Below are 56,971 nucleotides of genomic sequence, written 5' to 3'. Positions count from 1 at the left end.
TGCCTCGCTCGGCGCCCATACGGTCAGCCACCGGGCGCTCGCTCGTCTGCCGGAAGCGGAAGCGGCTGCGGAAATGGCTTTGTCGGCGGATTATGTCGCTGACATCATCGGCGGGCGGCCAGCAGCGATCGCCTATCCCTACGGCACGGCCGATGCCGTCTCTCCTCGCGAAGCCCGGCTAGCGGCGGAACTCGGCTTTTCCGTCGGCGTTACGACCCGGCCTGGGACGATCGGAACGGCGAGTGCCGCTGCCCTCACCCATCTGCCACGACTGTCGTTGAACGGTCACTACCAGAAGGCCCGATATGCCTCGGCGCTTGCCTCCGGCATCCCCATGCGGCTGATGGGGCGCTAAAGCGCATCGCGATCTTTCAGAGTCGCTTGTTGCGCTTTAGATTCTTGAATTTGCGCATGTCGTTATCGCAAAACCGCTGAGCACTTTTGCGCGACATGCTTTGGGCATCGGCATAATCCGTTACGGATACATCCGCACCTTTTCCCAGGCGCCCTCCGGCACGTCACGGCGAAACTCGACGCGATCGTGCAGGCGGAACTGGCGATCGTGCCAGAATTCGATCGACAGCGGCCGGATGCGGAAGCCGGACCAATAGGCAGGGCGTGGAATTTCGCCGATGGCGTAGCGGGCCGTATATTCGGCGACGGCCTTTTCCAGGGCAAAGCGGCCTTCGAGCGGGCGCGACTGCTTCGACGCCCAGGCGCCGATGCGGCTGCCGCGGGCACGCGTCTTGAAATAGTCGTCGGCTTCCTTGTCGCTGACGACTTCAACCAGACCGCGCAGCCTGACCTGCCGGCGCAGCGATTTCCAGTGGAAGCACATCGCCGCTTTCTTTTGGGAAAGAATTTCTTGGCCTTTCTGGCTCTCGAAATTTGTATAGAATACGAATCCCTGGCTATCGAAACCTTTCAGAAGAACCATGCGGACATTTGGCAATCCATCCTTATCAACCGTTGCCAAGGCAACCGCATTCGGATCATTCGGCTCATTGGCTTCAGCGTCGCGCAGCCAGGAAGCGAAAAGCGCGAAGGGCTCGTTCTGCTCGGTGAAGTCACCGCTTGTTAACTCGTTTTCCGACATATTAGCTCAAATTCTCCGCATTTCCTAAAATCGCCAGCCCCAACACTGGCCAAGATACTCGGGTGGAAGTCATAGCAAAGTCGACGGTTCATACAAAGCGCAAGCTTGCAAAAGGCGCGACGATGGCGATTGCCATTCTCTCCCTTGGCGGCTGCGTCGGCGGCGGCATGGACATGCTGAGTTCGACGAAGGTGGATCGGAGCGTTTCAACCGGCACCATCCCGACTGCTCCTGTGACAACCGACAGCGTTTCCGACGAGACGACGGTGCGTAACGCGGTGACTTCGGCAGATCTCAACAAGTTGAACGGACGGTCCGTTCCTTGGGCGAACGCCTCGACGGGTAGCGCCGGCGTCATCGACACGATCGTTGAAAACAACGCCTCGGGACAGGTCTGCCGCCAGTTCCGCACCACTCGCCATTCCTATGACGGCATCGCCAACTTCTTCGGCAAGACCTGCCTCGTTGGCCAAGGCGAATGGCAATTGCTGAGTTTCCAGCAGGACGGCTGATAACCGTCTCTCTTTCTCATTTCATCGTCAAAAGCGGGCCGATCAGCGTGCCCGCCGCAATGCAATCGGCAAGCGCGTAGATATCGTTGCTGGGCGAACGGTCCACCTCGAGCGGCGGCACGATGGAGCGGATGACGGTAAATAGCGTCTCGGCCCTGTCGCCCAGCTTTATTGGACCACGCAGGTCGATGGCGCGGGCGGCTACGATCAGTTCGATCGCGGTGAGGTATCGTAGCTTCTCAACCAGCCGTCCGGTCTTGTCGATCACCGACATGGCAAGCGACGCATAGTCCTCCACACGATCGGCAACCGGCGTCACCGTAAAGGGCATGGGCATCGCCAGATGGCCGATCTCCGCCGTCAGCGCCGCGACGGTCTTTTGCAATGCGCCAAAACCGTTGGCGCCAGCACCTTCCGGTGCGAGGAAACGCGGCAGATCGGAAAAGCCCGGCGACAGCAGCTTCATGATCCGCTCGGCTGTCATGGCGGCAAGACGGGCGAGCGCGAGCGCCAACGTGTCGAAGGCCAGCACCATGTGGGTCGGATCGAAATTGCCCGTCGGCAGCACGACATCTTCATCGGCAAGAACCGATGGGTTGTCGTCACTGGAGTGCAGCTCGAGTTCGGTCGCCGACCACGCCGCTCTCAGCGCATGCAAGGCAGTGCCGGAGACCGATGGCACGCAGCGAAGGCTGAGCGGATCCTGAAGGCGCCGCGCGGCCCCTTGTTTCGTCAGATCGCCCCCTTCGAGCAGCGAGCGAACCGCCGCCGCGACATCGCCTTGTCCGGGGCCGGGCCGCAGGCGTATCGCCAGCGGGTCGAGCGGATCGAGGCTCGCGCGAAATCCTTCGTAGGACAGCGCTGCCGCACCGACATGCGCGTCGAAAATACGCCTGATGTCCTGCAGCAGCAGGCAGGCAAGGCCAACGGAAGCAGCGTTGGAAGAGATCAGCGACAATCCATCCTTAATACCGAAGGGCGGCTGTGCGAGCCCGGCGACCGCCAATGCTTCAGCGCCGGAGACCTCACGGCCGCCCGGCAGAATGGCTTTCCCCTCCCCGACCAATACCAGTGCAATATGTGCAAGCGGCGGAAGATCCGCCTCGCCGATCGAACCGGTCATCGGCACCTTCGGATGAACGGCGCAATTGAGCATGCCGGCAAGCGCTTGCGCCACCTCGGGCGAAACCCCCGAATAGCCTCGGCAGAAACGGGCCAAACGCGCCGCCATCATGGCGCGGACCTCGTCCGCTTCGGCAAAGCGCCCGACGCCGACGGCGCGGGGGCGTGGAATACGGTGTTGCCCTGAATCCTTCGTGGGATCGAGGCGCGTATCGACGGCCGCGCCCAAGCCGGTGCTAACCCCATAGATCGCCTTGCCCTCGCCGGCATGGCGGACGAGACAGGCATAGGCGGCTTCGATGCCGGCGAGCGCATCAGCACCGATTGTCACCTCTGCGCTGTCGCGGGCGATAGCGCAGATCGCATCGATATCCGCGCCGGACGCATCGAAGATCACCTTAGCGTCGGCACCCATCCGTCTGTCCATTTCTCAAACCGAACGTTTTCAGGCGAAGCGCAGGCGCTGGCCGATATTCATCCGCTTCGCCTTGTCGACCATGGCCGCGCCCAGCGCAACATCCGTGGTGCTGAGACCGCGATGCCAGAAGAGAATGGTCTCGTCGTCGCTCTCGCGGCCGGGCCGTGCGCCGCAGACGATCTGGCCGATTTCGGCATGCAGCGTCTCCGCCGTCACCTTGCCCTCATCGACATGCCGGCGCAATGCGCCATAGGGACGGCCGGGGCCGCATTGGCCCCAATCGTCGACGACAACCTTGTCCATGATGTCGGTCAGATCGAATTCCAACGCGCTCATCGTGCCATAGGGAACGACGAAGGCGCCCTTCTTGACCCAGGCTGTCTTGAAGAGTGGCGTCGGCTCCGGCAGACGACTGGCCTCGACCATGATGTCGGCGTCCTTCAGGCAGTCTTCCCAATTGTCGGTGACGATGATCTTCTTGCCGAGATCCTTTTCCAGCCGGGCGGCGAAGGCGTCGCGGCTTTCCGGCCGGCGGGAATGGATACGGATTGCCTCGAAATCGAAGAGATGGTCGAGCAGGCGGACATTCCAATAGGCGGTGCCGCGCGCGCCGATATGGCCGAGCACCTTGCTGTCCTTGCGAGCCAGATGGCGAGCGCCGATGGCCGTGACCGCGCCGGTGCGCATATCGGTGATCGCCGTGGCGTCGATGATCGCCTTCGGCATGCCGGTGCGCGGATCGAAAAGGTTGAGCACCGCCATTTCAGAAGGAAGGCCCTGCTTGTAGTTATCGACGAAATCGCCAACCACTTTGACGCCGGCATAGTCGAGCGGCTTCACATAGCCGCGGAGCACGTTGAAATGGCCCTTGTCCGAACTTTCAGGCACGAGGTGCACGCGCGGTTCGATCACCGTTTCGCCACGTCCCTGTGCGTCGAGCGCCCTGCTGACGGCAGCGAGAATTTCGTCGTTGGTCAACGCCAGCGCCCTGGTATCGATGGCGTTCAGATAGTCGATCCAAATTTCCTGCATGGGATGCCCTGGCCTTCCGCTGGTCGCATGCTCGCGTCACTATGAAATGAGTTGTCTATACTTATTGTCAAGGCAAATCCCGCCTGGAAACCGTGCCGTTAGCTGGGCCGGGCGTGGCTTCCCAGGCGATATTTCGCATCAAAGTTTAGTGAACGGCTAACCATTGCGGTAGATCGAACCGTGCGGCCAGCCCGGCGTAACAACTGATTAGCAACTGCTCCCGCAGGATCACACCATATGCGCGTCAACCTTTCTTGCTTCCGGGGAGCGAAAGAGGCGGCGCGATCCATATGTTTTTCTTTCTTTTGGGGCGCCACAACGAGGCCGGGCACCCTTCAAAACGGTGGTTATGATGATGCGCGATCCTTACAAGGTGCTTGGCGTAAAGCGGGATGCCGGGGCGGACGAAATCAAGACGGCATGGCGCAGCCTGGCCAAGGCCGTGCATCCCGATCACAATATCGGCGATCCCACGGCAACGGAGCGTTTTGCCGAGATCGGCCGTGCCTATGAAACGCTGAAGGACCCGCAGAAGCGCAGCCGCTACGATCAGGTGGCGCGCATGGCCGAGGCGAAAGGCCAAAGCACCGAGCAGACCATCATGCAGCAGCGCCAGGCAGCCCGCGAAGCCGCGGAGCGCGCCAAGGCCGCACGCGCCAACGCCGAAAAGATTATGGAAGAACTCGCCCGCGCCAAGGCCCAGAAGGCGCAGAAGGCTGCCGCGGCCGCCAACCCACAGGCCGCCGGAAGCGAGTCACCCGAGGATATGGTCGAGCGCATTTTCGGCGCCAAGGCCGCCCGCGCCGCACCGAACCAGGCAGAGACTGCCGCCAGTGCCGCGGAGACGGAGAAGCAGCGCGAACAGAGCAGCGGCGAGACCGAAGAGACCTTTGCAGAGGAAGAGCAGCTTGCAACGGGGACCGGGCCGGCCGTCTTCCGCTCGCGCTTCGGCATTCTCGGCTCGCTTGTGCGTCGCATTACGGGCGGCAGCACTCAGGATAAGGCGCCGGAAAAGACGCCCGAGATCGCTGCCGAAGCGACTGTCACCCTCGAAGACATGCTGAAGGGAAACTGGATCACCGTACCGCTTTCCGACGGACGGGAAGCGCGCTTTCAGGCAACGACGGATATCAGCAACGGCCAGGTCGTGCATCTGAAGGGCCAGGGGCTGAAATTGCAGGGCATGCAGCGCGGCGATGTGGCGATCACCATCCATCTTTCCACCGACAGCCGCTTTACCCTCAATGGCCTCGACGTCCATACGACACTTCCCGTAACCATCGAAAATGCTGTGCTCGGTTATGAGACAATGGTCGAGGGATTGAACGGTCCGGTCAAGCTTACAGTCCCGCCCTGGTCCGGTTCGGATCAGGTCATCCGAATCTCCGATCAGGGACTGCCGGACGGGCACGGCGGAAAAGGCAATCTCGTGGTTGAATTGCGCTTAATGCTGTGGGAAAAACCGGACGACAAAGTTACCGATTTGATGCGCAGCATGCGCGAGGGGCTTTTTTTGTGAAATTTCAGTGACAACCGCACCCTTTGTTACGATCCCTAACAGTTGATGATCTTTCCAATGCTTGAACAGGGGATCGGCCTATGCCATAGGCAGGATCATTCGAAAGTTCAAGGGAGCAGAATATGGCTCAAGCCACTGGCCTCATGGCAGGCAAGCGCGGCGTCATCCTCGGCGTTGCAAACAACCGTTCCATAGCGTGGGGTATTGCCAAGGCCTGTTCCGAAGCCGGTGCCGAAATCGCGTTGACGTGGCAGGGCGACGCTTTGAAGAAGCGCGTCGAGCCGCTCGCCCAGGAGCTCGGCGCCTTCATGGCCGGCCATTGCGACGTTACGGAACTGGCAACGATCGATGCCGTCATCGACACGCTGGAAGCGAAATGGGGCAAGATCGATTTCGTCGTCCACGCCATTGCCTTCTCCGACAAGGATGAGCTGACCGGACGTTATGTCGACACCAGCCGCGATAATTTCGCGCGCACGATGGACATCTCCGTTTATTCGCTGATCGCCGTCGCCCAGCGCGCCGAGCGCATCATGAACGACGGCGGCTCGATCATCACGCTGACCTATTACGGTGCAGAGAAGGTCATGCCGAACTACAACGTCATGGGCGTTGCCAAGGCTGCTCTCGAAGCGAGTGTCCGCTACCTCTCCGTCGATCTCGGCGGCCGCGGCATTCGCGTCAACGCCATTTCCGCCGGCCCGATCAAGACGCTCGCCGCCGCCGGCATCGGCGACTTCCGCTACATCCTGAAATGGAATGAATATAACGCGCCGCTGAAGCGCACGGTTTCGATCGACGAAGTCGGCAACTCCGCGCTTTATCTGCTCTCCGATCTTTCCACGGCTGTCACCGGCGAAGTGCACCATGTCGATTCGGGTTATCATGCCATCGGCATGAAGGCCGTGGATGCGCCTGATATCGCCGTCGTCAAGGATTGATCAACAGGAAGCCTGACCGTGCCGCCTCTCTATGTGATACGCCACGGTCAGACGGACTGGAATGCCGAGCGCCGGCTGCAGGGGCAGAAGGATATCGATCTAAACGCTATCGGCCGCGCGCAGGCGCGGCAGAATGGCGTCGAGCTTGCTGAAATCCTCGCTTTCGAAAACCAGCCGTTCGACTTTGTCGCAAGCCCGCTCAGGCGCACCCGCGAGACCATGGAGATCGCGCGCGAAGCCATGGGCCTGCCGCCCAAGGACTATCGCACCGACGAGCGGCTGGTCGAAGTCTCCTTCGGCGCTTGGGAAGGTTTCACCCTTAAGGAATTGAAGGCGACCGAGGCCGATCGCCTCGCCGAGCGCAACGCCGGCAAGTGGGATTTCATCCCGCCCGGCGATGATGCAGAGAGCTACGAAATCCTCTCCTGGCGCGTCGGCTCCTGGCTGACTTCGGTCGATCGGCCGACCGTCTGCGTCACCCATGGCGGCGTCATCCGCTCCATGTTCCGGCTGATCGCCGATGTCTCGAAAGAGGATGCCGCTGAAGCGGAAATCCCGCAGGACCGCATCCTGAAGGTCGATCTGAGCTGGAAGACTATCGGCTGGCTGGAATAGGTCTTTGGTTCGAACCTATTTGGGATCGTCGATATCAGCAGTGGTGATGGCGTGCGATGTCAGCGTCCCGTTGGCTATCACCGCAACCGATGTCGCCCCTCCCGCCAAGCGCAGCCAGAATTCATAGTCCGCTGTCCGATCCCCAAAGGCCGAAGCTTCGTTGTCGGTGAGCCAACGCGCCAACTTCTCAGGTGTGGCGAAGGAAGGGGAGATCGGCGACCCCTCCGTCGTCGTCTCATACATCATGAGATGCGTGCATTCGTTGGCCGGCCAGACCGGCATGAAGTTTTTCGGATCGGGGCGTGGGCCAGCATAGTCGGCGAAAGATTTCTTTTCGCCCTCATAAGGTTTCCAACCGCCATTTCGAAGGTCTTCGACAAGCGGCCATTTTTCGGCGCGCTCGTCCCATCTTGCAACCGCCCCTGGGTAGTCCGCGAGCAAACAGCGTATGGTGCCGATCCAAGGCTCATCGGGCGCATCTTCGATTGTATATCGGGGATGCTCCCAGTTCGCCGGAACCCGTCTCACTTCCCGTCCCATCAAGTCGCCTCCTTGGACATTTTGGCAAGGGCGAAAATAGACTCTAACCGCGGTACTGTCTTGATGGGCGCCAGCCTACAACTCATTTGGGCACAACTTATTTGTGTCGTGCCAAATGACGAATTGAGGCCCTGCAACTCCTGAAAATGTTCGGCAGCGGGCAAGCCCGCAATCGACAATCAGTTGACGATATCGAGATCGTTGATGACGCGCTTGCCGTCGACCTCGGTATAGAAGACGACAACCTTCACGCCTGCCTTCAGACCAGTGAAATCGAAATCCTGGGGCGCCTGATAATTCTTGCCGTCGTCCAGCGTGATGCTGGAATTCTTCTCGTCGACCTTTTTGATCGTGGCCTCGACGTCGGCGCTTTCGGCAAAGCCGGCGACGGGGGCGAGGAGGCTTGCCGTGGCCAGGAGCGTCGCAACAAAGAAGCGCATCGGAGGACCCTTTTGATTTCATTATTGGTGCTGATTTGATTGGTCACAAGTAACGCTTTGAATATGGCGGAAGTTGCCCGCAACAATGGCTTTCGTCGCCCAATTGATGAATGTGTTTTCACAATCCACAGCATGGATTAATCTTCGTTTACCATAACAGGCGCTGGCAGGTTCCAGCCCGCGCGGCCACAACGGAAAGAAAGATTTGCCTCGGCAGCTTTTTGGCCTATGAGTGTGCCGCAATTCCAAGAGATAAAGGCGCGGCCGCCGCCGGGCCGCAGCAATCCGGTCGTTTCCCATGTCGTACAATACATTCGGTCATCTCTTCCGCGTCACCACCTGGGGCGAAAGCCATGGGCCGGCGCTCGGCTGCGTCGTCGATGGCTGCCCTCCAGGGCTGCGTTTCAAGCTCGAGGACATTCAGGTCTGGCTCGACAAGCGCAAGCCCGGTCAGTCGCGTTTCGTGACGCAGCGGCGCGAAGACGATCTCGTCAAGGTGCTGTCCGGCGTGATGCTGGATGAAGACGGCGAGACGATGATTTCAACGGGCACGCCGATCTCGATGCTGATCGAAAACACCGACCAGCGCTCCAAGGATTACGGCGAGATCGCGCGGCGCTATCGCCCCGGCCACGCCGATTATACCTATGATGTCAAATACGGCATCCGCGACTATCGCGGCGGCGGACGTTCATCTGCCCGCGAGACCGCAGCGCGCGTCGCTGCAGGGGGTATTGCCCGTCTCGTCGTGCCCGGCGTCACCGTGCGCGGCGCGCTGGTGCAGATCGGCAAGCATAAGATCAACCGCGCCAATTGGGATTGGGCACAGGTCGATCAGAACCCATTCTTCGCCCCGGATCCGGAAATCGTACCGGTCTGGGAGGAATATCTCGACGGCATCCGCAAGGCCGGCTCTTCGATCGGCGCCGTCGTCGAAGTCGTCGCCGAGGGTGTACCCGCCGGTCTCGGCGCACCGATCTATGGCAAGCTCGATCAGGATATCGCCTCGCTGCTGATGTCGATCAACGCCGTCAAGGGCGTCGAAATCGGTGAGGGCTTTGCTTCCGCTGAGCTGACCGGCGAGGAAAACGCCGATGCGATGCGCATGGGCAATGACGGCAACCGCATTTTCCTGTCCAACCATGCCGGCGGCATACTCGGCGGCATTTCCACCGGCGAGCCCATCGTCGCGCGCTTTGCCATCAAGCCGACCTCCTCGATCCTGACGGAACGCCAGTCCATCGACGCGGATGGCAACAATGTCGATGTGCGGACCAAGGGCCGCCACGACCCCTGCGTCGGCATCCGCGCCGTGCCGATCGGCGAGGCAATGGTGGCCTGCGCCGTTGCCGATCATTATCTCAGAGACCGTGGCCAGACCGGCCGGCTGAAATAAGGACGTTTTCATGCCCTATGACCAGAAGCGCGTCGTGGAAGCCATCCGAGCCTTCGAGGCCGGCGAGATCGTCGTTGTCATGGACGATAACGACCGTGAAAACGAGGGTGACCTGATCGTCGCCGCCGTCCATTGCACGCCCGAGAAGATGGCCTTCATCGTCCGCCACACGTCGGGCATCGTCTGCACGCCGATGCCGCGCGAGGAGGCGAAGCGCCTCAACCTCAACGCCATGGTGGCGGAAAACGATTCGGCACATACCACCGCATTTACCGTTTCGGTCGACTTCAAGCATGGCACGACCACAGGCATTTCCGCCGACGATCGCACGCTGACGGTGCGCAATCTCGCCAATCCGAATGTCGGCCCGACCGATTTCGTGCGTCCCGGCCATATCTTCCCGCTCGTCTCCCGCGAAGGCGGCGTGCTGATGCGCTCCGGCCATACGGAGGCCGCCGTCGACCTCTGCAGGCTCGCCGGCCTGCCACCAATCGGCGTCATCAGCGAGCTCGTCAATGACGACGGCACGGTGACGCGCGGCCAGCAGGTGGTGGAATTCGCAGAGCGGAACGGGCTGAAGCTCATCTCCGTCGCCGACCTCATCGCTTATCGCCAGCGCAAGGAAACACTGATCGAACTCGGCGACAGCTTCGATATCGAAACGCCGTTCGGCAAGGCGCGGGCGCATACCTATTCGCTGCCGTGGGACCCGATGCAGCATCTCGCCGTCGTCTTCGGCGACATCCGTGACGGCATCGACATTCCGGTGCGCCTGCATCCGGAAAGCGTGGCCGAAGACCTGTTCGGCAAGCGCCGCCCGGTCGATTTCTACATGAAGAAGATCGCCGATGAGGGCCGCGGCATCATCGTCTATCTCCGGGAAGGTTCCGTGGGCGTCGGCCATTTCGAAAATGGCCGCAAATCCCGCCAGGCCGGCCACGAGATCCATGCCGAGGCCCAGGCCCGCGACAGCGAATGGCTGGAAATCGGCCTCGGCGCGCAGATCCTGAAAGATCTCGGCGTCAGCTCGATCAAATTGCTCACCAGCCGCGAGCGGCACTATGTCGGCCTGGAAGGGTTCGGCATCAAAATCACCCAGACGGAGATTTGCTGATTTTCACCCTCCCCTTGAGGGGGAGGGTCGGAGCGAAGCTCCGGGGTGGGGTGATATCTCGCCGCACTCAGGGGCACCCCCACCCGCGCGTTCCGCGCGACCTCCCCCTCAAGGGGCGGTGACTAAGCTCGCCATCCCTCCAGAAATACCACCTTCTCGACCCCGGCGAATCGCGCCACCCTATCCAGCTCGGCTTCCAATTTTTCCAGCCGTCCGGCAGATGCCCGGACACCGGGCTCCAGCCATAGGCGTTTGACGTCCAGCGTACCCGCCTTGCGGTCGGCTTTCATATCGATCCGGCCGACCAGCCGGTCTCCTTCCAGAAGCGGGAAAACGTAATAGCCATATTCACGCTTCGGCTCCGGCACGAAGACCTCGATGCGGTAGAAAAAGCCGAAGAGGCGTTCGGTGCGGTTGCGGTCGCGTATCGTTGGATCGAAGGGGCTGAGCACGCGCATTCGAGCAGGTGCTTCGGGGAAGCTGTCGAGCGTAGACGGAAAATCGACGAAGGCGAAGGAAGGGCGTGGCTTGCCGTCCACGGCGGGCTCGATCAATATTTCCGTCAGTTCCGCGCGATGCGCCTCGACCCAGGCCTTTGCCTCCTGTGGCGTTACCAAATCCCAGAAGGCGCCGATTTCGCCTGATGTGGCGAATCCCAGGCGTTGCAGAGCGCTGCGGCAGGCCCAGTCGACGAATTCGTCATGGCCGACTTCGGGCGCATGGACATTTTCCGGCAATACGCGCTCGACCAGATCGTAGACCTTTTGGAAATTGGTGCGTCCAGCGATCGCGAATTTGCCGGTGCGCCAGAAATATTCGAGTGCCGTCTTGTTCGGATGCCAGTTCCACCAGCCGCCGGATGTATGATTTTCATCCTTGATCTCACGGGCCGTGATGGCGCCGTTTTTCAGGACGCGCTCATAGGTCTCGTCGAAAGCGGCTTCGAAACCCTCGCCCCGCCATTTGCGCCAGCGCTCGACGATCGCCAGTTCCTCGCGGCGAAACCGGTGCTTCCAATAAACGAAGAAGGCGCTCGGCAGGATGGAGGCATCATGCGTCCAGTTTTCGAACAGCGCGCCATCCTTTTCCAAGAGCTCGGTCAGATGCTCGCGCCGATAGGTCTGATTGCGGGAAAACAGAATCTGATGGTGCGCCCGCTCCACCGTCGAGATGCTGTCGACCTGCACGAAGCCGATATCGTGGATCAATTGCAACAGCCCCGCCTTGGTCAAGGCACGGTTCGGCGGATTGGAAAGTCCCTGCTTGGCGAGGAAGACGCGGCGAGCGTCGCGGTTTGAAAGCAGATTCGTCATGCATGGATCATAGGCATAAATTCCCATGCTTTCAAACGGGCGTTGATTTGATAATTCGCCGCGATGGGCTATAGGACCGCGATATCACAGAGGAACAGGGCCAGCAGCTTGGATATCCGCTTCGACAATGCCGGCGTGAATTTCGGCGCGCGGCTTGCGCTTTCGCCGCTCAGCCTAACGCTGAGCGAGCGGCGCATCGGCGTGATCGGGCTCAACGGTTCCGGCAAGACGACATTTGCACGGCTGATCAACGGGCTTGCCAAGCCGACGACCGGTCGGGTCACCGTCAACGGGCTCGACACCGTCACCGACGCCAAATCCGTGCTCGGCAAGGTCGGCTATATCTTCCAGTCGCCGCAGAACCAGATCATCCTGCCGATCATCCGCGACGATATCGCCTTCGGCCTCAAGGCGCGCGGCCTCGGCAAGAGCGACATCGAGGCGGCAGTGGATGGCATTCTCGATCGTTTCAACGTCCGCCACCTAGCGGAGCGACGGGCACACGAACTTTCCGGCGGCGAGCTGCAGATGGCGGCTCTCTGTTCGGTGCTCGTCACCGGCCCCGACATTCTCATCCTCGACGAACCGACCAATCAGCTCGATCTCAAGAACAGGGCTCTGGTGCAGACAACCATTGCCGGCCTGCCGGAACATGTCATCGTCATCAGCCATGACCTGCCGCTGGTAGAGGATTTCGACCGCGTGCTGCTGTTCGATCAAGGTCGCTTGATCGCCGACGCGCCACCGGCCGAGGCCATAGCCCGCTACAGGGAGTTGGCCGCCTGATGCAGACGCTGTACGTCGACGCCAGCACTTGGATGCACCGGATGGCGCCGCGCCTCAAGCTCGGCGCGCTGGTTGTCCTCGGCCTTCTCTTGTTCCTGACCGACAATCTCGCGCTGCTCGGCCTCGCCGTCGCCATCGGCGCCCTTCTTTTTTTCAGTACCGGTTTACCGGCGAGCGAAGCATTGAAGCGGCTGAGGCCGGTCATTCTCACCATTGTCGTGGTGGCGCTGTTCAGCCTGATCTTCAATCCCGTCCATGTCGCTGTCGTCACCGTGTTGCGGCTGACCGCGCTTATGCTTTTTGCAGCCGTGGTGACGGCGACGACGTCGATCGCCGCCTTCATCGACGAGATTACGGCGCTTGCTGCGCCATTGGAAAAGGCCGGACTGCTGAAGGCCGCCGATATTGGGCTTGCGGTCGGTCTCGTCGTGCGCTTCGTCCCGGAAATTCTCGACCGTTACCGCGCCATCCGAGAGGCGCATGAGGCGCGCGGGATCAAAATCCGTTTTACGACAGCGCTGGTGCCGCTGATCATCCTGACCCTGCGCGATGCCGATAATATTGCGGCTGCGATTGACGCCCGTGGCATTCGGCGGCATTGAAAAGACACTATTTTCGAATGGAGCCGTCATGACCACCCGCGACCTCGTCCTCTCTGCGCTTTTTGCCGCCATCATCGTGGCGCTCGGCCTGTTGCCGCCGATCTCGATCGGCATCATTCCGGTCCCGATCACTGCGCAGTCGCTCGGCGTGATGCTTGCGGGCGTGGTGCTCGGCGCGAAGCGTGGCGCAGTCGCGGTATTGATCGTCGTCGTGCTGGTGGCAATCGGCCTGCCGGTGCTATCGGGCGGCCGCGGTGGGCTTCCCGTCTTTGCCGGCCCGACGGCCGGCTTTTTCATCGGCTGGATCTTCGCCGCCTATGTCACCGGTTATCTCTCCGAGCGGCTGGTGAAAGGCGAGCAGACGGCCCTTGCCCAGGGCATCGGCTTCTTCATCGCTTCGGTGATCGGCGGCGTCGTGGTTCTCTACGCTTTCGGCATTGCCTGGCTCGCGATCGCGGCCAATCTTGGCTTCGCCAACGCGTTCAAAGGGTCGATGGGCTTCGTTCCCGGCGATCTCGTCAAGGCTGTTGTCGCCGCCCTCGTCGGCCGCGCTGTCATGGTTGGCTATCCCCTGCTGCCGCAGCGGAGCTGAGCCAAAAGGTCAATCCAGGTACTTATAGAGCCAGTCGCGGGTATCTTCGGGCAGCGGCACGGGATCGTGTTCCTCGCCGCGCACGGCGAGCCAGAGGATTTCCACCTCCGCAGCCAGCTCGTTGCCGGTTTCGACCAGAACCATGAAGCCAATCGACTTGCCGCCGATCTTGTTGACGCTGACCGAAAAGCGGGCGAGATCGTCATAACGTAGCGCCCGGTGCAGCGCGCATGACGCCTTGGTGGCGATGTAGACCGGCTCGTCGCTTACAAGTGGCCGCGCGCGCCAAAAATTCGACAACGCCGTTTCCGCCTGGGAAATGTAGGAGGCGATGAACATCTGCCCCTGCCTGTCGACATCGCGAGGCGGTATTCGCATCTCGATGACATCAGATCGTTCGATACCCATCATAACGCAAAACCTCGGCCGGCCCGGCTTGCACCTTAATGAAAGCTTAACATCGCCCCTCAAGAAGTAAACGGTTGGTAGCCCAACGTGGTTAAGATGGATTGTTGACATTATGGTGATACTGCCCATGTCCGGTAGCAGATGTCATATCTCGTCTGTAGATTGGTTTTATGAGCACACGTCTTTACGAGCACCCGATTTTTCTGGAACATCTTACCCCGCCGGGTCATCCGGAGAGGCCGGACCGGCTGCGGTCCCTGAATATCGCGCTGGAGCATCCGAACTTCGAGAGGCTGGACCGGCGCAAGGCGCCGCTCGCCAGTGAGGACGCCGTGCTGCTTGCCCATCCGGAAGAGCACCTGAGCTTTGTCCTGCGTTCGATCCCCGACGGGGGTGACGAGGACGAGATCAACCAGCTCGAAGCCGACACCTATGCCAGCCCGAAGACGTTGCAGGCGATCATGCATGGCGTCGGCGGCGCGATGGCGGCAGTCGATGATGTATTTTCCGGCGCGGCCGACAACGTCTTCGTCGCAGCCCGCCCGCCTGGCCACCACGCCGAGAAGAACAAGGCCATGGGCTTCTGCTTCTTCAACAATGTGGCGATCGCCGCCCGCCATGCGCAGAAAGCCCACGGAGCCGAGCGCGTTGCCATCGTCGACTGGGATGTGCATCACGGCAATGGCACGCAGGACATCTTCTGGGACGATCCCTCGGTGCTCTTCTGCTCCACGCACCAAATGCCGCTTTACCCCGGTACCGGCAAAAAGGACGAGCGCGGCACGCATAACACCATCGTCAACGCGCCGCTTTCGCCCAATACCGGCGGCGACCATTTCCGCGAGGCCTTCAAATCGCGTGTGCTGCCGGCGCTCGATGATTTCCGCCCCGACATCATCCTCATCTCGGCCGGCTTCGACGCCCATCATCGCGATCCCCTGGCGCAACTCAATCTCACCGGCGAGGATTTCGACTGGGCGACCGGGCGCATTCTGGAAATCGCCGACCGCAGCGCCAAGAACCGGGTCGTCAGCCTGCTCGAAGGCGGCTATGATCTGGAAGGCCTCGCCGAATCGGCTGGCCTGCACATTCTGCGCATGATGAAGGGTTGATGATGAGCGAAAGCGCCAAAGTGGATGTCTCCGGCTATTCCTTCGAAAAGGCTGTGGCGGAGCTCGAAAGCATCGTCGCGCGGCTGGAACGTGGCGACGTAGCGCTGGATGAATCCATCGCCATCTATGAGCGCGGCGAAGCGCTGAAGAAGCATTGCGAGACCCTGCTCTCGGCGGCGGAAAACCGCATCGAGAAGATCAGGCTCGACCGCGCCGGCAAGCCTCAGGGCACGGAGCCGCTGGACGGGCAATAGGGCTTACGCGCGCAAAATTTGAGTTTCCGACACATTGCCGTTAGGTTGTCTTCAACCGAATGGAGCGCTCGTCATGTCCTTCTTCCCTGGAAAAGATCCGCTGCCCGGCGATGCCTTCGCCTGCGACGCGATCGAGCATCTCATCATTCCGCGCACCAGCGATCTCGGCGGCTTCTTCGTGCGACGCGCGCTTCCGAGCAGCCGGCGGCGGCTGGTGGGACCGTTCATCTTTTTCGATCGCATGGGTCCGGCGGTGCTGCGGCCCGGCGAAGCGTTGGATGTCAGGCCGCATCCGCATATCGGCCTGTCGACCGTCACCTATCTCTTCGACGGCGAAATCCGCCACATGGATAGTCTCGGGACAGAAAAAGTCATTCGCCCCGGCGATATCAACCTGATGACGGCCGGGCGTGGCATCGTGCATTCCGAGCGCACGCCGGACAATCTGCGCGGCCATCCGCTGGCGATGTCCGGCCTGCAGACCTGGCTTGCCCTGCCGGACGACAAGGAAGAGATCGATCCGGCCTTTACCCATACGGAAATGAGCGATCTGCCGCTGATCAACGACGGCGGTGCGACGGGCCGCGTGGTCATCGGCAGTTTCGAGGGCGTGACGTCGCCGGTCAAAGTCTTCTCCGATACGCTCTATGTCGATCTTCAGCTTCAGCCTGGCGTGAAATTCCCCTTCGGCGCGGGACATGAGGAACGTGCGGTCTATATTCTCTCCGGCTCGCTTGTCGTTGCAGGCGACCGTTTCGAGCAGGATCAGCTCCTTGTCTTCCGTCCCGGCGACGCGATTGCCTTAGAGGCGACTGAAAAAGGCTGTCATCTTATGCTTTTTGGTGGTGCGGCGCTCAATTCGAAACGCTATATCTGGTGGAATTTCGTGTCTTCTTCCAAGGAGCGCATCGAAAAGGCCAAGGAAGAATGGCGCACCGGGCGTTTCGACATCGTGCCGGGAGACGAGGAAGAGTTTATTCCTTTGCCGGAAAGCTAACGGGTTCATAACAATGCCAAATGTTTCTTGTTCAGGCAGTCCTTGAATTCGTCGCCTTCTGACGCAATCTGTTTTGACATAAAGGCGGGCCGCCGCCCAAGAATATCAAGAAAGAGGCTTCAGCCTTGACACACATGCCAGAGACGCCCCTGCTGGACCAGGTCCACTATCCTTCCGACCTGCGAAAGCTGGAGGACCGGGATTTGCCGCAACTCGCCAGCGAGCTCCGCGAGGAGATGATCGACGCGGTATCGCGCACGGGTGGACATCTCGGTGCCGGCCTCGGCGTCGTCGAACTCACCATCGCCATCCACAACGTCTTTGATACGCCGAACGACCGTCTGATCTTCGATGTCGGCCATCAGTGTTATCCGCACAAGATCCTGACCGGCCGCCGCGACCGCATCCGCACGCTGCGCCAGGAGGACGGACTTTCCGGCTTCACCCGTCGCGCAGAGAGCGAATACGATCCCTTCGGTGCGGCACATTCCTCGACGTCGATCTCCGCCGGTCTCGGCATGGCGGTTGCCGCCGAACTCGACAAGAGCGACCGCCGCGTCATTGCGATCATCGGCGACGGCGCGATGTCGGCTGGGATGGCCTATGAGGCGCTGAACAATGCCGGTGCCCTCGACGCCCGGCTGATCGTCATCCTCAACGACAACGACATGTCGATCGCTCCGCCGACCGGGGCCATGAGCGCCTATCTCGCGCGCCTTGCCTCCGGCCGCACCTATATGGGCTTCCGCGATTTCGGCAAGAAGCTGACCGCCTATCTCGGCAAGAATGTCGACCGCGCCATTACACGCGCCGTGGAGCATGCGCGGGGTTATGTCACCGGCGGGACGATGTTCGAGGAGATGGGTTTCTACCATATCGGCCCGATCGACGGTCATTCCTTCGACCATCTGCTTCCGGTGCTGCGCAATGTGCGGGACCATGCACAGGGGCCGGTGCTGATCCACGTGGTAACGCAAAAAGGCAAGGGCTATGCCCCTGCCGAAGCGGCGGCGGATAAATATCACGGCGTCAACAAGTTCGACGTCATCACGGGTGCACAGGCCAAGGTGAAGCCGAACGCACCGAGCTATACCAGTGTTTTCGCCGATGCCCTCGTGCAGGAAGCGATGCTGGACGATAAGATCGTCGGCATTACCGCCGCCATGCCGAACGGCACCGGCCTCGATAAGCTGCAGGAATTTTTCCCGACCCGCTGTTTTGACGTCGGTATCGCCGAGCAGCACGCCGTCACTTTCGCGGCCGGCCTCGCGGCCGAGGGTTTCAAGCCCTTCGCAGCTCTCTATTCGACCTTCCTGCAGCGCGCCTATGACCAGGTGGTGCACGATGTGGCGATCCAGGGCCTGCCGGTGCGCTTCCCGATCGACCGCGCCGGCTTTGTCGGCGCCGACGGACCGACGCATGCCGGCTCCTTCGATACCGCTTTCCTCGCCAGCCTGCCCGGCTTCGTGGTCATGGCCGCCGCCGACGAAGCAGAACTGAAGCATATGGTGCGCACGGCCGCAGCCTACGATCTCGGCCCGATCTCCTTCCGCTATCCGCGCGGCGAAGGCGTCGGCATCGAGCTGCCGGAACGCGGCGAAATTCTGCAGATCGGCAAGGGCCGCATCGTCAAGCAGGGGTCGAAAGTGGCGCTGCTATCCTTCGGCACGCGGCTCGCCGACAGCCTCGCCGCCGCCGAAGATCTCGATGCTGCCGGCCTGCCGACAACGGTTGCCGATGCTCGCTTCGCCAAGCCGTTGGACCACGACCTCATCCGCCAGCTTGCCAGCCATCACGAGGTGCTGATCACCATCGAGGAAGGCTCGGTCGGCGGCTTCGGCAGCCAGGTCATGCAGTTCCTCGCAACCGAAGGCCTGCTCGACAACGGCCTGAAGATCCGTACGCTGGTCATGCCCGATATCTGGATGGAACAAGCCAAGCCCGAAGTCATGAACGCCAAAGCCGGCCTCGACCGGGCCGGCATCATACAGACGGTGTTCAAGGCGCTGGGCCGCAGCCGGATGATCGAGGTCGCCGGATAAGCTCGGCTACCTCGCCATCAATCTACCGCTTGTCGGGGCGTCAAGCTTCCGGCACTTCATGTGACATACCTATTGGGGTTAGCCTGGGGCTTCTAGGCGCCCTATCTGGCGTTTGGCGTCCTTTACCCTTCGTCTCGCTGCAATCATTCATCCGACTGTCATGAACAAAGCGGAACTTGCAGCAATGCAGGGGCAGGCATGTTCGCGTTTTTTAAGAGCGATCATGCATTCGACTGCTATCATTAGCTGTCATAGAGAAGCGGAGAGAACCTTGAGCAATCCAGACAAAGAAAACGAGTATTCCGACTGGCTTGAAGCGGAATTGGCCGATACGCTAGATGAAGACTATGAGTTGGAACTCTCGGAACCGGCTCTCTCCGAAGAGATCCGAAAGATCTACCAGAAGGCGCATCCGGCTGCGATGCCGCGCATCGACTACTTCCGCGCCTTGCTGTCGCTGCAAGCCGAACTGATCAAGCTGCAGGATTGGGTGACCTATCACAAGGAGAAGGTCGTCGTGATCTTCGAGGGTCGAGATTCGGCGGGCAAAGGCGGGGCAATCAAGCGAATCACCCAAAGGCTCAATCCACGCGTTGCCAGGGTCGTCGCGCTACCGGCACCATCCGATCGTGAAAAGACCCAATGGTATTTCCAGCGCTACGTGCCCCATCTGCCGGCGGGCGGCGAGATCGTTCTCTTCGACCGGTCTTGGTACAATCGCTCCGGCGTCGAGCGCGTGATGGGCTTTGCGACGGAAGATCAAGTCCAGCAGTTCTTCCACGATGTGCCCGAGTTCGAACGCATGCTGGTTCGCTCCGGGATTCGGCTTGTCAAATACTGGTTTTCGATCACCGACGAAGAGCAACAGCTTCGCTTCCTCGTGCGCATCCACGATCCCTTGAAGCAGTGGAAGCTGTCGCCAATGGATCTGCAGTCCCGCGTGCGGTGGGAAGCCTATACGAAGGCCAAGGAAGAAACCTTCGCGCGCACCAACATTCCGGAAGCGCCCTGGCATATCGTCGAAGGCAACGACAAGAAGCGCGCCCGCCTCAACTGCATGGATCATCTGCTCAAGCAAATTCCCTATGAGGACGTGCCTCACGAGGACATCACGCTGCCGGAGCGTGTCTTCAACCCCGACTATGAGCGCAAGGTGCTGCCGCCGGAGCTTTATGTTCCGCCGAAATATTAAGGAACGGAGCGGGCCAAGGGGGGCATAGTCACCCTTGGCCATTGCCGCCAACTAGTATCTGTCTCGCCGCGAAATGAGCGAGACAGATCACCGATCAAAATGGTTCTTCTGCCCGAGCCTCCGCTGCTCGGAAAAGCATCAGGGGTTCGGCGTCATAAAGACGCCTGGCTCAGAATTCCTCCCACTCATCCTGGGCAACGGCCGCCGCAGTGGCCTTGCCGCTGAACGCCTTGGCGACCGTGCGGCCCAATGCCCTTGCGGGCGAAGCAGCCGGGCGCGACTGGGCGGTGACGGCCGCCGGTCGCTTGGATTCGCGGGGCATGTCATTCAGGCGGAACTGGTTCAGGAGTTCATTAAGGGAGGCTGCCTCGCGGGCAAGAGCGTGGCTCGCCGCCGTCTGTTCCTCGACCATAGCGGCATTCTGCTGCGTGCCCTGGTCCATGTTGTTGACGGCGGTGTTGATCTCCTGCAGGCCCGTCGACTGTTCGCGGGTGGCGATGACGATGGCGCCGACGTGGCGATTGATCTCCTGCACTTCGGAAACGATCAGCTCCAATGCCTTGCCGGTCTCTCCGACCAGGGACACGCCGGTATTGACCTGATCGCTCGACGTGGTGATCAGCGCCTTGATCTCCTTCGCGGCATTGGCGGAACGCTGTGCCAGCTCGCGGACTTCCTGGGCGACGACCGCAAAACCCTTACCGGCATCGCCGGCACGGGCGGCTTCGACGCCAGCGTTCAGAGCCAGAAGATTGGTCTGGAAAGCAATATCGTCGATGACGCTGATGATGTTGCTGATCTCGCCCGAGGACTTTTCGATCTGCTGCATGGCGGAGACCGCCTTCCGGACCACGTCGCCGGACTTCTCAGCACCCTGACGAGCGCGTTCGACGAGATGGCCGACATCTTCGGCGCGCTTGGCCGAATCGCGAACGGTCGTCGTTACCTGTTCGAGGGCTGCTGCGGTCTCTTCGACGGCGGCGGCCTGTTGCTCGGTGCGGCGAGCAAGATCGTCGGCGGCCGAGCGAATTTCGCCTGCGCCCGCATTGATTGCCGAAGCATTGCGGCCGACCGACTGCAGGGCAGCTTCCAGCTTTTCGGCAGCATTGTTGAAGTCGGCGCGAACAGCGTCGAACTGCGACGCAAAGGTGCGGTCGAGGCGCGCGGTGATATTGCCGGAGGCAAGGGCGGCAAGTCCGCCGGCCAATCCCTCCATGGCGAAGCGGATCTCGCCCTCTTCGCGGGCCTTCTGCTCGTCGCTCATCTGACGTTGACGCTCGACATCGCCGCGCATGCGGTCGGTTTCGCCCGCAAGACGCAGTTTCTCGATCGCCGCATCCTTGAAGACGAGGACGGCATCGGCCATGCGGCCGACTTCATCGCCACGGCCGATGGCCGGTACGTCGATATTATGCTCGCCGCCGGCCAGGCGGCCCATGGCAGCGGTCATGCCGACGATCGGGCGAACGATGGTGCGTGCGAGCAGCCAGGCAAGCACGGCAGCGGCCAACGAGGCGATGATGCCGCCGGCGATCAGCGTCATGCGAAGATCGCTGTTCGCTTCGTCCTGCGTGGCTGACAAGGTATCAGCCTTGGCGCGGGCAGCCTGCTTGATCTTGGCTGCCGCCTCACGGAAACCATCGAGCTGGCCCTTCGTCTCGTTCTGGCCGATCTTGACGACCTGGTCGAGCGGCATGTCGGTTTCCTTGCGCGCCTTCATCTGCGGCTCGGCGAGCTGATGGAAATAGAGGTCGGCGGCCTTCTGCATGCCGTCGATCGCCGAAAGCAGGTCCGGCTGATCGGCGGCAACCGCCTTGGCGGCCGCCATGCTCTTCAGCATGCGATCACGATTGGTGCCGACGTCGCGATAGGTGCTGTCGCTACGCAGCAGCAGGAAGCCGCGCAAGTTGACGGCCTGCTCCAGCATGGCCTGCAGGGAATCGTCGATCAGATTGACGAGCTCCTGCGATTTGACCTGTTCGGCGGCCGCCCCGGTGGATACTTCTTCCTTGGCGTAAACGAATGCCGAAACGCAGGCGAAGATAGCGATAAGTGCGGCAAAGGTGATGGCGAGTTTGCCATTCAAAGAAAGGTTCTTCGCAAACATGGGCGAGCGCCTCCTGAGCGCTGGTCCTGGAGCACATCGACGAACCCCGCTGGGAGTGCGCGGCCGGATGCTCGAAAATTCAGGGAAGAGGCATGATTGGGCGCGAGAGGCGCAAAGCCGTCATGGCAGGCGATTATCCCTGAAGAAGACAATCGCAATCCTCTGCATAAGTAGATGCTACCGCTTTAAAATCATTTAACTCTGTGCGGCGCAAAAAGGTGCAGTAAAAGCCTAGTTCTGAGATACTGCGTTGAGGATCAGAATATCGAGATCGTGCTCGGGAGAAAAATCCTCTGCGCTCATCTGAAAGCTCGTGGGGCCGATCTTCTTGACGCCGCTGCCGCAGAAACTGACGTAGTTGTCCGGGCTGCCCTTATCGACCGTTAGTTGGAAATGCTTGATCGGGCCGGACCAGTTGGCGCCCGTGCTCAAAACATAGGAAATCCAGCTTTCGGTATAGCCGCGGCCACCCTTGTCGGAGGCATCGGATAGTTTGCCGGCGGTTTTGACGAAAGCATCATCCATGCAATATTTGGCCTGATAAGTCTTGAGCTGCTCTTTCTTGTAGTCGCCGTCGCCGGCAAAGGTGATCGCGACCGTGCCGCCGACACTCGGCTTATAGCGATGCTGCACGCTGATCTTGGCGCCGGCTGGAAACTTGGTGCGCCACCAGTAGGTGGTGTGCAGAAGCCACATCGGCGTCGGGTGATGCTTCATGCCCTGGCTGTCATTGTCGTATTCGTCATCGGCGATGAGGCCGCGAGCGGTCCAGTCCTCGAGCACATCGGCCGGCAGCTTCGCAACCGCATCCAGCGTGGCTTTGCTGAGCGGCAGTAGCGGAATATTGTGCGCCTTCAGCTCCGCCGTCATATCGATACCGGCGACAGTGACGCTCTGCTGCAATGTCGGCGTGATCGACTTGCCGTCCTGCGTGACGGTGAAATCGAGGAAATTGTCGGCATCGGAGTCGGCGATGGACACGATGCTGTCGATGTCGCCCTGAATATCTGGCATCGGAAAGGCGACGACGCTTTCGACATCCTTATCCGAGGTGTTCTGGAAGATATAGTCGACCCTCACCTCGGTCGGAGAGATGAAGAGCTTTTCGTCCTCCATGCTGATATCGCCGGTGCGGACATAGGCGAGGCCACCGGTCTTGAGTTCGGCCATGCTATCATTTGCCAAGGCCGGCGTGGCGAGCATCGCCAGAGCCGTCGCATAACCGCAAATCCCGCGCATTCGAGCCCCCATCTACCGCCGGTTTGCGGCGATTATGGTCAGATACCGCATAGCGTCAACGCCGACATTCGCCGCCATCAACACAAAACGCTTGCAACGCAGACCATTGCCCGGCATGGACAGCCCATGTCCGAACCGCAACGCCTCGACCAGCTCCTCGTCTCCCTCTCGCTTTTCGCCAGCCGCTCGCGGGCGCGCGACGCTATTCAGCGCGGCACGGTAACGGTTGACGGCAAGGTGGTGAGCAAGCCGGGGGCACTATTTACCGAAGATGCCGAGATCTCGATCGACGATCCTGCTCAAGACTATGTTTCGCGCGCCGCGCTGAAACTGGTGGCCGCGCTGGATCATTTCCAACTGGACCCCAAAGACCAGCACTGTCTCGATGTCGGCGCATCGACCGGCGGCTTCACCGAAGTGCTACTGCAGCGGGGTGCAGCGCATGTCACAGCTATCGATGTCGGCCATGGACAGATGCATCCGCGCATTTCAGCCGACCCGCGCGTCACCAATATCGAGGGCCTGAACGCCCGCAACCTGACGGCTGAGGATATCGGCAAGCCCACAACCTTCATCGTCTCTGACGTTTCCTTCATCTCGCTGAAGCTGGCGCTGGCACCCGCCCTTGCACTCGCAGAGCCGGGCTCGCACTGTGCGCTGCTCGTGAAGCCGCAATTCGAGGCCGGGCGCGAGGCGATCGGCAAGGCCGGCCTGTTGAAGGACCCCTCCTCCGCTCCGACGGTTGCAGCGGAGCTGGAACGCTGGCTCGTCGAGGACATGGGCTGGCAGAGCCTCGGCCTCATCCCCTCGCCGATCGCGGGTGGCGACGGCAATCAGGAATTTCTTCTCGCAGGGATCAAGCCATGAGCACCGAAACCGTGACCATCCAGAAGCTCGGCGCCCAGGGCGACGGCATTGCGCAAGGCACTGACGGACCGATTTATGTGCCGTTCACGCTGCCCGGCGAGACCATTGCTATTGCCCGGGTGAAGAGCCACGGCACATTGATGTCGATTGCAACGGCCTCGCCCGACCGGCAGGAGCCGCACTGTCGGCATTTCGGCCCCGAGGGCGTCAATGGCGCCTGCGGTGGCTGCACGCTGCAGCACTATGCGGATCAGCCGTATCGCGCCTTCAAGCGCCAGCTCGTGATCGATGCGCTGCGCTCCAAGGGGCTGACGCCCGAAGTAGACGACATCATCGCGGCCCATCCCGGCGAGCGTCGGCGTGTCGTCTTCGCCGCGCGTAAGACCGAGAAAGAGATGCTGATCGGCTTCAACCAGGCCGAAAGTCATCACATCGTCGCCATTCAGGAATGTCCGATTGCGTCGGCCGGGATCATGTCGCGGCTGCCGGCGATCAGGGCGGTCGGCGCGGCTCTCGCCGTCAGCGCGGAAGCGTTTCGCATCTCCGTTCTGGAGACGCTCTCCGGCCTCGACATCGCCGTCGACGACATCAAGAAGCTCTCCGACAAGCAGCGCCGCAGCGCCATCGAGACCGTTCTCACCCTTCGCGGCATCGCCCGGGTCTCGTTGAACGGCGAGATCCTGGTCGAGCCGATGAAGCCGATGGTCGAGTTCGGCGGCATCCAGGTTTCGCCACCGCCGGGCGCCTTTACCCAGGCGACGAAACCGGCGGAAGAGGCCATGGCCGAGCTGGTCGCCGCCCATGTCGGCAAGGCAAAGCGCATCGCCGATCTCTTCGCCGGCAGCGGCACGTTTGCGCTGCGCCTGGCGCGCACCGGCCGCGTGCATGCCGTCGAAGGCGAAGACAAGCCGCTGGCAGCGCTCGACCATGCAGCGCGCAACACGCCGGGGCTGAAACCAGTAACGACCGAACGCCGTGACCTTTTCCGTCGGCCGCTGATGGCGCAGGAGTTAAAAGCCTACGACGCCGTCGTCTTCGACCCGCCGCGCGCCGGTGCGGAATTCCAGAGCAAGGAACTGGCTCGCTCCACCGTCAAAAAAATCGTCGCCGTCTCCTGCAATCCGCTAACGCTCGCGCGCGATCTGGCCCTGCTTGTCGAAAGCGGCTATCGCATCACGAAAGTAACCCCGATCGACCAATTCCTCTGGAGTTCGCATGTCGAGGTGGTGGCGGCGCTGGAGAAGTGAGATTTCCCTGCCGAAAGCCTGTGGCCGACCCTCGTGGTTCGAGACGGCCCTATGGGCCTCCTCACCATGAGGGCGGAGGGACACCCTCATAGATCATCCTGCGACACTCTCGGGGCTTCGCGCCTCGCAATGGGCGTGGAACGAGAATCACCTCGTCCCGCTTCCTTCGAAAAAGTTAGGATGTGGGATCTGCTGAGTTTTGAAAGGCCAGGAGACTAGCCCTCATGGTGAGGCGGGAGCAAAGCGACCCTCGAACCACGAGGGCGGGTGAGGGAAAAGATTTGCTCGCTCAATACACTTAATGGTAGCGAGCAACTCGTTCCAATTTGAAAGCTCTGCCATGGAAGCCACCGTCTACATCCTTCGCTGCAGCGATGGCTCTTATTATACTGGTCTCACCAAACAGGAGATCGAAGCGCGCGTCTGGGAACACAATGCGGGCATCTACGATGGCTACACCGCTAAACGCCGGCCGGTCGAATTGGTGTTCCATGAAATCTATGACCGTATCATTGATGCCATCGCCCGCGAACGGCAGATCAAGGGTTGGTCACGCCGAAAGAAGGAAGCGTTGATTGCCTTGAATTACGAAGCGTTGCCTGCCCTGTCGCGACGCGGACCCGCCGGGCATAAACCGAGTGGAAATGACCGGGATTAAGGGGCCAACCCTCGTGGTTCGAGACGGCCCTGTGGGCCTCCTCACCATGAGGGTGGAGTGACCCGTCGGTAAAACACCCTTCGATAAACTCAGGGTGCAGAGCGATTTTCCAGCTTATATCGAAATACCCCGCTCCGCCCCAAATGTGTGGAAGGGCCAGCTTAATCTTCTTCAGTCGAGCACAAAGCCCAGCCCTCATCGTGAGGAGGCCCACAGGGCCGTCTCGAACCACGAGGGCGGATGAGGGAAAAGAATATCCCTCACCGTTTCATGAACGCCTCGAATGCCGCCCGAGCCTCCGCGCTCTTCAGTTGCGCCGCAAAGTGCCTTGCCTCTTCCTCGATACGGGCGAGAACGTCTTCGGGGGAGCTTCGCATCAAGTCACGAGCGATCCGTAGGGCCTCCGGCGGTTTGGCCGCAAGTTTGGCGGCGAGCGACAGGGTTTCGGCTTCCAGCGCTTCCGGCGTGGTGATTTTCCAGATCAGGCCGGCCTCTTTTGCTTCCGCGGCGGAAAAGCCCTCGCCGAGAGCGAGTAGAGCGAAAGCGCGTTGGTGGCCCATGACACGGGGTGCGAGCAGGCTGGAGGCGGCTTCGGGGACGAGGGCGAGATCGACGAAGGGGGTCTTGAACAGGCTGCGGTCGGAGGCGATCGTCAGGTCGCAATGGAGATGAATCGTGGTGCCGATGCCAATCGCCAGGCCATCGACGCCGGAGACGACGGGCTTTTTCGCGGTCGCCAGTACGGCCAGGAAGTCCAGAACCTCGCGGCCCATGGTGCCGCTCATGGCGAAAGCCAGGAAATCGGCAAGGTCGTTGCCGGCGGAAAAACAGCCTTCGCTGCCGAGGAAGGCGATGGCGCGGATATCTGAGGTCTCATCCGCTGCCCGCAGCGCGTCGGTCATTGCCTGATACATGGCGCGGGTGAAGGCATTTTTCTTTTCTGGCCGGTTGAAGCGGATCACCTGCACATGCGACGCGGTCTCTGGGCGTTCGATCAGGATGTGGTCGGTCAAATCTATATCCTTAGGCAAGAGCGATGCGCGCAGCTTCGAGGCTGGAAGCGCCGGCGACGATGCGATCGGTGAGCGCGGTGGTTTCGGCCAGCATGTTTTCCGCAGCAAAGCGGCAGAGGGCGATGCGCTTTTCCCCCTCGCCGTCCGCAACATCAGCCAGACCGCCCTTGGCGAGATAGCAGGCCGTCAGCACGAGACCGAAAAGCCGCTGATAGGGTGTGGCGCCTGACAGGGCCTCGGCGATACGGCCCTCCGCCTGGCGTGCCAGCAGCCATTCGCTTGCCGCTTCGAGATCGGTTATGGCGGCGTAAAGCCGAGCCGCCGTCTCGCCGAAGCCGTCCAGATTGGATTTCTCGACAGCATCGGCGATCTCGCGCAGCTCGTGGGTGAAGCCACGCAGATGGTCCCCGCCGGCGATTGTCAGCTTGCGCGTCACAAGATCGATCGCCTGAATGCCGTTGGTACCTTCATAGATCGGCGCGATGCGGGCGTCGCGCAGCAGGCGGGCGGCGCCCGTCTCCTCGATGAAACCCATGCCGCCATGCACCTGGATGCCAAGCGAGGCGACATCGACGCCGGCGTCGGTGGAGAAGGATTTGGCGATCGGTGTCAGCAGAGCGGCACGCCCCTGCCAATACGATGCCCTGCCCTCATCGCGATGCGACATATCGATCGCCTCGGCGCAGGCGTAGCAGATGGCGCGCGAACCCTGCGTCAGCGCCTTCATCGTCAGCAGCATGCGGGCAATGTCGGGATGTTCGATGATTGGGCTCATGCCTGTGGTCGTCGTACCCGGCGCCCGACCTTGCGTGCGCTCTTTTGCGTAAGCGATGGCCTTCTGTGTCGCAGCCTCGGCGATGGCCACGCCCTGGATACCGACGGCGAGACGGGCATTGTTCATCATCGTGAACATGCAGGCCAGCCCCTTGTTCTCCTCGCCGATGAGCCAGCCAACAGCACCCTTCTCGGATCCGTATTTGCCGTCGCCATAGATCATCGTGCAGGTGGGCGAGCCATGGATGCCGAGCTTATGCTCCAGCGAATGGGCGAAATAATCATTGCGGGCGCCGAGCGAGCCATCGTCGCCGACAAGGAATTTCGGCACCAGGAACAAGGAAATGCCGCGCGTCCCCGCCGGAGCATCCGGAAGGCGGGCAAGCACGAAATGGACGATATTCTCCGCGGCCTCGTGATCGCCCCAGGTGATGAAAATCTTCTGGCCGAACAGGCGGTAGGTGCCGTCGTCACGGCGTTCGGCGCGAGTGCGTAGCGCGCCGACATCGGAGCCGGCATGCGGCTCGGTCAGGTTCATTGTGCCGGCCCATTCGCCGGAAACCAGTTTTGCCAGATATTTGCGCTTAAGGTCTTCGCTGCCGTGGGCGAGCAGTGCCTCGACTGCGCCCATGGTCAAGGTCGGTGCGAGACCAAAGGCCATGGACGCGGAATTCCACATTTCCAGCGTCGCGATATTCAGCATATGCGGCAGGCCCTGACCGCCAAATTCCTCCGGCGCCGTCAGCCCATTCCACCCGCCGGCAATCCAGTCGCGATAGAGCTGCTCCCAGCCAGGGGGTAGCACCACCTTGCCATCGACCAACTTCGTGCCCTGCCGATCGCCGATCTCGGCCAGCGGTTCCATCACATCGCCTGCAAAACGGCCGGCTTCGGTCAGGATGGCGTCGACGACATCGCCGCTGAGATCGCCAAGACGTCCGTCTTCCATCGCCCGCCCCATGCCGGCGACATGCTTCAGCGTAAACGCGATTTCCTCGACCGGCGCCTTGTACATGGTATCTTCCTCCGCAATGACGATGCCAACAGTCTACCTCACCCAGGCTATTGGCCACATGATGTTTATAGCTAATTGATTTTTACGTAAACGTCAATTTTGAGGTTTCGTTTGAAAGCAAAATTGCGGCATATCCGCCTCTCTATAATCGCAGCCGGGACTTGCATAAACAACTGTCATGAACAATGACTATGGCAATTGCCTTATGGATACGAACAACCCGGCCATGAACACGATCACGTCAGCCACCACGATACCCGGCCTCGTCTGGGCTTATCGCCTGCGTCCCGGCGCGAGTAAGCCGGAGCGGCTGTCCGAAGATACCGAACGCGCCGCGCTGTTTGCCGAGGACGGTTTCCTGTGGCTGCATCTTAGTCTTGTCGATGCCCGCGTGCCCGCCCTTTTGGAGGATGCGCCAGGTCTGAACGAAGCTGCCCGCATGGCGCTCACCACGCATGAGACGCATGCGACCCTCACCGTCGACGAGCAGATGCTCTATGGCACGCTGGTGGATTTTCAGCGAGAGTTCGATCAGGACACGCGCGACATCGGCTGGCTGCATTTCGTGCTCACCGACCGCATGCTCATCACCACCCGGCTGCAGCCGCTGCGCAGCGTCGAGCGGGCGCGCATGCTGATCGAAAAAAACGCCGCCAAATTCACGGGGCCGCTGGATATCTTCGAACTGCTGGTCATCGAGTTCCAGCGCAGCCTGATCTCGCTGGTCATGGAAATGACCGAGGAGCTCAACCTCATCGAGGATTTCGTCTACGAGAACGCCCCGCGGGACGAACGCCGGCGGCTCGCGCCCATCCGCCGGACGATCGTGCGCCTGCACCGGCATCTACGCACCGTTTTGTCACTGATGCGGCGCGCTGCAGCATCCGATGACGAAGAGATGCCGCTCGGCTTCGAGGATGTCGCCGGCCGCTTGACCGGCCGCCTGGAGGCGGTTGATCACGATGTTTACGCGCTGCAGGAGCGCGCCAGACTGCTGCACGAAGAAATCGACTCGAAGCTTTCCTCCGAGATCAACCGCCATCTCTACATTCTATCGATCATGACGGCTTTCCTGCTGCCGCCAACGCTGGTCACCGGCTTTTTCGGTATGAACACGTCAAATTTGCCATTTTCAACCGGCGGCGGCGGCACGGAATATGCCGTCGGCCTTATCATCGCATCGATGGTGTTATCCTGGTGGCTGCTTAAGCGGGTCAACATTCTCTGACGGCATCATATCCATTCATAAAAAACCGCCCGGCGAATGACCGGGCGGTTTTTTATGGATGGACCAAATCTCTTGCTCAGAAGTAGGGCGAATAGCACTGCTGCCGGGGGCCGCGATTGGGCTGGAACGTATTGTCGTAAGCCCGGTAGGAGCGGTAGCGCGCCTCGCACCATTCGACATGGCGCGGGTTGATGTCTCCAGCCGGGGCAACATAACGAGGCTGGCTGGCAATCGCGCCGCCGATGATGGCTCCGGCGCCAAAGGCTGCCAACGGGTACCAATAGCCATCGTAATAGCGATAGCCATAACGATAGCCGGGATAACCGCGATAGCCGCCATACCAGCCACGGCGATAATACGGATAGTACCCGCCATGATAACCGCCATAACGGCGCCACTGAACCTGCTGAACGTCTGTTGGGGCGGCCTTGTCTGCCGCCGCAGCGGGCGCGGCAGGCATCTGCATTGCGAAGGACGGGGTGAAGCTCGTCAGAGCCACCGCGGCCGAAACAGCAATGGTCGCAATTCTTGCACGGAAACCAAGCATTTACATCTCCATTCCTGGCTTATTTTGTGCTCAGCAAATAACGTTCCGTATTGGGGAAGGTTCCCCAAGACAGGGTTCGAGTTACCTGCCGCGCGGCGCCTCCAATAAGGACGCGCCAAGACGCAGCGGTGGCGCATAGTTCTTCCTTAAATCACGACCAATTTAAGGGCTATGCGCGGACCCCACGGAGGTCAATCTATAACGATTTCATTCTTAACCAAGGATTAACCAGCAATCCTTACCATTATTTCATGAAGGGATACCGGCAGACTCACCCTCTGATTTGCAGTTTCCTGATGGTTCTGGCGCTGCTGGGACCGGCTTCCCGCCTCGCGGCCGCTGAAAACCAGCCCTGGAACGATCCCCAGAACGCCCTCATCGTCGATGCCTACGAGCTGAACACCATCGATTGGGATCAGCTTTTGCAGGACAAGCGCATCGCCGCCTTCATCTCGAAGGCTTCCGACGGCCTGCCAGAAAGCTTTAGCTGCACGGGCGATCATGCCGGCGACACCTTTGCGCACTGCAAGACGATGTGGCGTAAATATGCTGTTAGCCGCGAGCTATTTCAGACGCGCCGGATGCTGGCGAAGACGAACGGCCTGCTCTGGGGCGCCTACCACCTTGGACGGCCCGGCAACCCCGTCGACCAGGCCAATCATTTTCTGGATTATGCCGATCCAAAACCGGACGAGTTGATGGTGCTCGATATCGACGGCATGGACACGACCCAATTCATGTCTCTGGATGACGCACAGGTCTTCGTCGGTCACATCAAGGTCAGAACCGGCCGCTATCCCATCCTCTACACCAATCACAACACCGCCCGGTATATCGCCGATCATCGAGAGGACTATCCGATCCTGTCGCGGTTGCCGCTCTGGTATGCCCGCTACAAGCCGGATGTGACAGGCACCTTTCCGCTCGGCAATTGGGACAATTATGCGCTCTGGCAATTCTCCTCATCCGACAATTGCTCGGAGAAGACCTGTCCTTACCGGGTGCCGGGGACACTTACCGATATCGATGTCAACGTCGTTCAGATGACGAAGGTGCAGCTCGCCAAGATATGGCCACAGGGCGATCTGCTGCCCGCCAAACCGGAGCCGGCCCCCATGATCATAGCCAAGGGACCGAGCTGTACCGCACCGCTGCAGACGCTCGTCTCGCTGATGGTCGATCCCATCGTCACCGCAGCGACCACCCAGCCGAAGCCGGTCGAGATCAACGAGTTGAATTATCAGGATTTTTAGAGCGGTTGGAGAGCGCCTTCAATGCCGCCACGGCACGCTCGGCATCGGCGGACGGCACGAAGATATGGTCATGATAATAGGCCGCAATGACATTGGCGCTGATGTCCTCGTTTCCGAGCGCCGTGGCGAAGGCGGCTGTCAGGCCGACCGCTTCCAGCAAGGAGTGGACGTCGAGGCTGATCATTCGCATCGCGGGTTCAGCAGGAAGCTTCGCCTGCCGGGCGGCGTCGATCGGAAGGATCAGCGTCATCCCTTCCTTTTCCTGAAACATCCCGATCGGCTTCAAATGGGCGTAGTCTGACAGCGCTGAAGGCGGCAGGCTGCAAAAAACGAATTCGCCTTCGATGAGATTCGGTTCCATGCTGGAAATCAGCAGTTTGAGATCGGTGATACCCGGTATGGTTCTGATCCTCCTCAAACCGTGAGCGCTGGGCGCGCTTAAGCCCGGCTCAAGCTAGGCGATCTATCAACTTGTATCCATACCCAGACGTGAGTGCCGCATGGCCAAGCTCAGATATTTCGACGCCAAGAAGCCCGCAGAGCCGGAACCGGAATTGCCGGCAGCCGCGCATAGCGAATTCCTGCGCACCGGCCGCATCACCCGCGACAGGGCGCATTGGCTGGCCGAAGAACGGCGCTATCTCAGTTATGAGGAAGTGGCCGAGCGCACGGCGAATAAGCTGCGGAATGCCGGCGAAAAGACCCATGACCGGCTGAACAGCTTTCACCAATCGATTCGTTTTCCGAAGCTCATCTTCCATCACACACTGAAGGACACGCCGCATCTCGGCTATTGCCATGTCACCGCGGCGCGAACCCAATTCGCGCAGTATGAAGAGGTGAGCTGGGCCTTCTACATCGCCAACTTCTTTGCCCGCATCGGCCAAAACGACAATTTCTTCGAGAATATCAGCCTGAAATATTCACGGATGTATTTTGCCGTCGCCGTCCACCCGGATCAGGAATCGCCGGAAAAGAAACTGACGATCAATCGCGAGATCCGAGGCAACGGCGTACTCTTCCACACGCATGATCCGCAGATCGCCGTTCGCAATGTACTGCTGCTTGGCGCGCGAAACGAACAGCTCCGCGACATCATTCGCCAGCTTTGATCATTGATCCCCAAACTTGAAAAGCATAAGAACGGCCTGAATTGCAACCGGTCAGGCCATGGCGCGACACATAGACATTCTCCAACACCCTGAAACAGCAATAGCGGTGGCGTCGGCAACGCTCGCCGAGGGGCTGCCGATCGGGTTGCCGACCGAGACGGTCTATGGGCTTGCCGCCGATGCCACCAATCCCGCCGCCATCACTCGCATCTACGAGACGAAGGGGCGGCCGCGCTTCAATCCGCTGATCTGCCACATGAGCGATCTCGCCATGGCGGAACGATATGCGATCTTCGACCCGATCTCGCGGAAGCTTGCGGAGGCCTTCTGGCCCGGTCCACTGACCCTGGTGTTGCCGCTGCGGCCGGAAAGCGATATCCATCCGCTGGCAACGGCGGGGCTCGATACCATCGGCATCCGCGTGCCGCAGGGTTTTGCTGGCGATCTGATCCGCGCCTTCGGCCGGCCGCTTGCCGCTCCCAGCGCCAATACGTCCGGCAAGATCAGCGCCACCAGCGCCGATCATGTTCACGACGATCTCGGCGAGCGGATTTCCCTGATCCTCGATGCCGGCGCTTCGATCGTCGGCGTCGAATCGACCATCGTCAAGGTCGAGGACGGAGAGATGCGCCTACTGAGACCCGGCGGCCTGGCGGCGGAAGAGATCGAGCGAGTCGCGGGTCAGCCGCTCCGGCGAAAGAACGGCGCTTCGCCTGCCATTGAGGCCCCGGGTATGCTTGCCTCTCATTATGCGCCGGGCGCCGCTGTGCGGCTGGATGCGACGACTATTTTGCCGGGCGAGGCGCTGATCCGTTTCGGCCGGCCGGACATTGCCGGGGTGGAGAACGCGGCCATGGTGCTTGATCTCAGCCCGTCCGGCGATCTCTCGGAAGCCGCCGCCAATCTGTTCGACTTCATGAAACGCGCCGATGGCAGCGGCGCGGCAACGATCGCCTTTTCCAGCATTCCCGACGAAGGCCTCGGCGAGGCCATCAACGACCGGCTGCGCCGCGCAGCCGCGCCCAGAGAGTAAATCCGGTCAAAGACAAATCGGCAAAGGACACGCTATGAGCAGCTCCGCCCCCTCCCCCGCCCTTCTGGATCGCTTTACCGCGATCGTCGGCGAAAAGCATGCGTTGCGGGAGGAGGCTGACATCGCGCCGCACCTCATCGAAAATCGCGGGCTCTATCATGGCGCATCGCCGCTGCTCGTGAAGCCCGGCTCGGTGGAAGAGGTTTCGGCCATCCTGAAGCTTGCCAGCGAGACCGGCACAGCGATCGTGCCGCAGACCGGCAATACCGGCCTTGTCGGTGGCCAGACGCCGCGCGAAGGCGGCTCCGACATTATCCTCTCGCTGGAGCGCATGAACCGCATCCGCGACATTGATCCGGTCGGCAATACCATGATCGTCGATGGCGGCTGCATTCTGGCCGACGTGCAGAAGGCGGCGGAAGAGCATGGCCGCCTGTTTCCGCTGTCGCTCGGCTCCGAGGGCTCCTGCCGCATCGCTGGCAATCTCTCTACCAATGCCGGCGGCACGGCCGTCCTCGCCTATGGCAATATGCGCCAGCTCTGCCTCGGCCTCGAAGTGGTGCTGCCGACCGGCGAGATCTGGAACGGCCTCCGGCGGCTGAAGAAGGATAATACCGGCTACGATCTGCGCGACCTCTTCATCGGCGCCGAGGGAACCCTCGGCGTCATCACCGGCGCGGTGCTGAAGCTCTTCCCGCAACCACTCGGTCATCAGGTGGCCTTTGCCGGCATTCAGTCCCTCGAGGACGCGCTGACGTTGTTCAAGAATGCTTCCAGTCTCTGCGGACCGGCGCTGACCGGTTTCGAGCTGATGCCGCGCATCGGCGTCGAGTTCACCGTCCGCAATATTCCCGGCGTGCGCGATCCGCTGGAAACAGTGCATCCCTGGTATCTGCTGATCGATATTTCCACATCGGATTCGGCTGAAACCGCCGAGCGGATGATGACGACGCTGCTGGAACAGGGGTACGAGGCCGGCTTGGTTCAGGGCGCGACCATCGCCAGCTCCGAGGCGCAGCAGAAGGCGCTGTGGCACATGCGCGAGAGCATGTCGGACGCGCAGAAGCCGGAGGGCGGCTCGATCAAGCACGATGTGTCCGTCCCGGTCGCGCAGATCCCGAAATTCATGCACGAGGCGGAGACGGCTGTGATGGCGGCCATACCCGGCGCCCGCATCTGCGCCTTTGGCCATATGGGCGACGGCAATATTCACTACAACATCTCGCAGCCTGTCGGAGCGGACAAAGCGGAGTTCATTGGCCGTTGGCACGAGATGAACGAGATCGTGCACGGGCTGGTGCTGCAACATGGCGGCTCGATCTCCGCTGAACATGGCATTGGCCAATTGAAGCGCGACGAACTGGCCTCGATCCGCCCAGAAATCGAGATGGACCTGATGCGTCGGATCAAGATGGCGTTTGATCCGGCGGGGGTTATGAATCCGGGGAAGGTTTTGCGGGTTTAGAAAGAGGGGCTTCCGTCTGAAGATCAGAAAGCTCTGTGTATGCCGAGCCTCTGATACCCCCCTCTGTCACTTTCGTGACATCTCCCCCAAGGGGGAGATTGGCAACTCGCGGCATATATTTGCCTCAGACAAACATCGCATCCGCGGAGACCAAAGCATGATGGCATGGTAAAGCGGTCAGCGCACTCCCAACGATCTCCCCACTTGTGGGGGAGATGTCACGACAGTGACAGAGGGGGGTGGCGGAGGCACGGCATATTCGAAACCCCGCGTCCACCCCCCACTGGATCAATCAAAGTCTTCCTGGCTCGCATTGCCGCCACCATTGCGGTTGCCCGAGATGATCTCACGCTTGCCTACATGGTTCGCCGGGCCGACCAGGCCGTCCTTTTCCATGCGTTCCACCAGGGATGCAGCCCTATTATAGCCGATACCGAGGCGGCGCTGGATGTAGGAGGTCGAGCACTTCTTGTCGCGCATGACGACCTTGATCGCCTGTTCGTAGAGATCGTCGCCGTCTTCCGAAGCGATGGCGCCCTTGTCGAAGACAGCCGTATCTTCTTCCTCGTCTTCTTCATCCTCGTCGGCGGTGACCGTATCGAGATATTCCGGACGGCCCTGCAGCTTCAGATGTGCGACGACCTTCTCGACTTCCTCGTCGGAGACGAAGGGACCGTGAACGCGGGAGATGCGCCCGCCGCCCGCCATATGGAGCATGTCACCCTGGCCGAGGAGCTGTTCGGCGCCCTGCTCACCCAGAATGGTACGGCTGTCGATCTTCGACGTCACCTGGAAGGAGATGCGGGTCGGGAAGTTCGCCTTGATCGTGCCGGTGATGACATCGACGGACGGACGCTGGGTCGCCATGATCAGGTGGATGCCGGCGGCACGCGCCATCTGCGCCAGACGCTGGATCGCCCCTTCGATTTCCTTGCCGGCGACCATCATCAGGTCGGCCATTTCGTCGACGATGACGACGATGTAGGGCATCGGCGTCAGGTCCATTTCCTGCTGTTCTTCGATCGGGGCACCGGTGCCCTTGTCGAAGCCGGTCTGAACCATGAGGTGGATCGTCTCGCCCTTTTCGCGGGCCAAAGCGACACGGCTGTTATAGCCGTCGATGTTGCGGACGCCGAGGCGCGACATCTTCTTGTAGCGATCCTCCATCTCGCGCACCGCCCATTTCAGCGCCATGACGGCCTTCTTGGGATCGGTCACGACCGGGGTGAGCAGATGCGGGATGCCGTCATAGACGGAGAGTTCCAGCATCTTCGGATCGACCATGATCAGGCGGCACTGCTCTGGTGTCATGCGATAGAGCAGCGACAGGATCATGGTGTTGATAGCGACCGATTTACCCGAACCGGTGGTGCCGGCAACGAGCAGATGCGGCATCTTGGCGAGTTCGGCGATGACGGGCTCGCCGCCGATCGTCTTGCCGAGGCCGAGCGCCAGCTTATAGCCGCTCTTCTCGAAATCCGCGGATTCGATCATTTCGCGGAAATAGACGGTCTCGCGGGTGACATTCGGCAGTTCGATACCGATGACGTTGCGGCCGGGAACGACGGCGACGCGGGCTGATAGAGCCGACATGGAACGGGCGATATCGTCGGCGAGATTGATGACGCGCGAGGATTTAACGCCAGGAGCCGGCTCGAATTCGTAGAGCGTCACGACCGGGCCGGGACGAACATGGATGATCTCGCCCTTGACGCCGAAGTCCTCGAGCACGCTTTCGAGAAGACCGGCATTCTGCTCCAGCGTTTCCTGCGTCATGATCACGCCGGTCCGGGCGACCGGCTCCTGCAGCAGTTCGCGAGGCGGCGGTTCATATTCACCCTCACCGCTGGGGGCGATCGGCCGCCACTCCGGAAGAGCCAGGGCGTTAGCCCTGCGCGGTGTAATCTGCGACGGCGGCGGATCGATCAGGCGCTGCTTGGCGGCTTCGACAGCGGGAATAACCGGCTTCGCTTCGACGACAGGAGCGGCGGCAGCCGGTGCCGATGTCCGAACCGGCATCGGCGCGACGACCATGACCGGGGCCGGTTTGGCTTCGGCGACAGCCTCGGGTGCGATGGCGAATACTGCGGTGACGAATGCGGGCGGGATGAACGCAGCGGGTTCAGTCGGCTTTGATTCCACGACGGCCGGCGCGGCAGCTTCGACCGGAGCCGGCGCGAAGGGCGCCAATGCCAAGGCTTCCAGCGCGGCAAGCTCGTCCATCACGAATGTGCCGGCAGGGGCAGGCTCGACAGCCGGAGCAGGCTCGGCGGAGGCAGCGGCCGCTATAGCAGGCGAAACCCCGGTTTCCGGTGATGAGGCCACGGCAGGCGATGGGCGGCGGCATTCGACGACGCGGAATTTTGCGATGATCGATTCGACCCGGGACTGGATCTCCGGAACGACTGCCGGCTGGACCGGCTTGCCTCTGACGGCGGCAAGAAATTCGCTTTCGAAGGGCATGGCATCCCAGAAGGCGAAATCGGAGAGATTGACGAGCCGCGACTCGACCACAGGCGCGGCAACGGATTCTGCAGTTTTCGGCAATGACGGCGAGGCATCCAGCGCGATCGCTGGAGCTTTATGAAATGCGGTAGCGATGACGGTCATCTCCAATGCGTCCGGCTCCATCGCCGGAGATTTCTGAATTACGGTAGGCTTGTAGGTTTCAGCCGCGAACGGCATGTCCTCCCATGGCGGCAGTTGGAAATCGGCCGCCTGCTCCGTCTGTGAATTATCGATCGAGACATGTGATTCGATGATGACCGGCGGCTCAACGACGCGCATGGCGGCGTGGTTCACCGCCGCAGGCGCCAGGACGGGCGCAGGTTCCGCAGGCGGGCGCCGGCTGATGATCTCGGTTTCGCGCGTGCGGGTGAAACGGACGTTCGGTCCCATCAGGAAGGCGTTTTGCCAGCCGGGTGAGGCAAGCTCCTCGGCCGAAATCCCATGCGGCGTAACGGGCATGATGGGGCCGCCTGCCGCCGTGCTGGCTTGCAAGGCTTCGACGACAGGCTTTGGCGCCGCGGCGATCCGCAGGCGTGCCTCTTCGGCGAGCCGCAATTCTTCCTTGCGGCGCTGTTCTTCAGCGCGCTGCTTTGCCTCGCGGGCATTGCGGATCTTTTCTTCCAGGAAAGCGCGGCGAGCGGCGATCTGCTCGGCCCGGCGGGCTTCTTCCGCGACCTGCTCCGGGTCGAGCTCTCCCTCCTGCAGGAAGCCCGTTGCCGCATTCGAAATGTTCGTTCGAGAAAGACGCATGAGACCTGCAACCCAGTCATTGATATTGCCGTTGGCTTCTCAAATCGAATAGGGCAAAGACGGTTAATAAGTTCCTTCCGATTGATGTCGAATGCGCTTATTCCACGTCTCCGGAGCCTGTAGGCGCCTCATGCTGGCACGACTGCAACAGGCGCATCGACGGCTTCGCGCCGCACATTGAAGCGGCGCGAACCAACCATCATTTTTTTCGAAACGGTTCGCTATTTATTGGAAAGCTGGGCGATCGACAGCAGCGTATCGGCGCTGATGCCGACGGTCGAGGAACCCGTTAAGATCGACAGTGCGGGCGATGTCGACGAGGTCGTATTGTTCTGCATGTCGTACATGGCGGAGAACCGCTGCAGAAGCTTGGTGACCTTGTCCGGGTCCTTCAGATCGCTGACATCGATAACTTTGCCCAACACCTTGGCCTGCTGATCGACATCCATCGACGAGATCGAACTCGGCAGGCTGAAGGTCGTCGTGACGACCTGATAGAGCGCGGTGTCGCCCATGATATCGTAGATGGAATTAATGTCCGGCGCCTTGCGCTGGAAATAGAGAGCCAAGCGTACGCCGGGGTTGCTCTCTCCCTGCTGATCCTCGAGGGTTTGATGCAGGAAGAGGTCGTTCGTCTGGTCGATCGCGCCCTGGTTTTGCGTAGTGCCCAGTTTCGAGTCAGTCAGGTTTCCGGCTGTATCGAAGTTGAACGCTTCGACGATGCTCTTGAACTGAGAGCCATCATCCGTGTTGATGAAACTCTTGGAGTTGCTCGGATCGGAAGCGAAAGCCTTCTTCAGCGTCGCGGTGGTGACGCTCTTCGGGTCGATGCCATTGGCAGTCAGGATGAAATTGGTGAGCTTGCTGTCGGCCAGAAGATCGGTGACGCTGGTGACCTTGACGATATTGGTCGCAAAATAGGTGGCGGCATCCTTTGCATCGCTTGCGGCCTTTGTCTCCTGAGCACCCGTCAGCCCTGCAGTCACGCTGCTGGAATATTTGGAGATGTAGCTATTGATCTGTGTCTGGGACAAAGACTGAACGGGCGGCTTCAACTTGCCTTTACTATCGAAATTGAAGGCTTTGGCGAGATTGGTGAAACGCGTGTCCTTGAGCGAGCTGACATAGCTTTTCGAATCGTAGGGATCGCTTTCGAGAATCTTCTTCATCTGCGTCTTCGACATCTCGTCCGAGCTGATACCGTAGGCGCGCAGCGCCATTTGGTAGATCTCGGGAAGATCGTCATTGGACGTGTTGCTGTCGGCGGTGGCGTTGGTTTTGAAGAAGTCGTCGATCGTCTTCACACTGGCGATGCGGGTCTTGTAGTTGCTGACCGCATCGGTGGTCAGTGACGACTGCGACGTCGCGTAATTTTTCATATAGGCGGTCGATGCGGCGGTGATCTCCGCCTGTGACTGCGCCACGTCGCCTGACGCCAGTGTGCCATCCGACTGAAAGTTGAACGCCGCAACAACATTACTCAGGCCGAAAATGGAGGCGGTGGTGGAGTCCGAGAACGCGTTTTTGAATACGACGGCGGGGGTGCTCGCATCGATCCCATAGGCCGTCTTGACGTAATCGAAGAGCCGGGTGTCCGATGTCAGTTCGTCGATCGAGGTGATGGAGCCGATGTGGTCCTTATAATAAAGATCGTTATCCGTGGCGCCGACATCGGTCGTGAATGAGGGAACGGTGGAATTGTAAGCGCTCATGACGTCGGCCGTCTGACCGAGTGTCTGCGGGCCGCCCGGATAATTCGTCGCATAGGCTGACGTCGTCGTGCTGAGCTGGGTGGCGGTCTGCGCCTGCTCGCCGCTAGCGACCGTGCCGTCGGACTGGAAATTGAACTGCGCCAGCACACTGGTCAGCCCGTTGGACTTTGCAACGCTCGCATCCTCGGCCGAGGCATTGAATTGGGCTGCGGTGATGTAGGACGGGATATCGAAGGCCGTTTTGACATAGTCGAACAGCTTGGGATTAGAGGTAAGCTCATCGACGGAGGTGATCGAGCTGATCTGGCTCTGATAGTAGGTCGTGTCGGCGTCCGCGGTCGTCGTCTTCACGCTTCCATCGGCATTGAAATTGAACTCGGCGACGATCGCCTTGTCGGCGGCGCTGCCGTTCTGATTTACGAAGCTGCTGGAATCGCTGAGGTCGCTCGTCAGCATCTGCTTCAGGAATGTGTTCGACACATTCGTCGGATCGATGCCATAGGCCTGCAGCACATAGTTTCTCAAGCGCGTGTTACCCAGGAGATCATCCACGGTCTTAACGTCGCTGATATGCTGGCTGTAATAACTTGTTTCAGTCTCGGCGTTGGTCTCCTCAGTCGTAAACGACTGCTTGTAAAGGCCGACCAGATCGTCTTCCTGTTCACTGGATTGCGCCGAAGAGGAGCTGCTCGTGCCGAAATTGAACGCCGCTGCGAATTCCTTGTAGCGCGAATCCGTCAGCTTGTTTGCGAAACTGCTGGAGTCGCTGAGGTCGCTGGTCAGCACCTGTTTCATAAAGGCCTTGGCATAGGTCATGTCCGAAAGACCGTAGGCTTCCATAGCGTAGCTATAGAGCTGATAGTCGTTCATGAAGTCGTCGACGCTGGTGACCTTGCCAATATTGGCGTTGTAATAATCGATCTCGCGCTTGTTCTCAGGCTGCGTTGCCACCTGTTTGAGCGTCGTCGCCATGCTCCGGGTCGCGATCGAATAGCCAAGATAGGTGGATATCATCAGCGTGAACCCCAATAAGTCTCTAATATATGCAGGCGAATCTATCGGCAATATCGCAGGTAAACCTTACCTGAGACTTACAATACTTCCTCTACCGCCTGCGTCAGATCGGGACACGGACGGCCAGCCAAGCATTCATCTAATAGAAACCCTGCCACATTCGATTTTGCTAACCATTTGAGGACGCAAAGTTTTCTTAACCGCGATTTTTAAGCTGTCTGGAAGGGGGGCCGCCTAATCTGCACCCAACGAGAGGACATGAGGTTCTCCGTAAGAAGACCGGAAAACCGGCTCTCAGGTAAAGCAAGGGTAGAGATTTAGATGACTAATACCGTCCTGAAGCCCGACTGGGCTGGAACCACACTGCGGCTTGATCCGACGCGCTTTCCGCAACAGGTCAGCTATGCCATGCGCGGTACCGCGGGTGATGTCACCATCACGATCGACGAGCGTGGCGCAGTGCTGCGCAAGATATTGCCGTCCAGCGGTCTGCCGCTGTCGGTCGCATTACCAAAGCGTGCCTTCAAGGGCGTCGCCGCCCGTGCCATCGACCATGGCGACGGCGAAGTCACTGTGACACTGGAATTGCATCATGAGGACCCGGATCTCTGCATCCCCCTCCTCGTCGCCCATGATTTGAGCGATATCGCCGCCGACTGGCGCTCATGGTCGGAAGCCTTCCGCATTCCGATGATGATGATCGAAGCCGATGGCGTTGCCCGTCCGCTGGAAGAGCATCTGGGCGGCGTCGCCACCCGTGACCTCCAGCCCCGTCGCCGTCACGCCTATTTCGCCAATCGCCGCCCGCGCTTCCTCGTGCGCCGCACGACCGGCAAGCTCGGCGTTAAGATGAAGATCGAAGGCCGCGAGATCATCGCGCGGAGTTAAAATACCCGAGATCAAAATCGCAGCATATTGCCCATGATCGGCCGCAGGCATTCAGCCATGCGGCCGATATGGCTATTGCTCCAGCGAACGCTCCATAATGATCGTCCGTTCATCCCCGTGGAAGTTATCCCTCACGGCCTGATAGCCCAACTTCGCATAGAAAGCCTGCGCCGTGACGGACGACGGCACGGCAAGGGTCGTGATACCCTTACCACGCGCTATCAACTCTATTTCGGCCATCAGTTGGGTTCCCACTCCCTGTCCCTGCATCGATGGGGATACGAACACGGTGCGGATTACCGCGCCGTCGAGACTGGCAGTGCCTACGACATTTTCGCCGTTCGTCGCCACGCAAACAATCCGGCTTGCCAAGAGCTTTCGCACCGCGGCGGGAGTGAAATTCTGTGCGACGCGGGAGATTATGTCCTGCGAATAATCCTTCGCATTGGTTTCGCGAAGAGCGGACAAGACCACTGCGCTGATGGCCTCCACATCCGCTTCCTGAGCCAATCGGATGCTATATCCCATGCTGAGCACCCACCGCTTATAGCAAAACCGTAACGCGGCCGTCTTTCACATCACGGAACGAGAAATAGAAACGACAGGAAGAGGCCGGCGAAGATGATGAGGCCGACCTTGCCGTTGGATCTGAACAGGATCAGGCATTGTTGCCCATCGTTGATGTCGAGCACGGCAATCTGATAGGCGAACATGCCGCCGGCGACGAGAAGGCCGATATAGGAGAGCCACCCTGCTCCCGCCAGTGCAAAGGACAACAGCAGCAGCAGCAGCGCCGTACCGTAGAGGCCAACCAGCCAGAGGCGCGTCTTGTCGCCGAAGAGCCGGGCGGTGGAGCGCACGCCGATCAGCTCGTCATCCTCCTTGTCCTGATGGGCATAGATCGTGTCATAACCGATCGTCCACAGGATGGCGGCGGCATAAAGTACGATGGGGGCGAGCGACAGGCTGCCGAACAGTCCGGCCCATCCCATCAGCGCACCCCAGGAGAAAGCCAGCCCCAGGAAAAACTGCGGCCAATCGGTAAAGCGCTTGGCAAAGGGATAGAGCGCGACGATGGCGAGCGACAACACGCCGAGAACGACGCTGAACCAATTGAACTGCAGCAGGACCAAAAGGCCGACCAGCGCCTGCAGCGCTATGAAAACCTTCGCCTGCCAGCGCGTGACGCGGCCGGAGGGCAGCGGGCGTGAGCGCGTGCGGGCCACTTCCATGTCGATCTCATGATCGACCAGATCATTATAGGCGCAGCCGGCGCCGCGCATGGCAACGGCGCCGACGAAATAGAGAAAGAGGTGGTAGATCAGCAAAAAGCCGGGCGAGGCCTTGCCCGCCGCCAGGGCGGCATTGGCCGCCAACGTGGCCGACCAGAAGCACGGCCACATCAAAAGCTCCCAGCCGATCGGCCGATCCCAGCGCGCGAGCTGCGCGTAAGGCCAAAGCGCCGGGGGCAGGACGCGGTAAACCCAGTTGCCGGAGGACGCGTCTGCGACGCGCCCATTGATGTCGCCTGTCTTTTGCATAGACGACTAGTAGTGATATCCAGCGCCTGCGGTCAAGCGGCGGGGCTGAAGCCCCGCTCTTTTCAGTTCATCGTGAAGTTGAACTTGTAGCTGGCGGAAACGCCCACCAGCAACTGGTTGCGGTCGCCGCGCTCGCGCACGAGGCTGCTGTCGGCTGCCGGGCCGGTCAGGCGGCTGTATTCGACAAAGGCGCTCGTGGTCCAGTTCTGCGTCGCCTTCCAGGTCAGCGCGCCGCCAGCGCCGACGGACTTTATACCGCCGCCCGGATTGTAGCGGCTGAGGCCGGATGCCGCCGACTCCTTGGCGTTAACGCCGTAATAGGTGTCGAAATAATCGGGGGAAGCGAGCGTCATGCGCGGGCCGCCGGAAAGGCGCAGTTCCGGCGTGATATCGGTGAAGGCGTCGACAGCGGCATCGGCGACAACGCCGCTATGGGCGCGAATACCCTGGCGGACTTCGACGCGGGCACGCAGCCAATCGGTCGGATAGGCTTCGACGAAACCGCCGGCTTCCGCGCCCCACTTGACCTTCTTCAGGCCCTTCAGTTCGTGACCATCGCTGGAATCTCGGCTCGGCACAAATTTGCCGACGATACCGGCCCGGATACCGTCATTGTCGATGAACGCAAAAGAGGGATTGTCGTTGCGGGAGGAAAAACGCGGGCCTGGGCCCTGTTTGCCAACCGAGATCAACGGCGACCATTGCAGCTTGTTGTGTTTGCTACCTTCGAATTTCGGCGCCGTGAAACCGGCTGCACCGACGCTTAGATACCAATCACCCGACCAGAAATGCTGGCCGTCTCCGGCGAAAGCGGCGCCCGCCGAGGCGGAAAACAGGCCGAGGGTGAAAAATAGACGCGATTTCGCAAACACAACGCAACTCCATAATACGCAATACAAAAGGCCATACACACCCTCAGAGTGGCCGCAAATTATCCCGATCACGTTACCGCTCTCTTAACCAAACGCGCCTGAATTCGGGGAATAACGGCGAAACTTTAAGGGCGATTTCTTCGGATTCTAGCCTGCGCCGATGTGTCGCGGTGATTTAATTCCGGCATAGGATACTCAATCATGGGTATTACCTAAGGCATTATTCAGGAATAGACCGGAATGAATACTATCTCTTTGATTTCTCTCAGCGCATTTATCGGTATCGGCATGACGCTTTCAGGCTGCGTTGGCACGCCGCTTGATGGCGCCAAACAAAACCAATACTCCCACAGAGTGATCTCCGGCAAAAAGACCGCTCTTGGCATGGCCGCTTCCGTGAAGCGAGACTGCACGTTCAACTCCTATCCCTATACGGGGATCATTAAGCAACCCAGCCACGGCAAGGTCACTTTCGAACATGGCCCGGTTCGCGTGAAATACGACAAGGACAGCGATGCTTATATCTGCAGCGGCAAACCGGTTGAGGGAACGACGGTCTATTACACGTCCGATCCCGGCTTCACCGGCACGGATCAATTCGGCCTGCGCATGACCGTGTTGTATGCCAATAAAGTCAATGACGAGAATCTGACCGTTCAAGTGGTCAAGTAATACATGCCCGGCAGGGCCGAAATGAATGCGCCGGGTTACGGAAACTCATGGCTCGGCGCAATCTCAAACAGCAGCGGTCGCTTTAGAACGTCACCTTTTCCAGCGGCGCTCTGGTCGCCTCGAATAGTCTGAGTTTCGCTTCCCGCTCGGCGATGTAATTGCGGTTGTCGGGAACAGCGAACTGGTTCTTGGTAATCTGGAGCTGCATGATGAAGAGTTCATCCCAGCGGAAGCCCATTTCCGAGCCGGCCAGATAGAATTCCCACATGCGGAAGAACTTCTCGTCGTAGAGCGCGACAGCCTCCGCCTTGCGCGCCACGAAACGATTGCGCCAGTGCCGCAGCGTATGGGCATAATGCATCGGCAGGACTTCGACATCCTTGACCATAAGCCCGGCCTTTTCCAGCGGCGCCGTTGCCTCTCCAACAGAGGGAATGTAGCCGCCAGGGAAAATGTACTTCTCGATGAAGGCGTTCGTGGCGAAGCTCGGCTTCGGACGGGCGATGGAGTGCAGCACCATGACGCCGTTGTCGTCGAGCAATTCGTGGACCTTGCGGAAGAACTTGCCATAGTCGCCGATGCCGACATGCTCGAACATGCCGACCGAGACGATGCGGTCGAACTTCCTGCCTGTCAGATAGCGGTAGTCCTGAAGCTCGAAGCGCATGCGGTCGGACAGCCCACGCTTGGCGGCGCGGCCGCGCGAAACTTTGAGCTGCTCTTCGCTGAGCGTGATGCCGGTGAAATCGAGGCCGGGATTGGCTTCGGCAAGATACATGCCCATGCCGCCCCAACCGGAGCCGATCTCAAGAACGCGCTGACCTGGCTCGACCAGCAGCTTGGCGGCGATATGGCGCTTCTTGGCCAGTTGCGCTTCGTCCAGACTGATGCCAGGCGGCACGAAATAGGCGCAGGAATACTGCCAGTCATCATCAAGGAAGAGATCGAACAGCTTGGCCGACAGGTCATAGTGATGCGCAACATTGTATCTGTTGCGGTTGATCGGCGAGCGGCTCTTGATCTGCTGCCAGGCAATGCGGCCGATCAGGAGCGCCGCCATGCGCAGGTCAAAAATCTCGTTGGTGGTATTCTGCTTCACGAGCGAGAGGAATTCATAGATATCCCCGTGCTCCAGAATGAAGCGCCCCTCCATGTACATTTCACCGAGCTTCAGGGTCGGATCGCGCGCAACCGCGTCCTCCGCCTGTTGGTCGGCGACGCGGACGGCAACCATTTCGCCGGACCCATCGCCGATCATATGCGTCTCGCCGGACGCGAGTGTAAGTTTCAGAGAGCCTTTACGGACGATTTTTTTGACAATCGAGAAGAGTGCCGACGCCATGGACGCCTCGCCTATGATGACATGACATTAGCGCTGACTTTAACGCGTCACATCAATGTGGCAAGCGCACCTTTTCGCACTCGTTAGCGCTCCGGCAACAACTCTGCCAGAGTGTGACATTCTTGCACTGAGTCTCGCTAAGTCCTTATTTTCGTTTGAGCGCGTCCGCCAGAGCGGCGCCGAAGCTGCCCTGCTGCTCCGGTTTCGGACCACTGTCACGCCTACCGCCTGCGTTGTGCCCGCTATTTTTTTCGCGTGACTGCTGCCCAGGCGTTGCTGCCACGGCGCTGACATCCTTGCGCATGGAGAGGCCGATTCGTTTGCGTTTGACGTCTACCTCCACAACTTTCACTTTCACGACGTCGCCGGCCTTGACCACTTCATGCGGGTCCTTCACGAAGCGGTCGGCGAGCTGCGAGACGTGGACAAGGCCGTCTTGGTGGACGCCGATATCGACGAAGGCGCCGAAGGCAGCGACGTTGGTCACCGTGCCCTCCAGCAGCATGCCGGGCTTGAGATCGCCGATCTCGTTAACCCCTTCGGCAAAGGTCGCGGTCTTGAAGCTCGGGCGCGGATCGCGGCCGGGTTTTTCGAGTTCGGCAAGGATGTCGCGCACTGTCGGCAGGCCGAATTTTTCGTCGATGAACTGGCGCGGATCGACCGCCTTCAGCACGGCGGCATCACCCATCAGGCTGCGCAGATCACGGCCGCAGGCGGCCACGATCCGCTTGGCCACGCCATAGGCTTCCGGATGCACCGATGAGGCGTCGAGCGGCTCCTTGCCATCGGGAATGCGCAGGAAGCCGGCACATTGTTCGAAGGTGCGCTGGCCGAGGCGCGCGACCTTCAGGAGGTCGCGGCGGGTCTCGAAGCGTCCCTCCCCGTCGCGATGCTTAACGATCGCGTCGGCAATCGACGGGCCGAGACCGGAGACGCGCGCAAGCAGCGGCGCCGATGCCGTGTTGAGATCGACACCGACCGCGTTCACCGCATCTTCCACGACCGCATCGAGCGAGCGTGACAGCTTCTGCTGATCGACATCGTGCTGATACTGGCCGACGCCGATCGACTTCGGCTCGATCTTCACGAGTTCCGCCAGCGGATCCTGCAGGCGACGGGCAATGGAGACGGCGCCGCGCAGCGACACGTCGAGACCAGGGAATTCCAGCGCGGCCGTTTCCGAGGCGGAATAGACGGATGCGCCTGCCTCCGAAACAATCACCTTAGTCGGTTTCGGTGCCGGCAGGTCGGCGAGCATATCGGCCACCAGTTTCTCCGTCTCGCGGCTGCCCGTGCCGTTGCCGATGGAAATCAGCTCGACCTTGTGCTTGCGTACGAGTGCAGCCAACGTCGCCTGCGTGCCGCGCACGTCGTTTTTCGGCGGGAAGGGATAGACCGTCGTCGTCTCCAGCAACTTGCCCGTGCCGTCGACTACGGCAACCTTGACGCCGGTGCGGATGCCCGGATCGAGACCCATGGTCGCGCGCGATCCCGCCGGTGCCGCGAGCAAAAGATCCTTCAGATTGCGGGCGAAGACGTGGATGGCCTCCTCTTCGGCGCGTTCGCGCAGCTCTCGCATCAGGTCGAGCGACAGCGACATGGAAAGCTTGACCCGCCAGGTCCAACTCGCGACATCCATCAACCAGCGGTCACCGGGTTTGCTCGTGCCGATCTCGTAAGCCGACACAATCATCCGCTCGACCGGCTTGTTCGGCGAGACGGCATCGACGTCGACCTCGATGGTCAGGGTCAGCACTTCCTCATTCCAGCCGCGCAGCATGGCAAGCGCGCGATGGCCGGGAGCGGTTGCCCAGCGCTCCTGATGTTCGAAATAGTCGGCGAATTTCGCGCCCGCCTCCTGCTTGCCGTCGACGACCCTGGCCTTCAGCACCGCATTCGTTTTCATATAGGTGCGCAGCTTGCCGAGCAGATCGGCATTTTCGGCAATGCCTTCGGCGATGATATCGCGCGCGCCTTCGAGCGCCGTCTTCACATCGGGCACGTCGGCGGTGATGAAACCCTCGGCAAGGACGGCCGGCTCCTTGGAGCGATCGGCAAGGATGGTATCGGCAAGCGGGCCGAGGCCGCGCTCCCTGGCGATTTCGGCGCGGGTGCGACGCTTCGGCTTGTAGGGCAGATAAAGATCTTCCAGCTCTGCCTTGGTGGCGACCACGGCGATCTTGCGCATCAGCTCGTCGGTCATCTTGCCCTGGCCGGTAATCGACTCGACGATCGCCGCACGGCGGGCCTCCAGCTCGCGCAGATAGACGAGGCGCTCCGCCAGCGTGCGCAACTGACCGTCGTCGAGACCGCCGGTCACTTCCTTGCGGTAGCGGGCGATGAATGGCACCGTCGCGCCTTCGTCGAGAAGCTCGATCGCGGCCTTGGCCTGATCCGCACGCGAATTGATCTCAGTGGCGATGGTTGCGGCAAGGGAGCGAATATCGGCGGCCATATGATTCTCTGAACTTGATAGAAGTGCGGGGACCATAGTGCCACAAAAAGGCGTGGCAATGTTGTAGCCTGGGCCTCCACAGGATTTGCCGCTTGACCTTTGGTCCAACGGCCCTTAACCGCGCAAGTGGACCTAAGAGCAGTTCCAGGAAAAGTGTGAAGCGGTTTTTCGTCCGGAATGCGGAAAACAAATGGATAGAGCGGGAAAGCGATTCCGTGAAACGCTGACCACTCTACAGAAGGGCAAGCCATGAAAGTTCTGTTGATCGGATCGGGCGGACGCGAGCATGCGCTGGCCTGGAAGCTGGCGCAATCGCCGCTGATGACGGAATTCTACGCCGCGCCCGGCAATCCCGGCATTGCCGAACATGCGACGCTTGCCGCCATCGATATCGAAGACCACGGCGCGATCGTTGTCTTCTGCAAAGAAAAGGCCATCGACTTCGTCGTCGTCGGCCCGGAAGCGCCGCTGGTCGCCGGGCTCGCCGATCGCTTGCGCGCCGAGGGCATCGCCGTGTTCGGGCCATCGGCTGCAGCCGCGCAGTTGGAAGGCTCCAAAGGGTTCACCAAGGATATCTGCGCTCGCTACGATATCCCGACCGGCGCCTATCAGCGTTTCAACAATGCGCCGAAAGCGAAAGCCTATATTCGCGCGCAGGGCGCCCCGATCGTCGTCAAGGCCGATGGGCTTGCCGCCGGTAAGGGTGTTACCGTCGCCATGACGGTCGAGGAGGCACTCGCCGCTGTCGATGATTGCTTCGAAGGTGCATTTGGCGCGGCCGGCGCCGAAGTCGTGATCGAAGCCTATCTCGATGGCGAAGAGGCGAGCTTCTTCTGCCTTTGCGACGGCAAGCATGCGCTGCCTCTCGCCACCGCCCAGGACCACAAGCGCGTCGGCGACGGCGATACCGGCCCGAACACCGGCGGCATGGGCGCTTATTCCCCAGCTCCGGTCATGACCACAGAGATGGTCGAGCGCACGATGAAGGAAATCATCGAGCCAACAATCCGCGGCATGGCGGAAAGCGGCCATCCCTTCTCGGGCGTCTTCTTCGCCGGGCTGATGATCACCGCCAAGGGACCGGAATTGATCGAATACAATGTCCGCTTCGGTGATCCGGAATGCCAGGTGCTGATGATGCGGCTGAAGAGCGACCTGCTGCCGCTGCTTCTTGCCTGCACCAACGGCACGCTGGATCAGGTCAGTGCCGAGTGGAGCGACGACGTGGCGCTGACTGTGGTCATGGCCTCGAAAGGCTATCCCGGCTCCTATGCAAAGAATACGCCGATATCAGCCCTGCCCGCCGACAGCGACGGCGCCAAGGTGTTTCATGCCGGCACAGCGCTGCAGGATGGCGCGCTGGTCGCGACCGGCGGGCGGGTGCTGAATGTCACCGCGACCGGCAAGACCGTCGGCGAGGCGCAAAAGCGTGCCTATGCCCTTGCTGCCGAGGTGCAATGGCCGAATGGCTTTAACCGCACCGATATCGGCTGGCGCGCAATCGGACGCGAAAAGATTTGAAGTAAAAACCGCTCGTCTGTCCCGATTTCTGCGGTTCCGCTAAACTTTTAGCAAATCTTCTGACGGGATGGAAACAAAGGAACACTAATCTCTCCATCATGTAAGACGGAGTGGTTTTTTATGCGTCTCTTGTTCCTGACTTTGGCATCTGTGCTGGCCGCCGGCTCGGCCATGGCGTCGTCGATCCAGCCCATCGACAGCAAGACGGAAACTGACGGCGACAGCATCATCCAGCAGGTTTGCACGGATTGCCCGGCGCTTAAGCCGCAAACGGTCAAAAAGGATTATGTGGTGCCGGACCTGACGCCGGGCACACAGTCCATCGTCGTGCGCGATATCGATGGCCAGAAGAAGGTGGTGCGCACCGAAGCCTGGATGGGCGGCTCGCCGGTCGTCTTCATCTCCAAGCCGACGCCCGAGGCTCTCCAAGCTGCCGGCATTTCGAACGACGGCATCGACCTCACAGCAAAAACGGCTGCCCTGCCCGAATCCGCCAAGACGAAGGCACCCGTGCCGCTCGATGTCTCCGGCTTTGAACTTCGCCAGTAACAATAGCCGTTCGACCCTGTTCCCTGCCCCGCCCGGCCAAAGTTTCGGTCGACGGGGTCTGCCGCGAGGCGGACCAATGCGCCCCTGAAGAGAAGCAGGGGCGCATTCGTTTTGTATAGCAAAGCATAAAACTTTGCCGCCAATTCTGGATAAACTTGAAAGCCAGTTAGTATTATTTATTGCGATGCAACTAAGCGCTTGATTAAATCCGCTTAAATTCTGATCGCGCGGTTTGATTAAAACTTTCTTAGACATAAAGCGCGACTTTGCTTGCACCGGACAGCAGCATGTCATTTCGAGCAGCGGCAAGCGTATTGGGGGTCTCCCAGGCGATCGCACAGGCGGTAGAATACCGCGCCGGTATTCACCGTACCCTGTTGCGAGGCATTATGAAGAATCTCAAGATCGCCCATCAACTCTTCGCGCTTCTGGGCGTGCTTATGGCCGCTTTTGCCGTGGCGACCTATTTCCAGATCCGGTCGCAGGCAGACTCCATCTATGACGACCGTTTCGACATGCTCCGCACGCAGGTCGAGTCCGGTATTTCGGTGCTGAATCAATATTATCAGCGCGAAAAATCCGGTGAGATGACGCATGAGGCCGCCCAGGCCGAGGCCTTCAAGATCCTCTCGCATGTCAGCTTCCAGCCGTCGGGCTATCTCTTCGGCTTTGACTACAGCGCCATTATGCGCATTCATCCGAACCCGGCCAATGTCGGCAAGGACATGTCCGGCCAGGTCGACAAGAACGGCACACATTTCAGCAAGGAAATGGTCGAAAAGGGCATCAAGGGCGGCGGCCGTACAGTCTACTACTGGGGCAAGCCCGGCCATCCCGACGGCGAGCTTTTCCTGAAGGGCAGCTATTCACTAGCCTTTGAACCCTGGCAGATCGTTCTCGGCTGCGGCGTCTACCTGGACGACCTCGAGGTCCAGATTCGCGCAACCATGTGGAATGCGCTGCTGATCTGCGGCATCGTCTTCCTGGTCGGCATCGGTTCTGCCCTCTATTTCATCCGTGGCATCACCAAGCCGCTCGCCGACGTCCATACCGCCCTCAAGGCGGTGGCCGATGATGACGTGAAGATCGTCATTCCGCATGCCGATATGCGTAACGAAATCGGCCTGATGGCCAAGGCCACCCTGGCGCTGCAGGAGAAGGTCCGCGAACGCCATGCGCTGGCGGATCGTCAGGCCGCACAAGAGCTGGAAATCAGCAATGAGCGCGAACAGAACCTTCGCCAGCAGCAAGACGAAGCGCATGAGCAGGCGCGTGTCGTTTCCACCATCGGCCGGGCGCTCGAAGCGCTGGCCGCGGGCGATCTGACCGTACGCTGCGGCGATATCGGCATCGGCTATGCCGGCCTGCGCAACAACTTCAACGAGGCGCTGTCGCATCTGGAAGCCGCCATGGGCCGGGTCAATGCCAAGGGCAATGACATCGGCGTTTCCAAGGAAGAGATCCGCCGCGCCTCCAACGAGCTGTCGCAGCGCACCGAACGCCAGGCCGCCAGCCTCGAGGAAACCTCGGCGGCGCTGGACGAATTGACCGTCGCCGTGCGCCAGACCGCCGAAGGCGCCCATGAGGCCAGCAAGCGCGTGCATGCCGTCTCGACCGAAGCCTCGCGCAGCGACGCCGTCGTCGCCCAGGCGATCGATGCGATGAGCGGCATCGAAAAGTCATCGGAAGAGATCAGCAAGATCATCGGCGTCATCGACGAGATCGCCTTCCAGACCAACCTTCTGGCGCTGAATGCCGGCGTCGAGGCCGCGCGTGCCGGCGAATCCGGCAAGGGTTTTGCCGTCGTTGCCCAGGAAGTGCGCGAACTGGCGCAGCGTTCTGCCGCCGCCGCCAAGGAGATCAAGGACCAGATCGCCCGCTCCTCCGGCCAGGTCGACCAGGGTGTCCGCCTTGTCGGCGAGGCCGGCGAAGCGCTGAAGCGCATCTCCGACCAGATCAAGGCGGCCAACGAGATCGTCTCGAAGATCGCCCACAGCGCCTCCGAACAGGATACGACGCTGCGCTCGATCTCGTCTTCGATGAACCAGCTCGACGCCGCCACGCAGCAGAATGCCGCCATGGCCGAAGAGACGACGGCATCGGCCGAAACGCTCGCTGCCGACACCGAAGATCTGCTCGGGCTCATCCGCGGCTTCCGCGTCAATGACGGCCGTCCGGCCACACAGAACCGCCGCGCCGCTTAAGGCGGCAAGACAACGGTTATCTCAAACCGCCGGGCGCAAACCCGGCGGTTTTTCTTTGTTGGCTATGAATGGTTGCCTCAGTCGGCCGTCGCCAGCCGCTCGACCAGCCTGTCGATCTCGCTGTCAGAATAGACTTCGATGCCCGCCTGCTTCAGCAGAGCCGCCGTGACGCCATGACCCGCATGCCGGTCGCCGGAGAATGCGCCATCATAGATGAAGCCCGAACCGCAGGATGGGCTTCCGTCGATCAGTAAAGCGTAGCGACAGCCGGTTTCCCGCGCGAGCGCCAGTGCATTTTCGGCGGCCTGGAGAAATCCCTGCGTGACATCGCCGCCGGTGATCTCCATCACGCTTGCGCGGCCGGCAAGCACGTCCTCGCCGGTGGCGCCATCGGCAATTTCGGCCGGCGGTCGCGGTACCACCATGCCAGCGGACATTTCCGGACAGATCGTCACCAGCCTGCCCTCCTCGCGCCAGCGATCGATGGCCGGATGGAGAAGCGGCTTGGAACGGCCGTCATAGCGGACGGCATGGCCCATGAGACAGGCGCTGACGAGAATTTTTCCAGTCATCGCGCCCTCGCCTTACCCCGCGATCTTCGAGAAGTCCGCGACCGTTCCCGTCGCCTCGCGGATCAGCCGCAACAGCGCCAGACGATTGGCGCGGATGGCGGCGTCTTCATCGTTGACGAGCACGTCTTCGAAGAAGCGGTCAACAGGCGCGCGCAGCTTGGAAAGTGCTGCCATGGCCGAGCGGAAATCTTCCTTGGCGATCGCATCGGAAGCCTCGGCGGAGGCTTTGGTGATGGCGGCAAAGAGGTCCTTTTCCGCATCGAGCTTCAAGAGGTTTTCGGAGACGCCATCGGCAACGACGGTGCCCTTCTTCTCCTCGGCAGCGAGAAGCTGCGTGGCGCGCTTGGTGCCTGCAAGCAGGTTCTTGCCGTCTTCCGAGGTGATAAAAGCGGTGAGCGCTTCGACACGGCGAGCGACCATCAGGAGGTCGTCGGCTTCCGGCGTCAGCACGGAGTCAATGAGGTCGTAACGAGCGCCCTGATCGCGGAGATAGACCTTGAGGCGATCGTGGAAGAAGGCGAGGAGATCGACGTCCTTTGTCGTCGCCAGAAGCGGTAGGCGTACCTTGCGTTCCAGCAAAATCCTCACCACGCCCAAAGCCGCGCGGCGCAGCGCAAACGGGTCCTTCGAACCCGTCGGCTTTTCATCGATCGCCCAGAAGCCGATTAGCGTGTCCAGCTTGTCGGCGAGAGCGACCGTGATCGCCACCTTATCCTCCGGCACGCGATCGGATGGGCCCTGCGGCTTGTAGTGGTCTTCGATCGCAGCAGCGACGGACGCGTCTTCGCCCTGCAGCGCTGCATATTTGCGGCCCATGAGGCCCTGAAGCTCGGGGAATTCGCCAACGGCTTCGGTGCGCAGATCGGCCTTGGCGAGGATCGCGGCGCGATCGACCTTGGCCGGATCGGCGCCGGTAATTTTCGCAAGCTCGGATGCCAACGCACGAATGCGGGCAACACGTTCGCCCTGGCTGCCGAGTTTGGCATGGAAGGTGACGTTCAGCGCGTCGAGCTTCGCCATGCGCTGGTCGAGCGGCTTTTTCAGATCGAGGCCGAATTTGACCGCGGAGGCTTCCAGCGTTTCGAGATCCGGCAGGTCACCCTGGTCGCGCTTCCAGAAATGCAGTGCGTCGGAAAGGCGGGCGCGCACGACCTTGCCATTGCCGTGGATGATCTCCTTGCCGCCATCCGTCGCCTGGATATTGGAGACGAGGATGAAACGGTTGGACAGCGTCTCGCCGACCTGCGGTCGGGTGACGAAGCACTTCTGGTTGGTCTTGATCGTGAGACGGATGATTTCTGAGGGGATCGACAGGTAATCCTCCTCGAAGGAGCCCATCAGCACCTGCGGCCATTCCACGAGGCCGGAAACCTCTTCCAGCAGGCCCTCGTCCTCGACAAGCTCCAGGCCATTGGCAAAGGCGACATCACGGGCATCGTGCAGAATGATGTCCTTGCGGCGCTCGGCATCGAGAATGACCTTCGCCTTCTCCAGGCTGGAGACGTAGTCATCGAAACGCTTGACGGTGATCGCCTGCGGCGCATGGAAACGGTGGCCGTAGGTCACATTCGAAGCGATGATACCGTCGATCTCGAAGGGGATGACTGCGGTTTCTTCATGCTCGGTGCCGAAGAGACAGACGATCGACTGCAGCGGGCGCACCCAGCGCAGCGAGCCGGGCTTGGCCGACGCCTTGCCCCAGCGCATCGACTTCGGCCAGGGGAAATCGCGGATGATACCGGGCATGACGTCGGCGACGATCTCCTCGGCGGCGCGGCCGGGCTTGGAAATGACCGCAACGTAGAAATCGCCCTTCTTCGGGTCGCTACTTACCTGCGCTTCCGAAATGGAAGACAGGCCGGCGCCGCGCAGAAAGCCCTCGATCGCCTTTTCATTGGCATCCGTGCGCGGTCCCTTGCGCTCCTCGCGCACATCAGCCGAGCGCGCCGTCAGGCCGCGAATGTCAAGCGTCAGCCGCCGCGGCGTCCAATATTCGCGCGCACCCTCATAGGACAAACCCGCTTCGACCAGCGCGTCGGTGACGAGCTTCTTCAGGTCGCCGGCAGCCTTGCGCTGCATACGGGCAGGAATTTCCTCGGAGCGGAGTTCGAGAAGGAGATCGGGCATGTCAAGGTTCCTCACCCTCCCCTTGAGAGAGAGGGTCGGCACGGCGTGCCGGAGTGGGGTGAAAATGGTCGGCCTCTGCTAGCAAAATTTGTCGCTGCTGCACAATGGCAAATATCGTGTCCAGAACAGCCTCGATCTCATCCATGACTTCAGCATTCCAGAATCGGATGACATGATAGCCTTGGCTTTCAAGATATGCCGTTCGCTGAGCATCATAACGTCTTGCCGCATCTTCTGCATGCTGGCTGCCGTCAAGCTCGATAATCAAACCTATCTGATGACAGGCGAAATCAGCAAAATAACGCCCAATTGGAACCTGCCGCCGAAAATGCGTGCCTTCAATGGGGATGCGCCACAAATGCTTCCAGAGCTTGGTTTCCGCATCAGTCGAACCTGCGCGCAAGCACCGGCTATTGGCAACTTTAAAGCGATCCAGTTTGGAGGGCTTTTTGGGCACGGGATCTCCGATCTGCTGAAATACCGAAACTAATACATCGCGACAGACACCCTCCCCTTGAGGGGGAGGGTCGGCCGCAGGCCGGGGTGGGGTGATCGCGGCTAGCTCCGCAGCCAAGCAATTGTCACCCCCACCCGCCGCTTCGCGGCGACCTCCCCCCTCAAGGGGGAGGTGATCAACTACCAC

The 56,971-nt window shown here is 60.6% G+C and carries 51 protein-coding genes (1 of these 51 cut by a window edge); 28 read left to right on the top strand and 23 right to left on the bottom strand.

What is annotated here, in order from left to right; genetic code table 11:
• Positions 1-355 carry the final stretch of a polysaccharide deacetylase family protein gene (locus QD357_RS15920; protein WP_107107231.1) on the top strand. The gene continues 692 nt to the left of window position 1, outside the view, so only the last 355 of its 1,047 coding nucleotides appear in the window; its start codon lies beyond the left edge, outside the window; its stop codon occupies positions 353-355.
• A gap of 120 nt (positions 356-475) precedes the next feature.
• Here QD357_RS15920 and pdxH read toward each other — a convergent pair whose 3' ends face one another.
• A complete protein-coding gene (gene pdxH, locus QD357_RS15915) occupies positions 476-1,096 on the bottom strand; it encodes a pyridoxamine 5'-phosphate oxidase (protein WP_414124600.1) in 621 nt (206 codons plus the stop codon).
• A 62-nt stretch (positions 1,097-1,158) separates the two neighbouring features.
• On the opposite strand from pdxH, the gene QD357_RS15910 reads away from it, so the two are divergent.
• Complete coding sequence (locus QD357_RS15910) at positions 1,159-1,608, top strand: RT0821/Lpp0805 family surface protein (protein WP_107107229.1); 450 nt, start codon at positions 1,159-1,161, stop codon at positions 1,606-1,608.
• A 16-nt stretch (positions 1,609-1,624) separates the two neighbouring features.
• On the opposite strand, the gene QD357_RS15905 is transcribed toward QD357_RS15910, so the two are convergent.
• Both QD357_RS15905 and QD357_RS15900 read right to left on the bottom strand, forming a co-directional pair.
• A complete protein-coding gene (locus tag QD357_RS15905; RefSeq protein WP_414124599.1) occupies positions 1,625-3,145 on the bottom strand; it encodes an HAL/PAL/TAL family ammonia-lyase in 1,521 nt (506 codons plus the stop codon).
• 30 nt (positions 3,146-3,175) lie between these two features.
• A complete protein-coding gene (locus tag QD357_RS15900; RefSeq protein ID WP_414124598.1) occupies positions 3,176-4,180 on the bottom strand; it encodes an ornithine cyclodeaminase family protein in 1,005 nt (334 codons plus the stop codon).
• A 355-nt stretch (positions 4,181-4,535) separates the two neighbouring features.
• Between QD357_RS15900 and QD357_RS15895 the strand changes: the two genes are divergently transcribed.
• The 3 genes from QD357_RS15895 to QD357_RS15885 all read left to right on the top strand — a co-directional run bounded on the left by QD357_RS15895 (position 4,536) and on the right by QD357_RS15885 (position 7,255).
• Positions 4,536-5,699, top strand: coding sequence for a DnaJ domain-containing protein (locus QD357_RS15895; RefSeq protein WP_107107258.1), 1,164 nt, complete (start codon positions 4,536-4,538; stop codon positions 5,697-5,699).
• Positions 5,700-5,821: 122 nt separating this feature from the next.
• Entirely contained in the window at positions 5,822-6,640 is an 819-nt protein-coding gene (fabI, locus tag QD357_RS15890) for an enoyl-ACP reductase FabI (RefSeq protein ID WP_107107226.1), read from the top strand.
• 18 nt (positions 6,641-6,658) lie between these two features.
• Complete coding sequence (locus QD357_RS15885) at positions 6,659-7,255, top strand: histidine phosphatase family protein (protein WP_107107225.1); 597 nt, start codon at positions 6,659-6,661, stop codon at positions 7,253-7,255.
• A 15-nt stretch (positions 7,256-7,270) separates the two neighbouring features.
• On the opposite strand, the gene QD357_RS15880 is transcribed toward QD357_RS15885, so the two are convergent.
• Together QD357_RS15880 and QD357_RS15875 are read right to left on the bottom strand one after the other, a co-directional pair.
• A complete protein-coding gene (locus QD357_RS15880) occupies positions 7,271-7,795 on the bottom strand; it encodes a hypothetical protein (RefSeq protein WP_107107224.1) in 525 nt (174 codons plus the stop codon).
• Positions 7,796-7,974: 179 nt separating this feature from the next.
• Entirely contained in the window at positions 7,975-8,235 is a 261-nt protein-coding gene (locus QD357_RS15875) for a DUF1344 domain-containing protein (protein ID WP_107107223.1), read from the bottom strand.
• A 298-nt stretch (positions 8,236-8,533) separates the two neighbouring features.
• Between QD357_RS15875 and aroC the strand changes: the two genes are divergently transcribed.
• Both aroC and ribB read left to right on the top strand, forming a co-directional pair.
• A complete protein-coding gene (aroC, locus tag QD357_RS15870) occupies positions 8,534-9,631 on the top strand; it encodes a chorismate synthase (RefSeq protein ID WP_107107221.1) in 1,098 nt (365 codons plus the stop codon).
• A 10-nt stretch (positions 9,632-9,641) separates the two neighbouring features.
• The gene (gene ribB, locus QD357_RS15865) at positions 9,642-10,745 is read left to right on the top strand and encodes a 3,4-dihydroxy-2-butanone-4-phosphate synthase (RefSeq protein WP_107107220.1); all 1,104 of its coding nucleotides are present in this window, start codon (positions 9,642-9,644) and stop codon (positions 10,743-10,745) included.
• Between the two features lie 122 nt (positions 10,746-10,867).
• On the opposite strand, the gene QD357_RS15860 is transcribed toward ribB, so the two are convergent.
• Entirely contained in the window at positions 10,868-12,058 is a 1,191-nt protein-coding gene (locus tag QD357_RS15860) for a winged helix-turn-helix domain-containing protein (protein ID WP_107107257.1), read from the bottom strand.
• Positions 12,059-12,166: 108 nt separating this feature from the next.
• Here QD357_RS15860 and QD357_RS15855 point away from each other — a divergent pair, with 108 nt between their 5' ends.
• The 3 genes from QD357_RS15855 to QD357_RS15845 are packed head-to-tail and all read left to right on the top strand — an operon-like array spanning position 12,167 to position 14,038.
• The gene (locus QD357_RS15855; protein ID WP_107107219.1) at positions 12,167-12,844 is read left to right on the top strand and encodes an energy-coupling factor ABC transporter ATP-binding protein; all 678 of its coding nucleotides are present in this window, start codon (positions 12,167-12,169) and stop codon (positions 12,842-12,844) included.
• Positions 12,844-13,446 carry an energy-coupling factor transporter transmembrane component T family protein gene (locus QD357_RS15850; protein ID WP_107107218.1) on the top strand — a complete coding sequence of 201 codons (603 nt, stop codon included), beginning with the start codon at positions 12,844-12,846 and terminating at the stop codon, positions 13,444-13,446. The genes QD357_RS15855 and QD357_RS15850 overlap by 1 nt, the downstream gene beginning before the upstream one ends.
• Before the next feature lie 28 nt (positions 13,447-13,474).
• Entirely contained in the window at positions 13,475-14,038 is a 564-nt protein-coding gene (locus tag QD357_RS15845; protein WP_107107256.1) for a biotin transporter BioY, read from the top strand.
• Between the two features lie 9 nt (positions 14,039-14,047).
• Here QD357_RS15845 and QD357_RS15840 read toward each other — a convergent pair whose 3' ends face one another.
• A complete protein-coding gene (locus QD357_RS15840; protein WP_107107217.1) occupies positions 14,048-14,449 on the bottom strand; it encodes an acyl-CoA thioesterase in 402 nt (133 codons plus the stop codon).
• A 167-nt stretch (positions 14,450-14,616) separates the two neighbouring features.
• Between QD357_RS15840 and QD357_RS15835 the strand changes: the two genes are divergently transcribed.
• The 5 genes from QD357_RS15835 (at position 14,617) to ppk2 (ending at position 20,043) form a co-directional block, all read left to right on the top strand.
• Positions 14,617-15,558, top strand: coding sequence for a histone deacetylase family protein (locus tag QD357_RS15835; RefSeq protein WP_107107216.1), 942 nt, complete (start codon positions 14,617-14,619; stop codon positions 15,556-15,558).
• 2 nt (positions 15,559-15,560) lie between these two features.
• Complete coding sequence (locus QD357_RS15830; protein ID WP_028750625.1) at positions 15,561-15,812, top strand: exodeoxyribonuclease VII small subunit; 252 nt, start codon at positions 15,561-15,563, stop codon at positions 15,810-15,812.
• A 73-nt stretch (positions 15,813-15,885) separates the two neighbouring features.
• Positions 15,886-16,809, top strand: coding sequence for a pirin family protein (locus tag QD357_RS15825; RefSeq protein WP_107107215.1), 924 nt, complete (start codon positions 15,886-15,888; stop codon positions 16,807-16,809).
• Between the two features lie 125 nt (positions 16,810-16,934).
• Positions 16,935-18,851, top strand: a complete 1,917-nt coding sequence (gene dxs / locus QD357_RS15820; protein WP_107107214.1) for a 1-deoxy-D-xylulose-5-phosphate synthase — start codon at positions 16,935-16,937, stop codon at positions 18,849-18,851.
• Between the two features lie 271 nt (positions 18,852-19,122).
• A complete protein-coding gene (gene ppk2 / locus QD357_RS15815; protein WP_107107213.1) occupies positions 19,123-20,043 on the top strand; it encodes a polyphosphate kinase 2 in 921 nt (306 codons plus the stop codon).
• Between the two features lie 169 nt (positions 20,044-20,212).
• On the opposite strand, the gene QD357_RS15810 is transcribed toward ppk2, so the two are convergent.
• Positions 20,213-22,150: a methyl-accepting chemotaxis protein gene (locus QD357_RS15810; RefSeq protein WP_107107212.1), complete on the bottom strand. Its 1,938-nt coding sequence runs from the start codon at positions 22,148-22,150 to the stop codon at positions 20,213-20,215.
• A 231-nt stretch (positions 22,151-22,381) separates the two neighbouring features.
• Entirely contained in the window at positions 22,382-23,389 is a 1,008-nt protein-coding gene (locus tag QD357_RS15805) for a DUF4424 domain-containing protein (protein WP_107107211.1), read from the bottom strand.
• Between the two features lie 126 nt (positions 23,390-23,515).
• Here QD357_RS15805 and QD357_RS15800 point away from each other — a divergent pair, with 126 nt between their 5' ends.
• The 3 genes from QD357_RS15800 to QD357_RS15790 all read left to right on the top strand — a co-directional run bounded on the left by QD357_RS15800 (position 23,516) and on the right by QD357_RS15790 (position 26,161).
• A complete protein-coding gene (locus tag QD357_RS15800; protein WP_107107210.1) occupies positions 23,516-24,256 on the top strand; it encodes a TlyA family RNA methyltransferase in 741 nt (246 codons plus the stop codon).
• Positions 24,253-25,503 carry a class I SAM-dependent RNA methyltransferase gene (locus QD357_RS15795; protein ID WP_107107209.1) on the top strand — a complete coding sequence of 417 codons (1,251 nt, stop codon included), beginning with the start codon at positions 24,253-24,255 and terminating at the stop codon, positions 25,501-25,503. Before QD357_RS15800 ends, QD357_RS15795 begins: the two co-directional genes overlap by 4 nt.
• 340 nt (positions 25,504-25,843) lie before the next feature.
• On the top strand, positions 25,844-26,161 hold the full coding sequence (locus QD357_RS15790) for a GIY-YIG nuclease family protein (protein WP_107107208.1): 318 nt from the start codon (positions 25,844-25,846) through the stop codon (positions 26,159-26,161).
• A 260-nt stretch (positions 26,162-26,421) separates the two neighbouring features.
• Here the strand turns inward: QD357_RS15790 and QD357_RS15785 are convergent, their stop codons facing one another.
• Together QD357_RS15785 and QD357_RS15780 are read right to left on the bottom strand one after the other, a co-directional pair.
• On the bottom strand, positions 26,422-27,174 hold the full coding sequence (locus tag QD357_RS15785; RefSeq protein ID WP_107107207.1) for a crotonase/enoyl-CoA hydratase family protein: 753 nt from the start codon (positions 27,172-27,174) through the stop codon (positions 26,422-26,424).
• Positions 27,175-27,184: 10 nt separating this feature from the next.
• Entirely contained in the window at positions 27,185-28,963 is a 1,779-nt protein-coding gene (locus QD357_RS15780; protein ID WP_107107206.1) for an acyl-CoA dehydrogenase, read from the bottom strand.
• A 226-nt stretch (positions 28,964-29,189) separates the two neighbouring features.
• Here QD357_RS15780 and QD357_RS15775 point away from each other — a divergent pair, with 226 nt between their 5' ends.
• Positions 29,190-30,191 carry a transporter gene (locus QD357_RS15775; protein ID WP_107107255.1) on the top strand — a complete coding sequence of 334 codons (1,002 nt, stop codon included), beginning with the start codon at positions 29,190-29,192 and terminating at the stop codon, positions 30,189-30,191.
• Positions 30,192-30,267: 76 nt separating this feature from the next.
• Here QD357_RS15775 and QD357_RS15770 read toward each other — a convergent pair whose 3' ends face one another.
• A complete protein-coding gene (locus tag QD357_RS15770) occupies positions 30,268-30,738 on the bottom strand; it encodes a BA14K family protein (protein WP_107107205.1) in 471 nt (156 codons plus the stop codon).
• A 296-nt stretch (positions 30,739-31,034) separates the two neighbouring features.
• On the opposite strand from QD357_RS15770, the gene QD357_RS15765 reads away from it, so the two are divergent.
• Complete coding sequence (locus QD357_RS15765; RefSeq protein ID WP_245407418.1) at positions 31,035-31,991, top strand: glycoside hydrolase family 25 protein; 957 nt, start codon at positions 31,035-31,037, stop codon at positions 31,989-31,991.
• On the opposite strand, the gene QD357_RS15760 is transcribed toward QD357_RS15765, so the two are convergent.
• Entirely contained in the window at positions 31,963-32,391 is a 429-nt protein-coding gene (locus QD357_RS15760; protein WP_107107254.1) for an ACT domain-containing protein, read from the bottom strand. The two genes, QD357_RS15765 and QD357_RS15760, sit on opposite strands and share 29 nt — an antisense overlap.
• 100 nt (positions 32,392-32,491) lie before the next feature.
• Between QD357_RS15760 and QD357_RS15755 the strand changes: the two genes are divergently transcribed.
• From QD357_RS15755 to QD357_RS15745, 3 genes are read left to right on the top strand one after another with little or no spacing between them, the layout of a single operon-like run.
• Entirely contained in the window at positions 32,492-33,103 is a 612-nt protein-coding gene (locus tag QD357_RS15755; protein ID WP_107107203.1) for a DUF6656 family protein, read from the top strand.
• Positions 33,104-33,161: 58 nt separating this feature from the next.
• A complete protein-coding gene (locus tag QD357_RS15750) occupies positions 33,162-34,136 on the top strand; it encodes an L-threonylcarbamoyladenylate synthase (protein WP_107107202.1) in 975 nt (324 codons plus the stop codon).
• Positions 34,137-34,170: 34 nt separating this feature from the next.
• Positions 34,171-35,601: an FAD-binding oxidoreductase gene (locus tag QD357_RS15745; RefSeq protein ID WP_107107201.1), complete on the top strand. Its 1,431-nt coding sequence runs from the start codon at positions 34,171-34,173 to the stop codon at positions 35,599-35,601.
• 288 nt (positions 35,602-35,889) lie between these two features.
• On the opposite strand, the gene QD357_RS15740 is transcribed toward QD357_RS15745, so the two are convergent.
• Together QD357_RS15740 and QD357_RS15735 are read right to left on the bottom strand one after the other, a co-directional pair.
• Positions 35,890-38,859 carry a DNA translocase FtsK gene (locus tag QD357_RS15740; protein ID WP_414124597.1) on the bottom strand — a complete coding sequence of 990 codons (2,970 nt, stop codon included), beginning with the start codon at positions 38,857-38,859 and terminating at the stop codon, positions 35,890-35,892.
• Between the two features lie 221 nt (positions 38,860-39,080).
• Positions 39,081-41,585, bottom strand: a complete 2,505-nt coding sequence (locus QD357_RS15735; protein WP_107107253.1) for a DUF1217 domain-containing protein — start codon at positions 41,583-41,585, stop codon at positions 39,081-39,083.
• A 321-nt stretch (positions 41,586-41,906) separates the two neighbouring features.
• On the opposite strand from QD357_RS15735, the gene QD357_RS15730 reads away from it, so the two are divergent.
• Positions 41,907-42,473, top strand: coding sequence for a DUF6101 family protein (locus QD357_RS15730; RefSeq protein WP_107107199.1), 567 nt, complete (start codon positions 41,907-41,909; stop codon positions 42,471-42,473).
• 72 nt (positions 42,474-42,545) lie between these two features.
• On the opposite strand, the gene QD357_RS15725 is transcribed toward QD357_RS15730, so the two are convergent.
• The 3 genes from QD357_RS15725 to QD357_RS15715 form a co-directional block, all read right to left on the bottom strand.
• Positions 42,546-43,001 (bottom strand): GNAT family N-acetyltransferase, encoded by a 456-nt coding sequence (locus tag QD357_RS15725; protein WP_107107252.1) that lies wholly within the window; start codon positions 42,999-43,001, stop codon positions 42,546-42,548.
• A gap of 50 nt (positions 43,002-43,051) precedes the next feature.
• Entirely contained in the window at positions 43,052-44,014 is a 963-nt protein-coding gene (gene ubiA / locus QD357_RS15720) for a 4-hydroxybenzoate octaprenyltransferase (RefSeq protein WP_107107198.1), read from the bottom strand.
• 62 nt (positions 44,015-44,076) lie between these two features.
• Positions 44,077-44,850 carry a MipA/OmpV family protein gene (locus tag QD357_RS15715; protein WP_246451057.1) on the bottom strand — a complete coding sequence of 258 codons (774 nt, stop codon included), beginning with the start codon at positions 44,848-44,850 and terminating at the stop codon, positions 44,077-44,079.
• A gap of 276 nt (positions 44,851-45,126) precedes the next feature.
• On the opposite strand from QD357_RS15715, the gene QD357_RS15710 reads away from it, so the two are divergent.
• The gene (locus tag QD357_RS15710; RefSeq protein WP_107107196.1) at positions 45,127-45,558 is read left to right on the top strand and encodes a hypothetical protein; all 432 of its coding nucleotides are present in this window, start codon (positions 45,127-45,129) and stop codon (positions 45,556-45,558) included.
• 82 nt (positions 45,559-45,640) lie between these two features.
• On the opposite strand, the gene QD357_RS15705 is transcribed toward QD357_RS15710, so the two are convergent.
• Positions 45,641-46,900: an SAM-dependent methyltransferase gene (locus QD357_RS15705; RefSeq protein WP_107107195.1), complete on the bottom strand. Its 1,260-nt coding sequence runs from the start codon at positions 46,898-46,900 to the stop codon at positions 45,641-45,643.
• A gap of 145 nt (positions 46,901-47,045) precedes the next feature.
• Entirely contained in the window at positions 47,046-49,355 is a 2,310-nt protein-coding gene (locus QD357_RS15700; RefSeq protein ID WP_107107194.1) for a Tex family protein, read from the bottom strand.
• Positions 49,356-49,604: 249 nt separating this feature from the next.
• Between QD357_RS15700 and purD the strand changes: the two genes are divergently transcribed.
• The 3 genes from purD to QD357_RS15685 all read left to right on the top strand — a co-directional run bounded on the left by purD (position 49,605) and on the right by QD357_RS15685 (position 53,629).
• On the top strand, positions 49,605-50,876 hold the full coding sequence (purD, locus tag QD357_RS15695; protein WP_107107193.1) for a phosphoribosylamine--glycine ligase: 1,272 nt from the start codon (positions 49,605-49,607) through the stop codon (positions 50,874-50,876).
• 120 nt (positions 50,877-50,996) lie between these two features.
• Positions 50,997-51,425, top strand: coding sequence for a plant virulence effector HPE1-like domain-containing protein (locus QD357_RS15690; RefSeq protein ID WP_107107192.1), 429 nt, complete (start codon positions 50,997-50,999; stop codon positions 51,423-51,425).
• Positions 51,426-51,814: 389 nt separating this feature from the next.
• Positions 51,815-53,629, top strand: coding sequence for a methyl-accepting chemotaxis protein (locus QD357_RS15685; protein WP_107107191.1), 1,815 nt, complete (start codon positions 51,815-51,817; stop codon positions 53,627-53,629).
• Positions 53,630-53,706: 77 nt separating this feature from the next.
• Here QD357_RS15685 and QD357_RS15680 read toward each other — a convergent pair whose 3' ends face one another.
• The 3 genes from QD357_RS15680 to QD357_RS15670 all read right to left on the bottom strand — a co-directional run.
• Positions 53,707-54,201, bottom strand: a complete 495-nt coding sequence (locus tag QD357_RS15680) for a DUF523 domain-containing protein (RefSeq protein ID WP_107107190.1) — start codon at positions 54,199-54,201, stop codon at positions 53,707-53,709.
• Positions 54,202-54,213: 12 nt separating this feature from the next.
• Positions 54,214-56,328 carry a glycine--tRNA ligase subunit beta gene (gene glyS, locus QD357_RS15675; RefSeq protein WP_107107189.1) on the bottom strand — a complete coding sequence of 705 codons (2,115 nt, stop codon included), beginning with the start codon at positions 56,326-56,328 and terminating at the stop codon, positions 54,214-54,216.
• Position 56,329: 1 nt separating this feature from the next.
• Positions 56,330-56,971 (bottom strand): endonuclease domain-containing protein (locus tag QD357_RS15670; RefSeq protein WP_414124596.1); only part of this gene is annotated, 642 nt, incomplete at its 5' end.

The organism is Rhizobium sp. BR 317, from assembly GCF_047445835.1.
GTDB lineage: Bacteria > Pseudomonadota > Alphaproteobacteria > Rhizobiales > Rhizobiaceae > Rhizobium > Rhizobium paranaense.
The sequence above is the reverse complement of the archived record's forward strand: the minus strand, read 5'-3'. Positions and strand labels throughout refer to the sequence as shown.

What these genes read in the sequence shown, in the direction of transcription:
- QD357_RS15790 (WP_107107208.1), top strand. Translation starts at nt 25,844, where the DNA reads ATGGAAGCCACCGTCTACATCCTTCGCTGCAGCGATGGCTCTTATTAT.
- purD (WP_107107193.1), top strand. Translation starts at nt 49,605, where the DNA reads ATGAAAGTTCTGTTGATCGGATCGGGCGGACGCGAGCATGCGCTGGCC.
- QD357_RS15800 (WP_107107210.1), top strand. Translation starts at nt 23,516, where the DNA reads ATGTCCGAACCGCAACGCCTCGACCAGCTCCTCGTCTCCCTCTCGCTT.
- QD357_RS15745 (WP_107107201.1), top strand. Translation starts at nt 34,171, where the DNA reads ATGAGCAGCTCCGCCCCCTCCCCCGCCCTTCTGGATCGCTTTACCGCG.
- QD357_RS15805 (WP_107107211.1), bottom strand. Translation starts at nt 23,389, where the DNA reads ATGCGCGGGATTTGCGGTTATGCGACGGCTCTGGCGATGCTCGCCACG.
- ubiA (WP_107107198.1), bottom strand. Translation starts at nt 44,014, where the DNA reads ATGCAAAAGACAGGCGACATCAATGGGCGCGTCGCAGACGCGTCCTCC.
- QD357_RS15750 (WP_107107202.1), top strand. Translation starts at nt 33,162, where the DNA reads ATGGCGCGACACATAGACATTCTCCAACACCCTGAAACAGCAATAGCG.
- QD357_RS15825 (WP_107107215.1), top strand. Translation starts at nt 15,886, where the DNA reads ATGTCCTTCTTCCCTGGAAAAGATCCGCTGCCCGGCGATGCCTTCGCC.
- QD357_RS15850 (WP_107107218.1), top strand. Translation starts at nt 12,844, where the DNA reads ATGCAGACGCTGTACGTCGACGCCAGCACTTGGATGCACCGGATGGCG.
- QD357_RS15725 (WP_107107252.1), bottom strand. Translation starts at nt 43,001, where the DNA reads ATGGGATATAGCATCCGATTGGCTCAGGAAGCGGATGTGGAGGCCATC.
- QD357_RS15710 (WP_107107196.1), top strand. Translation starts at nt 45,127, where the DNA reads ATGAATACTATCTCTTTGATTTCTCTCAGCGCATTTATCGGTATCGGC.
- QD357_RS15780 (WP_107107206.1), bottom strand. Translation starts at nt 28,963, where the DNA reads ATGTACAAGGCGCCGGTCGAGGAAATCGCGTTTACGCTGAAGCATGTC.
- QD357_RS15765 (WP_245407418.1), top strand. Translation starts at nt 31,035, where the DNA reads ATGGTTCTGGCGCTGCTGGGACCGGCTTCCCGCCTCGCGGCCGCTGAA.
- QD357_RS15905 (WP_414124599.1), bottom strand. Translation starts at nt 3,145, where the DNA reads ATGGGTGCCGACGCTAAGGTGATCTTCGATGCGTCCGGCGCGGATATC.
- QD357_RS15775 (WP_107107255.1), top strand. Translation starts at nt 29,190, where the DNA reads ATGAACACGATCACGTCAGCCACCACGATACCCGGCCTCGTCTGGGCT.
- glyS (WP_107107189.1), bottom strand. Translation starts at nt 56,328, where the DNA reads ATGCCCGATCTCCTTCTCGAACTCCGCTCCGAGGAAATTCCTGCCCGT.
- QD357_RS15680 (WP_107107190.1), bottom strand. Translation starts at nt 54,201, where the DNA reads ATGACTGGAAAAATTCTCGTCAGCGCCTGTCTCATGGGCCATGCCGTC.
- QD357_RS15705 (WP_107107195.1), bottom strand. Translation starts at nt 46,900, where the DNA reads ATGGCGTCGGCACTCTTCTCGATTGTCAAAAAAATCGTCCGTAAAGGC.
- QD357_RS15810 (WP_107107212.1), bottom strand. Translation starts at nt 22,150, where the DNA reads ATGTTTGCGAAGAACCTTTCTTTGAATGGCAAACTCGCCATCACCTTT.
- QD357_RS15770 (WP_107107205.1), bottom strand. Translation starts at nt 30,738, where the DNA reads ATGCTTGGTTTCCGTGCAAGAATTGCGACCATTGCTGTTTCGGCCGCG.
- QD357_RS15685 (WP_107107191.1), top strand. Translation starts at nt 51,815, where the DNA reads ATGAAGAATCTCAAGATCGCCCATCAACTCTTCGCGCTTCTGGGCGTG.
- fabI (WP_107107226.1), top strand. Translation starts at nt 5,822, where the DNA reads ATGGCTCAAGCCACTGGCCTCATGGCAGGCAAGCGCGGCGTCATCCTC.
- QD357_RS15830 (WP_028750625.1), top strand. Translation starts at nt 15,561, where the DNA reads ATGAGCGAAAGCGCCAAAGTGGATGTCTCCGGCTATTCCTTCGAAAAG.
- QD357_RS15835 (WP_107107216.1), top strand. Translation starts at nt 14,617, where the DNA reads ATGAGCACACGTCTTTACGAGCACCCGATTTTTCTGGAACATCTTACC.
- ribB (WP_107107220.1), top strand. Translation starts at nt 9,642, where the DNA reads ATGCCCTATGACCAGAAGCGCGTCGTGGAAGCCATCCGAGCCTTCGAG.
- QD357_RS15845 (WP_107107256.1), top strand. Translation starts at nt 13,475, where the DNA reads ATGACCACCCGCGACCTCGTCCTCTCTGCGCTTTTTGCCGCCATCATC.
- QD357_RS15860 (WP_107107257.1), bottom strand. Translation starts at nt 12,058, where the DNA reads ATGACGAATCTGCTTTCAAACCGCGACGCTCGCCGCGTCTTCCTCGCC.
- QD357_RS15740 (WP_414124597.1), bottom strand. Translation starts at nt 38,859, where the DNA reads ATGCGTCTTTCTCGAACGAACATTTCGAATGCGGCAACGGGCTTCCTG.
- QD357_RS15755 (WP_107107203.1), top strand. Translation starts at nt 32,492, where the DNA reads ATGGCCAAGCTCAGATATTTCGACGCCAAGAAGCCCGCAGAGCCGGAA.
- QD357_RS15690 (WP_107107192.1), top strand. Translation starts at nt 50,997, where the DNA reads ATGCGTCTCTTGTTCCTGACTTTGGCATCTGTGCTGGCCGCCGGCTCG.
- QD357_RS15900 (WP_414124598.1), bottom strand. Translation starts at nt 4,180, where the DNA reads ATGCAGGAAATTTGGATCGACTATCTGAACGCCATCGATACCAGGGCG.
- aroC (WP_107107221.1), top strand. Translation starts at nt 8,534, where the DNA reads ATGTCGTACAATACATTCGGTCATCTCTTCCGCGTCACCACCTGGGGC.
- QD357_RS15700 (WP_107107194.1), bottom strand. Translation starts at nt 49,355, where the DNA reads ATGGCCGCCGATATTCGCTCCCTTGCCGCAACCATCGCCACTGAGATC.
- QD357_RS15730 (WP_107107199.1), top strand. Translation starts at nt 41,907, where the DNA reads ATGACTAATACCGTCCTGAAGCCCGACTGGGCTGGAACCACACTGCGG.
- QD357_RS15875 (WP_107107223.1), bottom strand. Translation starts at nt 8,235, where the DNA reads ATGCGCTTCTTTGTTGCGACGCTCCTGGCCACGGCAAGCCTCCTCGCC.
- QD357_RS15735 (WP_107107253.1), bottom strand. Translation starts at nt 41,585, where the DNA reads ATGATATCCACCTATCTTGGCTATTCGATCGCGACCCGGAGCATGGCG.
- QD357_RS15795 (WP_107107209.1), top strand. Translation starts at nt 24,253, where the DNA reads ATGAGCACCGAAACCGTGACCATCCAGAAGCTCGGCGCCCAGGGCGAC.
- QD357_RS15880 (WP_107107224.1), bottom strand. Translation starts at nt 7,795, where the DNA reads ATGGGACGGGAAGTGAGACGGGTTCCGGCGAACTGGGAGCATCCCCGA.
- QD357_RS15895 (WP_107107258.1), top strand. Translation starts at nt 4,536, where the DNA reads ATGCGCGATCCTTACAAGGTGCTTGGCGTAAAGCGGGATGCCGGGGCG.
- QD357_RS15840 (WP_107107217.1), bottom strand. Translation starts at nt 14,449, where the DNA reads ATGATGGGTATCGAACGATCTGATGTCATCGAGATGCGAATACCGCCT.
- pdxH (WP_414124600.1), bottom strand. Translation starts at nt 1,096, where the DNA reads ATGTCGGAAAACGAGTTAACAAGCGGTGACTTCACCGAGCAGAACGAG.